The organism is Proteus sp. CA142267, from assembly GCF_003336825.1.
Lineage (GTDB): Bacteria > Pseudomonadota > Gammaproteobacteria > Enterobacterales > Enterobacteriaceae > Proteus > Proteus terrae.
Window position 1 is genome coordinate 115,343 of record NZ_QPMG01000009.1, and the last position, 57,671, is coordinate 173,013.

51 protein-coding genes and 1 tRNA gene (2 of these 52 running past the window's edge) are annotated in these 57,671 nt (G+C 37.4%); 30 read left to right on the forward strand and 22 right to left on the reverse strand.

The genetic code is table 11. The features are described 5' to 3' along the window. Positions 1-283, reverse strand: partial view of a guanylate kinase gene (gmk, locus tag C0T34_RS14505; RefSeq protein ID WP_109850373.1) — the 5' portion only. It extends 341 nt beyond the left edge of the window; 283 of the gene's 624 nt are visible here — the first part of the coding sequence; the start codon lies at positions 281-283; the stop codon falls past the left edge of the window. Positions 284-588: 305 nt separating this feature from the next. Then, positions 589-1,206: a trimeric intracellular cation channel family protein gene (locus C0T34_RS14510; protein ID WP_088494339.1), complete on the reverse strand. Its 618-nt coding sequence runs from the start codon at positions 1,204-1,206 to the stop codon at positions 589-591. Positions 1,207-1,342: 136 nt separating this feature from the next. Between C0T34_RS14510 and C0T34_RS14515 the strand changes: the two genes are divergently transcribed. From C0T34_RS14515 to C0T34_RS14525, 3 genes are all read left to right on the forward strand, one after another. Continuing rightward, the gene (locus C0T34_RS14515) at positions 1,343-2,629 is read left to right on the forward strand and encodes a DUF3748 domain-containing protein (protein ID WP_098941684.1); all 1,287 of its coding nucleotides are present in this window, start codon (positions 1,343-1,345) and stop codon (positions 2,627-2,629) included. Positions 2,630-2,846: 217 nt separating this feature from the next. After that, positions 2,847-3,734, forward strand: coding sequence for an endonuclease (locus C0T34_RS14520; protein ID WP_109850374.1), 888 nt, complete (start codon positions 2,847-2,849; stop codon positions 3,732-3,734). Next, entirely contained in the window at positions 3,724-4,164 is a 441-nt protein-coding gene (locus tag C0T34_RS14525; RefSeq protein WP_098941686.1) for a hypothetical protein, read from the forward strand. The genes C0T34_RS14520 and C0T34_RS14525 overlap by 11 nt, the downstream gene beginning before the upstream one ends. 55 nt (positions 4,165-4,219) lie before the next feature. Here the strand turns inward: C0T34_RS14525 and glyS are convergent, their stop codons facing one another. Next, a complete protein-coding gene (gene glyS, locus C0T34_RS14530; protein ID WP_098941687.1) occupies positions 4,220-6,292 on the reverse strand; it encodes a glycine--tRNA ligase subunit beta in 2,073 nt (690 codons plus the stop codon). A gap of 9 nt (positions 6,293-6,301) precedes the next feature. After that, positions 6,302-7,207: a glycine--tRNA ligase subunit alpha gene (glyQ, locus tag C0T34_RS14535; protein WP_004246832.1), complete on the reverse strand. Its 906-nt coding sequence runs from the start codon at positions 7,205-7,207 to the stop codon at positions 6,302-6,304. Positions 7,208-7,445: 238 nt separating this feature from the next. Here glyQ and C0T34_RS14540 point away from each other — a divergent pair, with 238 nt between their 5' ends. After that, the gene (locus tag C0T34_RS14540; protein ID WP_109850375.1) at positions 7,446-8,030 is read left to right on the forward strand and encodes a DNA-3-methyladenine glycosylase I; all 585 of its coding nucleotides are present in this window, start codon (positions 7,446-7,448) and stop codon (positions 8,028-8,030) included. Positions 8,031-8,200: 170 nt separating this feature from the next. Next, on the forward strand, positions 8,201-9,460 hold the full coding sequence (locus C0T34_RS14545; protein WP_109850376.1) for a valine--pyruvate transaminase: 1,260 nt from the start codon (positions 8,201-8,203) through the stop codon (positions 9,458-9,460). Positions 9,461-9,725: 265 nt separating this feature from the next. Here the strand turns inward: C0T34_RS14545 and C0T34_RS14550 are convergent, their stop codons facing one another. Then, positions 9,726-11,384: a putative transporter gene (locus C0T34_RS14550; RefSeq protein ID WP_098941690.1), complete on the reverse strand. Its 1,659-nt coding sequence runs from the start codon at positions 11,382-11,384 to the stop codon at positions 9,726-9,728. Positions 11,385-11,773: 389 nt separating this feature from the next. Between C0T34_RS14550 and C0T34_RS14555 the strand changes: the two genes are divergently transcribed. Then, on the forward strand, positions 11,774-12,109 hold the full coding sequence (locus tag C0T34_RS14555; protein ID WP_098941691.1) for a YceK/YidQ family lipoprotein: 336 nt from the start codon (positions 11,774-11,776) through the stop codon (positions 12,107-12,109). Positions 12,110-12,171: 62 nt separating this feature from the next. Here C0T34_RS14555 and C0T34_RS14560 read toward each other — a convergent pair whose 3' ends face one another. Next, positions 12,172-12,477: a DUF5339 family protein gene (locus C0T34_RS14560; protein WP_098941692.1), complete on the reverse strand. Its 306-nt coding sequence runs from the start codon at positions 12,475-12,477 to the stop codon at positions 12,172-12,174. 298 nt (positions 12,478-12,775) lie between these two features. Here C0T34_RS14560 and C0T34_RS14565 point away from each other — a divergent pair. The 8 genes from C0T34_RS14565 (at position 12,776) to C0T34_RS14600 (ending at position 22,349) form a co-directional block, all read left to right on the forward strand. Beyond that, positions 12,776-12,852: transfer RNA gene (locus C0T34_RS14565), tRNA-Pro, on the forward strand. An 859-nt stretch (positions 12,853-13,711) separates the two neighbouring features. Then, entirely contained in the window at positions 13,712-15,319 is a 1,608-nt protein-coding gene (gene dppA / locus C0T34_RS14570; protein ID WP_098941693.1) for a dipeptide ABC transporter periplasmic-binding protein DppA, read from the forward strand. Positions 15,320-15,484: 165 nt separating this feature from the next. Further along, complete coding sequence (gene dppB / locus C0T34_RS14575) at positions 15,485-16,504, forward strand: dipeptide ABC transporter permease DppB (RefSeq protein WP_098941694.1); 1,020 nt, start codon at positions 15,485-15,487, stop codon at positions 16,502-16,504. Between the two features lie 11 nt (positions 16,505-16,515). After that, positions 16,516-17,418: a dipeptide ABC transporter permease DppC gene (gene dppC / locus C0T34_RS14580; protein ID WP_075671338.1), complete on the forward strand. Its 903-nt coding sequence runs from the start codon at positions 16,516-16,518 to the stop codon at positions 17,416-17,418. A 12-nt stretch (positions 17,419-17,430) separates the two neighbouring features. Then, positions 17,431-18,414: a dipeptide ABC transporter ATP-binding protein gene (gene dppD, locus C0T34_RS14585; RefSeq protein ID WP_098941695.1), complete on the forward strand. Its 984-nt coding sequence runs from the start codon at positions 17,431-17,433 to the stop codon at positions 18,412-18,414. Next, positions 18,407-19,408: a dipeptide ABC transporter ATP-binding subunit DppF gene (gene dppF / locus C0T34_RS14590; protein ID WP_098941696.1), complete on the forward strand. Its 1,002-nt coding sequence runs from the start codon at positions 18,407-18,409 to the stop codon at positions 19,406-19,408. Before dppD ends, dppF begins: the two co-directional genes overlap by 8 nt. A 523-nt stretch (positions 19,409-19,931) precedes the next feature. Continuing rightward, a complete protein-coding gene (locus tag C0T34_RS14595) occupies positions 19,932-20,642 on the forward strand; it encodes a HAMP domain-containing protein (protein WP_098941697.1) in 711 nt (236 codons plus the stop codon). A 174-nt stretch (positions 20,643-20,816) separates the two neighbouring features. After that, positions 20,817-22,349, forward strand: coding sequence for an insulinase family protein (locus tag C0T34_RS14600; RefSeq protein ID WP_239450333.1), 1,533 nt, complete (start codon positions 20,817-20,819; stop codon positions 22,347-22,349). A gap of 116 nt (positions 22,350-22,465) precedes the next feature. On the opposite strand, the gene C0T34_RS14605 is transcribed toward C0T34_RS14600, so the two are convergent. The 4 genes from C0T34_RS14605 to C0T34_RS14620 form a co-directional block, all read right to left on the reverse strand. After that, a complete protein-coding gene (locus C0T34_RS14605) occupies positions 22,466-23,476 on the reverse strand; it encodes a serine hydrolase domain-containing protein (protein ID WP_109850377.1) in 1,011 nt (336 codons plus the stop codon). 80 nt (positions 23,477-23,556) lie between these two features. Then, a complete protein-coding gene (locus tag C0T34_RS14610; protein WP_006534633.1) occupies positions 23,557-23,766 on the reverse strand; it encodes a 4-oxalocrotonate tautomerase family protein in 210 nt (69 codons plus the stop codon). A 69-nt stretch (positions 23,767-23,835) separates the two neighbouring features. Further along, positions 23,836-24,855, reverse strand: a complete 1,020-nt coding sequence (yhjD, locus tag C0T34_RS14615) for an inner membrane protein YhjD (protein WP_088494357.1) — start codon at positions 24,853-24,855, stop codon at positions 23,836-23,838. Between the two features lie 331 nt (positions 24,856-25,186). Further along, entirely contained in the window at positions 25,187-25,576 is a 390-nt protein-coding gene (locus C0T34_RS14620; protein ID WP_109850378.1) for a DUF1090 domain-containing protein, read from the reverse strand. Between the two features lie 180 nt (positions 25,577-25,756). Here C0T34_RS14620 and C0T34_RS14625 point away from each other — a divergent pair, with 180 nt between their 5' ends. The 4 genes from C0T34_RS14625 to C0T34_RS14640 all read left to right on the forward strand — a co-directional run bounded on the left by C0T34_RS14625 (position 25,757) and on the right by C0T34_RS14640 (position 30,681). After that, positions 25,757-26,599 carry a 23S rRNA (adenine(2030)-N(6))-methyltransferase RlmJ gene (locus C0T34_RS14625; RefSeq protein WP_098941700.1) on the forward strand — a complete coding sequence of 281 codons (843 nt, stop codon included), beginning with the start codon at positions 25,757-25,759 and terminating at the stop codon, positions 26,597-26,599. Positions 26,600-26,743: 144 nt separating this feature from the next. After that, positions 26,744-28,099, forward strand: coding sequence for a glutathione-disulfide reductase (gene gorA / locus C0T34_RS14630; RefSeq protein ID WP_109850379.1), 1,356 nt, complete (start codon positions 26,744-26,746; stop codon positions 28,097-28,099). A 620-nt stretch (positions 28,100-28,719) separates the two neighbouring features. Further along, a complete protein-coding gene (locus tag C0T34_RS14635; RefSeq protein WP_075673337.1) occupies positions 28,720-30,141 on the forward strand; it encodes an FAD-dependent oxidoreductase in 1,422 nt (473 codons plus the stop codon). 45 nt (positions 30,142-30,186) lie between these two features. Beyond that, positions 30,187-30,681, forward strand: a complete 495-nt coding sequence (locus tag C0T34_RS14640) for a RidA family protein (RefSeq protein ID WP_069369589.1) — start codon at positions 30,187-30,189, stop codon at positions 30,679-30,681. 231 nt (positions 30,682-30,912) lie between these two features. On the opposite strand, the gene C0T34_RS14645 is transcribed toward C0T34_RS14640, so the two are convergent. Further along, positions 30,913-31,893, reverse strand: a complete 981-nt coding sequence (locus tag C0T34_RS14645; RefSeq protein WP_109850380.1) for a LacI family DNA-binding transcriptional regulator — start codon at positions 31,891-31,893, stop codon at positions 30,913-30,915. Positions 31,894-32,109: 216 nt separating this feature from the next. On the opposite strand from C0T34_RS14645, the gene C0T34_RS14650 reads away from it, so the two are divergent. Next, positions 32,110-33,768: an alpha-glucosidase gene (locus C0T34_RS14650; protein WP_109850381.1), complete on the forward strand. Its 1,659-nt coding sequence runs from the start codon at positions 32,110-32,112 to the stop codon at positions 33,766-33,768. A gap of 59 nt (positions 33,769-33,827) precedes the next feature. Here C0T34_RS14650 and mobB read toward each other — a convergent pair whose 3' ends face one another. Both mobB and mobA read right to left on the reverse strand, forming a co-directional pair. Then, the gene (gene mobB, locus C0T34_RS14655; RefSeq protein ID WP_098944036.1) at positions 33,828-34,346 is read right to left on the reverse strand and encodes a molybdopterin-guanine dinucleotide biosynthesis protein MobB; all 519 of its coding nucleotides are present in this window, start codon (positions 34,344-34,346) and stop codon (positions 33,828-33,830) included. 11 nt (positions 34,347-34,357) lie between these two features. Further along, on the reverse strand, positions 34,358-34,942 hold the full coding sequence (mobA, locus tag C0T34_RS14660) for a molybdenum cofactor guanylyltransferase MobA (protein ID WP_075673333.1): 585 nt from the start codon (positions 34,940-34,942) through the stop codon (positions 34,358-34,360). 220 nt (positions 34,943-35,162) lie between these two features. On the opposite strand from mobA, the gene C0T34_RS14665 reads away from it, so the two are divergent. The 4 genes from C0T34_RS14665 to polA all read left to right on the forward strand — a co-directional run bounded on the left by C0T34_RS14665 (position 35,163) and on the right by polA (position 40,523). After that, positions 35,163-35,432, forward strand: a complete 270-nt coding sequence (locus tag C0T34_RS14665; protein WP_075673332.1) for a YihD family protein — start codon at positions 35,163-35,165, stop codon at positions 35,430-35,432. A 14-nt stretch (positions 35,433-35,446) separates the two neighbouring features. Then, the gene (locus tag C0T34_RS14670) at positions 35,447-36,442 is read left to right on the forward strand and encodes a serine/threonine protein kinase (protein WP_098941705.1); all 996 of its coding nucleotides are present in this window, start codon (positions 35,447-35,449) and stop codon (positions 36,440-36,442) included. A gap of 20 nt (positions 36,443-36,462) precedes the next feature. Beyond that, complete coding sequence (gene dsbA / locus C0T34_RS14675; protein WP_098941706.1) at positions 36,463-37,086, forward strand: thiol:disulfide interchange protein DsbA; 624 nt, start codon at positions 36,463-36,465, stop codon at positions 37,084-37,086. A 638-nt stretch (positions 37,087-37,724) separates the two neighbouring features. Then, positions 37,725-40,523, forward strand: coding sequence for a DNA polymerase I (gene polA, locus C0T34_RS14680; protein WP_109850390.1), 2,799 nt, complete (start codon positions 37,725-37,727; stop codon positions 40,521-40,523). Between the two features lie 54 nt (positions 40,524-40,577). Here the strand turns inward: polA and C0T34_RS14685 are convergent, their stop codons facing one another. The 3 genes from C0T34_RS14685 to yihA form a co-directional block, all read right to left on the reverse strand. Then, on the reverse strand, positions 40,578-41,036 hold the full coding sequence (locus C0T34_RS14685; RefSeq protein WP_109850382.1) for a hypothetical protein: 459 nt from the start codon (positions 41,034-41,036) through the stop codon (positions 40,578-40,580). A gap of 170 nt (positions 41,037-41,206) precedes the next feature. Further along, positions 41,207-41,725 carry a peptide deformylase gene (gene def / locus C0T34_RS14690; protein ID WP_075673328.1) on the reverse strand — a complete coding sequence of 173 codons (519 nt, stop codon included), beginning with the start codon at positions 41,723-41,725 and terminating at the stop codon, positions 41,207-41,209. A 487-nt stretch (positions 41,726-42,212) separates the two neighbouring features. Further along, the gene (gene yihA, locus C0T34_RS14695; protein ID WP_075673327.1) at positions 42,213-42,845 is read right to left on the reverse strand and encodes a ribosome biogenesis GTP-binding protein YihA/YsxC; all 633 of its coding nucleotides are present in this window, start codon (positions 42,843-42,845) and stop codon (positions 42,213-42,215) included. 270 nt (positions 42,846-43,115) lie between these two features. Between yihA and ppiA the strand changes: the two genes are divergently transcribed. From ppiA to C0T34_RS14710, 3 genes are all read left to right on the forward strand, one after another. Beyond that, on the forward strand, positions 43,116-43,685 hold the full coding sequence (gene ppiA / locus C0T34_RS14700; RefSeq protein WP_109850383.1) for a peptidylprolyl isomerase A: 570 nt from the start codon (positions 43,116-43,118) through the stop codon (positions 43,683-43,685). 374 nt (positions 43,686-44,059) lie between these two features. Further along, positions 44,060-44,635, forward strand: a complete 576-nt coding sequence (locus tag C0T34_RS14705) for an aminodeoxychorismate synthase component II (RefSeq protein WP_109850384.1) — start codon at positions 44,060-44,062, stop codon at positions 44,633-44,635. 117 nt (positions 44,636-44,752) lie between these two features. Continuing rightward, on the forward strand, positions 44,753-45,967 hold the full coding sequence (locus C0T34_RS14710; protein ID WP_098941709.1) for an aspartate aminotransferase family protein: 1,215 nt from the start codon (positions 44,753-44,755) through the stop codon (positions 45,965-45,967). A 94-nt stretch (positions 45,968-46,061) separates the two neighbouring features. On the opposite strand, the gene crp is transcribed toward C0T34_RS14710, so the two are convergent. Continuing rightward, a complete protein-coding gene (gene crp, locus C0T34_RS14715; RefSeq protein WP_004246872.1) occupies positions 46,062-46,694 on the reverse strand; it encodes a cAMP-activated global transcriptional regulator CRP in 633 nt (210 codons plus the stop codon). 313 nt (positions 46,695-47,007) lie between these two features. Here crp and C0T34_RS14720 point away from each other — a divergent pair, with 313 nt between their 5' ends. Next, positions 47,008-47,415 (forward strand): OsmC family protein, encoded by a 408-nt coding sequence (locus C0T34_RS14720; RefSeq protein WP_098941710.1) that lies wholly within the window; start codon positions 47,008-47,010, stop codon positions 47,413-47,415. 89 nt (positions 47,416-47,504) lie between these two features. Here the strand turns inward: C0T34_RS14720 and C0T34_RS14725 are convergent, their stop codons facing one another. The 3 genes from C0T34_RS14725 to C0T34_RS14735 form a co-directional block, all read right to left on the reverse strand. Continuing rightward, positions 47,505-48,374 carry a phosphoribulokinase gene (locus C0T34_RS14725; protein WP_098941711.1) on the reverse strand — a complete coding sequence of 290 codons (870 nt, stop codon included), beginning with the start codon at positions 48,372-48,374 and terminating at the stop codon, positions 47,505-47,507. 65 nt (positions 48,375-48,439) lie between these two features. Then, positions 48,440-48,661, reverse strand: a complete 222-nt coding sequence (locus tag C0T34_RS14730) for a YheU family protein (RefSeq protein WP_075673323.1) — start codon at positions 48,659-48,661, stop codon at positions 48,440-48,442. After that, on the reverse strand, positions 48,658-49,638 hold the full coding sequence (locus C0T34_RS14735; RefSeq protein ID WP_098941712.1) for a hydrolase: 981 nt from the start codon (positions 49,636-49,638) through the stop codon (positions 48,658-48,660). Before C0T34_RS14735 ends, C0T34_RS14730 begins: the two co-directional genes overlap by 4 nt. A gap of 99 nt (positions 49,639-49,737) precedes the next feature. Between C0T34_RS14735 and C0T34_RS14740 the strand changes: the two genes are divergently transcribed. The 3 genes from C0T34_RS14740 to C0T34_RS14750 all read left to right on the forward strand — a co-directional run bounded on the left by C0T34_RS14740 (position 49,738) and on the right by C0T34_RS14750 (position 53,613). After that, entirely contained in the window at positions 49,738-50,343 is a 606-nt protein-coding gene (locus tag C0T34_RS14740) for a LysE family translocator (protein WP_098941713.1), read from the forward strand. Positions 50,344-51,058: 715 nt separating this feature from the next. After that, positions 51,059-51,919 (forward strand): SIS domain-containing protein, encoded by an 861-nt coding sequence (locus C0T34_RS14745; RefSeq protein WP_098941714.1) that lies wholly within the window; start codon positions 51,059-51,061, stop codon positions 51,917-51,919. Between the two features lie 149 nt (positions 51,920-52,068). Then, entirely contained in the window at positions 52,069-53,613 is a 1,545-nt protein-coding gene (locus tag C0T34_RS14750; protein ID WP_109850385.1) for a PAS domain-containing methyl-accepting chemotaxis protein, read from the forward strand. Positions 53,614-53,712: 99 nt separating this feature from the next. On the opposite strand, the gene C0T34_RS14755 is transcribed toward C0T34_RS14750, so the two are convergent. Further along, entirely contained in the window at positions 53,713-55,458 is a 1,746-nt protein-coding gene (locus tag C0T34_RS14755; protein WP_109850386.1) for a methyl-accepting chemotaxis protein, read from the reverse strand. A 540-nt stretch (positions 55,459-55,998) separates the two neighbouring features. Then, positions 55,999-57,671, reverse strand: partial view of a methyl-accepting chemotaxis protein gene (locus C0T34_RS14760; protein WP_098941717.1) — the 3' portion only. 16 nt of this gene lie beyond the right edge of the window; only the last 1,673 of its 1,689 coding nucleotides appear in the window; its start codon lies off the right edge, out of view; it ends in the stop codon at positions 55,999-56,001.

Sequence of the window (57,671 nt, forward strand, 5' to 3'; positions counted from 1 at the left end):
TGGCTAAGATTTCTTTGATAACTTTGCCGGATGTTCCGTAATAGTTACCAAAAACACAAGCATGTTCGAGGAAATCCCCGCTGTCTATCATGCTTTTAAATTCTTCTTCAGTAACAAAGAAGTAATGTTCACCATGGTTCTCTCCCGGTCGCATTGGGCGGGTTGTATGAGAGACAGAAACCTGAGTGTCATATAAAGGCTGTGTCTTTAACAGCGCTTGAATAAGACTTGATTTACCCGCACCGCTTGGAGCGGAAACAATATAAAGTGTTCCTTGGATCATGATGACTTTCTGAATTTGACTGGAGAATTAAGTATAAATACATGTTTAGGGAGCAAATCCCCCATATAGTATACACATACAATGAATGACATACAGTGCCCATGTTTAATACAGGGCCATTTTTTTCTTATTACATTCTATTTTCTGAATATAGAAACAAGAGAAAAATTAAACTATGTCAATATTAACATATAATTAATGGCTCAGTGATAGGAATTACCTTTTATCACAATAGCGAAAAGAGATTATATTTTGAGATACCCCACAGAATCAAAAAGAACCGCTGTCGTTAAAACAGCGATTCGTTAATCTTGATTCTCGTAATTAAAGACAGGTAAGCCCAATTTATAACGAATAGCGAGTAGTCGAGCGGTTAACCCTGCAATTAGGGTAATGATGATAATGACGTCTCTTGGTAACGGTGTATAAAATAGTAATCCCATATAAAGCCACGCAGCACCAAAAGCGATACCGGCATAAATTTCTTTTTGGAAAACCAAAGGAATGGTATTACAAAGCATATCTCTTAATACACCACCAAAAGCACCCGTAATCACCGCAGCAATAGCAGCAATAATTGGGCCATAGTCCATATCGAGTGCGATTTGCGCACCGATAATAGAGAAAACCATTAGACCAATGGCATCTAAGATAAGAAAGAGTCGCTGAAGGTGTTTCATCATGGGAGCAACCCACATAGTGATAACAGCAGCACATGCAACAGTGACGATATATTCCGGGTGTTTTACCCAACCTAATGGGTAATGGCCGAGTAGAATGTCTCTGACAGAGCCACCACCAATGGCAGTGGCAGAGGCGATAATAATAACGCCAAAAACATCCATTTTACGACGACCAGCAGCAAGCGCACCAGTCATGGCTTCTGCAGTAATACCAATAATATAGAGAACACTAAGTAACATGATTTTCTAATTTTCTGACTATTTAGTGAGGGTAGAATAATTACCTTGCGAAAAAGTCTCGACTGAATTTTTTTAGTGCCAGGTAAAATTAATTAGTTTTTATAATGTGGAAATTTATTTCCCGATAAGGATAAATATGTCTTTTCAGGAACACCAGATTACGTTTGATAGCCGTCATCATCAGCTAACTAATATAAATGTTTGGACGCCAGATAGCCAGTGGTTAGTCTATGATGTACGTCCCAATGGGGGATCTTTTACAGGTCTAACCATAGAAAAAATTCATGCGAAAACAAAACAGCAACAGATCATTTACACAGCAACACAAGGGGCACATGCAGGGGTTGCGACAGTAAGCCCAACAGAGCCCGTGCGTTACGCCTTTATTCATGGGCCAGAAAACCCAGATAATGAATGGCATTATGACTTTCATCATCGTCGAGGGGTGATTGTTGATGAGTCAGATAATAACCGTGCGTTTAATATTGACGCTTGTTCGTTGACATCACCTTATCAAGCCGGTGCATTACGTGGCGGTACACATGTTCACGTTTTTAGTCCTGACGGTACGCGTTTAAGCTTTACCTACAATGATCATATTATGCATGAACTTGGTGGCGAATATGATCAACGTAATGTGGCTGTTGCGGTGCCACTAAAAGCGGTTAATGTCGCTAAAAAACACCCTCGTGAATATGACGGTGAATATTTTTGCACTGTAGTAAGCCAAACTGTTGCTCATCCACAAAAGGGAAGCGACGAAATTAATAAAGCTTATGAAGAGTGTTGGGTTGGTACTCAAGGTTATATAAAGACTGACGGTTCACAGCAACGTTGGGCTATTGCATTTATCGGCGATACCGTGAGTGAAAATGGCGATAAAGTTGCTGATATTTTCCTAGTGGATTTACCTGATGATAATCAGGATTTCAGTGTTGAAGGTGATAAACCTTTGGCAGGAACTGATACAACAATGCCAGCAGTGGCTAAAGGCATTCATCAAGTTCGCCTAACAAATACAGCAAATAGAAAATATGCTGGTGTTTTAAATCAGCCTCGTCACTGGTTAAGAAGTTCCCCGCAAGGAGATGCGATCGCTTTCTTAATGAAAGATGATAATGGTATTGTGCAGTTATATACCGTATCGCCAAGTACGAAAGAGATAAAACAAATCACTGCGCAGGATTGGAATATTCAGTCAGCCTTTACGTGGAATAGTAATGGACAATATCTCACCTTTATTTGTGATAACAGCGTGATGCTATGTAATGTGAAAACGAGTGAGTTAACTCGATTAACAGAAAAAACAGCACAGGCACCAAGTAGTGATGCAGTCGTATTCTCTCCAAATGACCAATATATTGCATTTATGCGTGATGTTGATGGTTATCGCCAAATATTTACCGTAGAGACTGGATTGTAAATTTTTATCGTATATAAATAAGGTATCTTAAATAATAAGATGCCTTTTTATTTAATAAAAAATTAATAGTTTAAATATGAATTAAAATATTTTTTTATTTTGATTTGTTTTATTGCTTTTTCTATTTTTATTTATTGTGCTAAATTACTAAACTTTAGTGAGATAATAACTAGTAATATTAAAAAATAATTTATTATTAATGGAATGATATATAAAAATGGAATTAAATTTATGCTGGTGGAATATGGGATTATCTCCACCAATAAGGTCAAGTAAGAAAATAGATATAGAAGATATTGGATTAGCAAAAAAATATCTTAGAGAAATGATAAAAAAAAGAACGCTTGATATAGTTGCACTTTGTGAGGTTTCTAAAAAGGAAAACCTAGATTTCAAACAATTAGCTTGCGAATTAAATATGGAGTATATCGATTTATCAGGAAAGATAGGCCGTATACTTATTGATATTTCTATAATGTATAATATAAATAAATTAGCATTTATCTCAAGTAAGTTTTTAACTAAACTTCAACCAGATAATAGAACAATAAGAGTGGGTGTCAGTGTTTCATTTAAAGATCTTGAAAATCAAAAAATGATCACATTCTTTTTATCACACTGGCCATCTGTACTAAGTGCTGATGAAAAAACTAGGCGTATAGCGGCCCAAGAGTTGAGGAATAGTATTGATAAACTATTTGAAAATAAAGGAAAAGATACCCAAGTTATTTGTATGGGTGATTATAACACTGAGCCTTATTCTGATGTGATGATTAATACATTATATGCAACAAGAGACTATCACATCATAAAAAAGAAAAGAGAACTATTATTTAATCCATTTTGGTATCTTTTGTCGGATAAGAAAACGAATAACTTAGGCACGTATTATTATAATTCGGCATCAATAAATCGATGGTATGTTTTTGACCAAACGATTTTTTCTTCATCATTTTTATATGGAAAAGAAGATTGTTTTAAGTTAGACCTCGAACAGCTTGATTTCTATCGGATACTAAATGATTCAAATCACTGCCTTGATGATATTTTCTTTAAAAAATTTGATCATTATCCAATATTTTGTAGGGTTTCGCATGAACGATGAAAATAAATTTTTTGAAAAGATAAAGGCTTCATTGGATAGAGCATCCTCTATTATTGATATAAAAAATAAAATAGAGAATAAAATAAGTATAGTTATCGAAAAACTAGAAGTGATCACTAATAATAAAATTAAAGTATTATTTAAAGATAATCATCATTACTGCCCTAAGTTTATTAATAGCGAAAGGCTTATTTATGTTGATAAAGTAAATGTAAGTGATAAGTCTGGGTTTATATTATTTGGTTATAGTTTTAGTAAAATAAATGGTTTTCCTATTGAAATAGAAACGGAGATTGAATCTTTTTATGCAGAGGATATTGATGATTTACTGCATATTATTGTGAATATTATTGATAGAGAATCGATAAGAATTATGGAACTTGTTCATCATCCTCTAAAAGATAATTTAAGTAAAAATAATGATATTTGATAAAAAGCCGGCATTGCTTTCACAATGCCGGTTTCTGTTTTCTGTAGTTTACAACTTATTGTAAAACAGAAATATCCGCGACTTTTAAGAACAGTTCACGCAATTGACTTAGCATGGTTAAACGGTTGATACGAACAGCTTCGTCTTCATCCATTACCATGACTTTATCAAAGAAGTTATTGACCACATCACGTAATGAGGCAAGTTCAACTAATGCTTCTTGGTATTTGCGCTCTGCAAATAATGGTGCCAATTTATCTTGTAATACAGAAAGATTAGCCGCTAGTTGAACTTCTTCTGGGGCTTTTAAGACGGAAGCTAAAACGGCGTCATTCAGTTTTACATCAGCGGATTTTGCTAAGATGTTAGAAACACGTTTATTGGCTTCTGCTAATGCAGAGGCTTCGTCTAATGTGCGGAAGTAAGTTACTGCTTTAACGCGAGCATTGAAGTCAGCAGGCTGTGTTGGGCGACGTGCTAATACAGCTTGAATAGTATCAATGTTGTAACCCAGTTCTTGATACCAAGAACGGAAACGACCTAACATAAACTCAACCACATCACTGACCACATTTTTATTAGTCAGTTTGTCACCGTAGAGGCGAACCGCTTCTTGTGTCAGCTCTTCAATATCTAACGGTAAATCTTGCTCAACGATAATACGTAAAACACCCAGTGATGCACGACGTAGAGCAAATGGGTCTTTATCCCCTTTAGGATGTTGACCAATACCGAAAATACCCGCAAGTGTATCCATCTTCTCTGCAATAGCGAGGGCGCTAGCAACAGGATTAGAAGGTAATTCATCACCCGCGAAACGAGGCTGATATTGTTCTTTCAATGCAACCGCGACTTCTTCGGCTTCACCATCATGACGCGCATAATGCATACCCATAACACCTTGGGTATCTGTGAATTCGAACACCATATTGGTCATTAAGTCACATTTTGACAGTAAACCTGCACGGGTTGCTTTATTAACATCAGCACCCATTTTGCCAGCAATAAAGCCTGCTAATGCTTGAATACGGTCTGTTTTATCACGCAGTGTACCTAAATCTTTCTGGAATAATACGGTTTCAAGGCGTGGTAAGTTATCTTCTAAACGTTGTTTACGGTCAGTTTTGAAGAAGAACTCAGCATCCGCTAAACGAGGACGTACTACTTTTTCGTTACCGCTAATGATCTGTTGTGGATCAGAAGATTCAATATTAGTGACGAAAATAAAGTTAGGTAATAATTTGCCTTGCTTGTCATAAACAGGGAAATATTTTTGGTCACCTTTCATTGTATAAACTAGCGCTTCAGCAGGAACTTCAAGGAATGTTTCCTCAAATTTTGCTGTTAACACAACTGGCCATTCAACCAATGAAGTGACTTCTTCGACTAAGCTATCGCTTAAATCTGCGATACCGCCAAGTTTTTCAGCAGCAAGACGAGCATCATGAAGAATAATTGATTTACGCGTTTCGTAATCAGCAATAACTTTTCCGCGCTCATAAAGAATTTCAGGATACTGATCTGCATTATCAATAGAGAATTCAGCTTCACCCATAAAGCGGTGACCACGAATAACGCGATCGCTTTGGATACCTAAAATTTCACCATCAATAACGGTATCGCCTAATAATAAGGTGACGGTATGAACAGGGCGTACAAAGTGTGTTTCTTTATCACCCCAGCGCATTAATTTTGGAATTGGTAATTTTGATAATGCATTGCTTACCATGCCAATCAGTAATTGGCTAACAGCTTCACCTTTTACTTCTGCACGATAAAATAACCATTCGCCTTTATCTGTTGATAAGCGTTCTGCTTGGTCAACCGTAATACCATTACCTCTTGCCCAACCTTCAGCCGCTTTTGTCGGTTTACCGTCAGCGTCAAATGCTTGAGCAATCGCAGGACCACGTTTTTCAATGGTTCTATCTGCTTGTGATTTCGCCATATTAGCTACTTTAATAGCTAAACGGCGAGGAGCTGCAAACCAAGATACATCACCATGAGTGATATTTGCGTTATCCAGTTCAGCAGTAAAATTAGCAGCAAAAGATTCGGCTAAAGAACGAAGCGCTTTCGGCGGTAATTCTTCTGTGCCGATTTCCACGAGGAAAGTCTCAGTTGTCATGATAGCCTCTTACTTTTTACACATAGGGAAACCAAGCGCTTCTCGAGAAGCATAATATGCTTCAGCAACCGCTTTGGTTAAAGTACGGATACGTAAAATATAACGCTGGCGCTCTGTCACAGAAATAGCTTTACGTGCATCCAATAAGTTAAAGGTGTGTCCTGCTTTTAAAATACGTTCATAGGCAGGTAAAGGCAGAGGTTTTTCTAACTCTAACAACTCACGAGCTTCTTTTTCATATTGCTCAAAGCAAGAGAATAGGAAGTCTACGTCGGCGTATTCAAAGTTATAGGTTGATTGCTCAACTTCGTTTTGATGATAGATATCGCCATAGGTGGTTTTACCTAATGGGCCATCACACCAAACTAAGTCATAAACGCTATCAACACCTTGAATATACATGGCAAGACGTTCTAAGCCGTAAGTGATTTCACCTGTAACAGGTTTGCACTCTAATCCACCTACTTGTTGGAAATAGGTAAACTGCGTCACTTCCATGCCGTTGAGCCAAACTTCCCAGCCTAAGCCCCAAGCACCTAAAGTTGGGTTTTCCCAGTTATCTTCCACAAAACGAATATCATGAATTGTTGGGTCTAAACCTAATTCTCTTAATGAGCCAAGATAAAGTTCCTGAATATTATCAGGTGATGGCTTAATGATAACTTGGAATTGGTAATAGTGCTGTAAACGGTTAGGGTTTTCACCGTAACGTCCGTCTGTTGGACGACGAGAAGGCTGTACATAAGCCGCAGCGATAGGCTCTGGGCCTAATGCACGTAAACAAGTCATTGGGTGTGATGTACCTGCACCCACTTCCATATCTAATGGTTGGACAATGGTACAGCCCTGGCGAGCCCAGTAATCCTGTAGTGTCAGGATAAGACCTTGAAAGGTTTTGGTATCAAACTTTTGCATGTTATATCCGCATGGCGATACATAGAATAAAAAGAAAGGTTTCAGTATACCTTCTAGACGAAAGATATACAGCAAGGAATGCGGGCAATTTTCCCTCGATCAAAAAAATAATCCCTTAATTGACTTTATGACTATGCTCAAAGAATTAGATTGAATTTTTTTTCACCTATTTACATGTATATTCATACAGTATATAAAATGGTGCTATTACAAGTTATTGGTAACAAGGAATGAGAAAATGAATAAACAGCGTTGCGATTGGGTAACTAATGATCCTGAATATTTGGCATATCATGATGATGAATGGGGTAAGCCTGAACGAGATAAATACAAGCTTTTTGAAATGATTTGTCTTGAAGGTCAACAAGCTGGGTTATCTTGGTATACCGTACTTAAGAAAAGAGAAGGTTATCGTCGCTGTTTTTTTAATTTTTCACCCGAAAAAATTGCCAAAATGACAGATAAAGATGTTGAAGCTTTATTGCAAGATCCCGCAATTATTCGTCATCAAGGAAAAATTAACGCTATTATTAATAATGCCCGTATTTTTATGGCAATGGAAGAAAAAGGCGAAGATTTTAGTCAGTTTATTTGGCAATTTGTTGATAATAAACCCATTATTAATCAATGGAACAATATTTCCCAAGTGCCCGCGTCTACTGAAATCTCAGATAAAATGGCAAAAACGTTGAAGAAAAAAGGTTTTAAATTTGTTGGTACAACAACTTGCTACGCTTTTATGCAAGCTGTTGGTATGGTTGATGACCATATTCTCTCTTGTTTTTGCCGCCAAGAAGAGCGTGAAAACGCCAATAAAAAGTAAAATATGAGTTGAGTTATCTTTAATCTAGATAATTGTTGGTTTTATATTTCAATATTTAAAATCATATTAATATTACTATTCTACCATTTCGATTATAACTATTGATGCAGGTTAAAGCTCGCGGTATGGTATTTCTTAACGAGAAAGCAACATAGAAGATACCTGCAAAGATGACTCAACTATCACAATTTGGGCAAAAGTTTGCTCAGCACTCAGGCATTGCTCGCTTGATGCAAGACTTAAATGAAGGAATACGTACACCCGGTGCTGTGATGCTAGGGGGCGGGAATCCTGCTCATATTCCTGAAATGGATAACTATTTTCGCCAATTACTTAAAGAAATGACCGAAAATGGCTCATTAAGTGATGCGGTTTGTAACTATGATGGCCCGCAAGGCAAAGATGCCATGTTACAAGCGTTGGCTGCATGTTTAAAGCAGAAGCTAGGCTGGAATATTTCGGCAAAAAATATTGCACTAACTAATGGTAGCCAAAGTGCTTTTTTCTATCTATTTAATTTATTAGGTGGCACAACCAAAGATGGGAAGAAACGTAAAATTCTTTTCCCAATTGCCCCTGAATATATTGGTTATACTGATTCTGGATTAGAAGAAGATCTGTTTGTTGCGAATAAACCAACAATAGAAATGTTGCCGAATGGGCAATTTAAATATCATGTCGATTTTGCTCATCTTGAAATTGGTGATGACATTGCCGCAATTTGTGTTTCTAGACCCACCAATCCAACGGGTAATGTAATTACTGATGATGAAGTTGAAAAGCTAGAAGCTTTAGCTAAACGGCACAATATCCCTCTGATTATAGATAACGCTTATGGCGTGCCTTTTCCGGGTATTATTTTCACTCAAGCAACACCTTGTTGGAATGACCACACTATCCTTTGTATGAGCCTGTCCAAGTTAGGCTTACCGGGTGCACGTTGTGGCATTATTATCGCCAATGAAGAGCTGATTTCAGCCATTACAAATGTTAACGGCATTATTAGTCTTGCACCAGGTGGAATTGGACCCGCAATGGCATTAGAAATGCTAAAACGCGATGATTTAATGCGGTTATCTCAAGATGTGATAGGGCCTTTCTATCATCAACGAGTACTTGAAACTATTAATATTATCCGCCGCTACTTACCTGAGGAACGTTGTCTTATTCATAAGCCGGAAGGTGCGATCTTTTTATGGCTTTGGTTTAAAGATTTACCTGTTTCTTGTGAAGAGCTTTATCGTCGTTTGAAAAAACGGGGTGTATTAATGGTGCCGGGACATTACTTCTTTCCGGGATTAGAAGATTCATGGGATCACGCTCATCAATGTATGCGGATGAATTACGTACCTGAGCCTGAATTGATTGAGAAAGGAATAAAAATTCTGGCTGAAGAAATCGAGAACATCTATCAGCCAGTGAATATCTAATAAAAATGCCCCTTCAGCGAGAAGAAGGGGCAAAGACAATAACGAGGACTTTTGAGCATAAGTTTGACGGAAAGAAATTGATTACTAAAAATTTAGCAATCCGTCTCAATCTAAATTTCTTAGCACGAGAACTATTAAAACAGACATTTATAAAATCTATGGCTTAAATAGGAGCCATTCATTGCCTTAATTGTCCCTCTGCTAAGCCAAATGTGGATTTTGATAACAAATTTGGTTCAACTATTTAATATATTTATTATTTTTACTACAAAGTCCATATAATAAGTGCCATTAATTGTGGTGTTATGATGCGTAAAAACATTGCTAAAGGGTAAACAGTGGCATAGGAAAGCGCAGCAGCCCCACTTGAGCTATGAATTGAGTTTGCGAAGGCTAATGCAGGGGGATCGGTCATTGAACCTGCCAACATTCCGCAGAGGCTTAAATAATTAAGCTTAAAGAAGACTCTGGCAATCACACCGACAATCAATAACGGTAATAATGTAATCAAAATACCATAACCAATCCAACTCAAGCCTTGACCATAAATTAAGGTTTCGACAAATTCACCGCCAGAGTTTAACCCTACCACAGCAAGAAACATGACAATGCCCAACTCTCGCAATGCCAAGTTTGCACTTGGAGGCATAAACCAATAGAGCTTACCAAATGTACCAATACGTCCTAAAATTAAGGCAACAACAAGAGGACCACCAGCTAAACCTAATTTAAGTGCCACAGGAATACCGGGAATAAAAATAGGAATAGAGCCAAGTAAAACCCCTAAGCCGATACCAATAAAAACAGGAAGCATTTGGACTTGTTCTAATTTCTGACGAGCGTTACCTAACAGGACTGTAATGGCTTCAATAGACTCAGGGCGTCCAACAACATTAAGAATATCCCCGAATTGCAACATACTATTATTGCTCGGAATAAGTTCGATACCCGCGCGGTTCAATCGAGTCACTACAACATCGTATTTTCTTTTAAGATCCAGATCTTTTAAACGTTTACTGAGCACAGAATCATTCGTTACGACGACTCGTACTGATTGAAGTAAATTTGTTGATGTTGAAAGTGAAGCATCGACCTCTTCACCAAGTACTAGACGTACTTTATTGAGATCTTCTTTTGAACCTACAATATGCAGTAAATCTCCCAACTGAATAATCGTTGAAGGCATAGGTACCATAATGTTATCTCCACGCTTTAAGCGGGAGCAGACGATGGCATCTTCATTGAGCAGAGGGATATCTTGCATTAATAAGCCATCTAAATTGGGGTTTTTAATCGCAATATTAATGGTATGTAGTGCATCTTTAGTACTATGTTGTTGGTTACTAAAAGCTTTTGCTTCTTCATCAATGTTGATTTTAAAGAACACACGAATAAGCCACATTACTAGCAGAATGCCACAGATACCCATAGGATAAGCCATGGCATAGCCCATTCCCATTTGCCCCACAGAAGTCGGATCAACATGCAGATCAGTCAGAATTTGTTGCCCAGCACCTAAAGAAGGGGTGTTGGTAACAGCACCAGAAAAAATACCCAAAATGATAGGTAAAGGAACGTCAAATAGACGATAAATAGAAGCAGTTATGACTGAGCCCAGAAGAATAATTAAGATGGCGAAGGCGTTTAGTTTTAAGCCTGAAACACGCAATGAGGAGAAAAAACCGGGGCCGACTTGGATACCAATGGTATAAACGAAAAGAATAAGTCCAAATTCTTGAATAAAATGAAGAGTTTGTGCATTAAGTGAAAAATTATAGTGTTGAGCAAAATGACCAATAATAATTCCACCAAAAAGAACGCCACCTATTCCTAGGCTGACTCGATAGATTTTGATATTGCCAATCCAAAGACCTAGAGCGCCTGCTAATGACAACATCACCATTGTTAATGCAATATCACTCATAAAAAAGATCCTGTACCCAAAAATAAAAATGAGAAAATTTGAGCTAAAACGATAAACCTATTTTGGCAAAGAATCATGAAAGTCGCTGTGTCTTATCGCACAGATTCAACATATATAGAGATCAAAAAAACAAGAAAGATAAATATAGAGTTAAAGTGTTTATTTAAAATAATGAAGGTTGAATTTTAATATCATCGAAACATAATAATTAATAATATTATTATTCTTTTTTTAATTAGATAAAGTGAAATATTCTCACGTTAGATTTATTTATTTAATGACAAAAAATTAAGCTTTTTTATATCATCTTTCTCTTGTTCTATAAGAGAAAACAGGTTTAACTATATGATAAAAAGCGTTGACTACGGATCTCGTTTTATAGGTGCCCTATGATATTCAGAACGATAAGTAAAAATTTAACATTAGTTACATTTTTGACGACATTACTGACAGGTTGCTCAAGTGTTATGACCCATGCAGGCCCGAATAAAGAACTTTATTCAGGAACAAAGAATAACATGACAATGCTAAAAGATGATGAAACCGGATGGGCAATGAAACCATTGGTTATTCTCGATCTCCCTTTTAGTGCCGTATTAGATACTTTATTATTACCTTACGATTATTATACTCAGGGTAATGATAAAAGTGATAATTCCCCTAAAGAACGCATAAAAAGATTGGAAAGTACAACTGCGAATAATAATCATGAAAATAAGAATTAATATCAAATTAATGACTAAATAATGAATAAGTAATTATATTTAGTCATTATCTGTTTATTTGATTATTTATTTAGTACCGTTTCTTCTTTAGGTCCAAACATTTTATTCAAACTATTAAGTTCTTGCATTTCCTTATCACATATTGCTTTTTGTTCTGCCAGAGGTGCTGTCATTATCTGCTTTTTGCTTTGCTCGAAGTTAGCCTTAATCTCCGGCATATTATGTTTTAGATCTTCTCTTTGAGAAATGTACTGAATAAATCTATCCGCTTCTTTAAAGTACACTCGGCAAGCATGAGCTGTAGATGCTTGAGCTGGAAGTGTGGTTGATAATAAAAGTAATGCGACACCCCACCAACATTGTTTCATTCTCTAAACTACCCACCTTATTTGACATAAGGGAATTATATAAAAAGCACACTAATTAGACGATAATAATTGAGAATAAATTTGTTATTTTTTTTCATGTTTTATGGGTAACGTAAAGAAAGCCATAGTAAAACGAAGATAGGCAGGTAAGCGTGTTACAATAACGCTAAAATTCGCCTCTTTTTATGATAAAAAAGTTAAAAATCAACCGTTTTGGTTGAAAACCATACGAACAGTCAGGCGATACTAAAAAAGTATTGACGGAGTGAGTTTCTGGCAGTAAGATGCACCTCGTTTTCGGCGAGTAGCGCAGCCTGGTAGCGCAACTGGTTTGGGACCAGTGGGTCGGAGGTTCGAATCCTCTCTCGCCGACCATATTAAGAACCCCGCTTTTAAAGCGGGGTTCTGTCGTTTTAGCCTTACCCAAATACCTCATTCTTATTTTTGATTTCACCATAAAAGGTGTTTTCTCTCGATCATCTTACTTTTATCTCATCTCTCCCACACATTCCAAACTCCCATGCAACTCAGAAACAGAGAACCGTGGAAATATTTTCCAAGTCAAGATAAATATTGGCTGAAAATGCAGTGGATTTAGCTGGCCCATAAAGTCGTTTAGGCATTAAATTATTTTAGAAATTTTTTAATAAACAACCTAAAGAAGTCTGTAAATTTTCTTCCAACGCCACTTTTATGGACGATAGAACTTCTGATAATGCTTAAATAATATAAATTTTTCACTATGAAAGAATTAAAATCATTAATAACAGACTGAATTTCATGGTCTTATCTAGTTAAGTGATTTGCTAAGAGCTAAAAATTGATATTTTTCACTCTATTGCCTGATTAAAACTAAAATCAGAGATCCTCTAGCAAGGTGACTATTTTTCTTCCATAACAGAATAAAGCACCAAGTTCTTTGTTTCATTTCAAAATATTCGTTCAATATTTAAGCGGTTAATCACAAATTATAGCTTTTTTTAAAATAGTCATTTCACTTAAGGATTTCTTAATGTGTGGTTTTATTGACTAGATATTAGTCACAGACTTATTTTTTTATTCTGAATTTGTTCGATATTCGTTTCATTTGTGTTTATAACTTGTTCTTTTTACCTTCTAACACCTTATTGACGTAAGGGAATACAGTTGGTTAATTGAACAATGACAAAATAAAAAGGTATTCCGTTTTTAAACAGGAAACCAAAACACAACAGAACAATTTCGGAGAGTAATGATGAAAAGCTCCAAAAAACAGACAGGAATTTTGACCGCAACAATTGGATTGCTCGCATTAGCTGTTTCTGCTGGTGTGCAGGCAAAAACATTGGTGTATTGCTCTGAAGGCTCACCTGAAGGATTTAACCCTCAGTTATTTACCTCTGGAACAACCTATGACGCAAGTTCAGTACCTATCTATGACCGTTTAGTTGAATTTAAACTGGGTACAACAGAAATCATTCCAGGCTTAGCTGAAAGCTGGGATGTGAGCGATGATGGCAAAGTGTATACCTTCCATTTACGTAAAGGCGTGAATTGGCATAGTAGTAAAACCTTTAAGCCAACACGTGAATTTAATGCGGATGACGTGATGTATACGTTTATGCGTCAAATGGATCCAAAACATCCTTACCATAAAGTGTCTGGTGGAAGTTATGAATACTTCTCAGGAATGGATATGAACAACATGATCGAGAAAATCGAGAAAGTTGATGATCATACCGTTCGTTTTGTTTTAACGCGTTCAGAAGCCCCTTTTATTGCTGATATGGCAATGGACTTTGCTTCTATATTATCTGCTGAATATGCGGATAATATGATGAAAGCAGGTACACCTGAAAAAGTGGACTTAGATCCTATTGGTACAGGGCCTTTCCAATTACAGCAATATCAAAAAGACTCTCGTATTCTTTATAAAGCTAATGACCAATATTGGGGTAAAAAACCAAATATTGACCGTTTAGTCTTCTCTATTACACCTGATGCCTCTGTACGATATGCAAAACTGCAAAAAGGTGAGTGTCAGGCAATGCCTTTCCCAAATCCTGCTGATATTGCGAAGATGAAACAAAATAGCGATATCAACCTATTAGAACAACCAGGATTAAACGTAGGTTATATCTCTTTTAATGTTGAGAAAAAACCACTGGATAACCAAAAGGTTCGCCAGGCATTAAGTATGGCGGTGAATAAAGACGCCATTATTGAAGCTGTTTATCAAGGCGCAGGTCAGAAAGCGAAAAACCTCATCCCTCCTACAATGTGGGGTTATAACGATGATATCGTTGATTACGAATATAACCCGGAAAAAGCCAAAGCACTGCTAAAAGAAGCGGGTCTTGCAGATGGCTTTACTATCGATTTATGGGCAATGCCAGTACAGCGCCCTTACAATCCAAATGCCCGCCGTATGGCTGAAATGGTACAAGCGGATTGGGAAAAAATTGGTGTTAAAACCAAGATTGTAAGTTATGAGTGGGGCGAATATCTCAAACGTGCTAAATCCGGTGAACACCAAGCAGTGATGATGGGTTGGACGGGGGATAATGGGGATCCAGATAACTTCTTCGCTACGCTATTTAGTTGTGCGGCAAAAGAGCAAGGATCGAACTATTCAAAATGGTGCTATAAGCCATTTGAAGATCTGATCCAACCAGCTCGAGTCGCAGCCGATCACGACAAGCGTGTTGAACTTTACAAACAAGCTCAAGTTGTTATGCATGATCAAGCACCTGCACTGATTATTGCTCACTCAACCGTTTATGAGCCAGTGAGTAAAAAAGTAGAAAACTACGTAGTCGATCCATTAGGTAAACATCACTTCGAGAATGTCTCTCTTAAATAATAGCAATACCTAATCGTTGGATTGCCTTAAATACGGTGTCTTTCTTTATGAAAGGCACCGCTATTCAATAATAACGAATACATTCAGTACACTGTGGGCGCAGGGGACTTTCCCCTGATTTATCAGCGCTATCTTTTAGCTGATGTTTGAAAAGAGAATTAGGATATGCTGCAATTTATCCTTCAACGTTTGGGACTTGTGATCCCTACGTTTATCGGAATTACATTACTGACGTTTATTTTCGTCCATCTTATTCCCGGTGATCCGGTAATGATTATGGCGGGTGAACGTGGCCTTTCTCCAGAGCGCCATGCTTATTTAATGGCAGAATTGGGGCTGGATAAGCCTTTATGGCAACAATATATCAATTACCTAAATGGCATTCTCCATGGTGATTTGGGTATCTCATTAAAAAGTCGCATTCCTGTATGGGATGAATTTTTACCTCGCTTTAAAGCCACTTTAGAACTTGGCGTGTGCGCCATGATTTTTGCGGTCTCAGTTGGGATCCCCGTTGGTGTTTTAGCTGCGGTAAAACGTGGATCTATCTTTGATCATACTGCGATTAGTGTGTCATTAGCAGGTTACTCCATGCCAATCTTCTGGTGGGGGATCATGTTAATCATGTTAGTGTCTGTGAAATTAGACCTAACACCTGTCTCTGGGCGCCTTGCTGATAGCGTCTTTTTAGATGACAGTAATCCACTCACGGGATTTATGCTGATTGATACCTTTATTTGGGGTGAGGAAGGTGATTTCTTAGATGCTGTCCATCACATCATTTTACCTGCCATTGTATTAGGAACCATTCCTTTAGCAGTTATCGTGCGTATGACACGCTCTTCGATGCTTGAAGTATTAGGCGAAGATTATATTCGTACTGCAAGAGCAAAAGGCTTAAGCCGTGCTCGCGTCGTTCTTATCCACGCATTACGTAATGCGATGTTGCCTGTTGTCACCGTGATTGGATTACAAGTCGGGACAATGCTGGCAGGTGCAATCTTAACAGAAACCATTTTCTCATGGCCGGGATTAGGACGCTGGTTGATTGATGCTTTACAGCGACGTGACTACCCCGTTGTTCAAGGTGGTGTGCTTTTAATTGCAACGATGATTATCTTCGTCAATCTGTTGGTTGATGTTCTTTATGGCATTGTGAATCCTCGTATTCGCCATAAAAAATAAGGAATGCATAAATGACTGAAAATAAAGTAACACCGGTCATCAGTGCACCGGCTCCCATGACGCCCTTTCAAGAATTTTGGCATTACTTTAAACAAAATAAAGGTGCCGTTGTTGGGTTAATCTATATTGTAATTATGTTGCTTATTGCATCACTTGCAGGTTTTCTTGCACCTCATGCCCCCAATGAGCAATTTCGAGATTTCTTATTGGCACCTCCTGTTTGGCAAGAAGGCGGAAGCTGGCAATTTATTCTAGGTACAGATGATGTTGGCCGCGATATTCTTTCGCGATTAATGTTTGGTGCTCGCCTTTCGTTATTGGTGGGCTGTATCGTTGTTGTGTTATCACTTATTTTAGGGATCATTCTAGGGCTGGCTGCCGGTTACTTCGGTGGTCTTGTGGATATCGGCATTATGCGTGTTGTTGATATCATGCTGGCATTACCTAGTTTATTATTGGCACTAGTATTGGTCGCTATTTTTGGTCCCTCTATTGTTAATGCTTCTATCGCATTAACTTTTGTTGCCTTGCCGCATTATGTTCGACTGACTCGAGCTGCTGTTTTAATTGAAGTTAACCGTGACTATGTGATTGCCTCTCGTGTTGCAGGCGCAGGTTCAATGCGTCAGATGTTTATCAATATCTTACCTAACTGCCTTGCGCCTTTAATTGTTCAAGCCTCTTTAGGTTTTTCTAATGCAATCTTAGATATGGCGGCATTGGGCTTTTTAGGTATGGGCGCGCAACCACCAACTCCTGAATGGGGAACCATGTTATCTGATGTGTTGCAGTTTACACAAAGTGCATGGTGGGTTGTGACGTTTCCTGGTCTGGCGATTTTGTTTACCGTATTAGCCTTTAACTTAATGGGTGATGGTTTACGAGATGCGCTTGATCCGAAATTAAAGCAGTAACGGAGTAAGAACATGGCATTACTAAATATTAATCAACTATCTGTTCACTTTGGTGATGAAGATACTCCGTTTAAAGCGGTAGACCGAATTAGCTATCAAGTTGAAGAAGGGCAAGTGGTCGGCATTGTAGGGGAATCTGGTTCGGGTAAATCTGTTAGCTCATTGGCGATTATGGGGCTTATTGATTTTCCGGGACGAGTGAGCGCACAAGAGCTCTATTTTGATGGTAGAGATCTTATGAAAATCTCTGAATCAGAGCGACGCAATATAGTCGGTGCTGATGTTGCGATGATTTTCCAAGATCCAATGACAAGCTTGAATCCTTGCTTTACGGTTGGCTATCAAATTATGGAGGCGTTAAAAGTCCATCAGGGTGGAAGTCGTAAAACACGCAAACAACGTGCTATCGACCTTTTAACACTGGTGGGAATTCCTGATCCGACTTCTCGCTTAGATGTTTATCCACACCAGCTTTCAGGGGGAATGAGTCAGCGTGTTATGATAGCAATGGCGATCGCTTGTCGCCCTAAATTATTGATTGCTGATGAACCAACCACAGCGCTGGATGTCACTATTCAGGCACAAATCATAGAGCTTTTGCTCGACTTACAAAAACAAGAAAATATGGCATTAGTGTTGATCACTCATGATCTCGCATTAGTAGCAGAAGCTGCAGATACTATTATTGTGATGTACGCGGGGCAGGTAGTGGAGTCTGGAAAAGCATCAGAAATTTTTAAAGCGCCTCGCCATCCTTACACTCAAGCATTATTAAGAGCACTTCCTGAGTTTGCGAGTAATAAAGCGCGATTAGCATCACTATCGGGCGTTGTACCAGGTCGTTATGATAGACCAACAGGTTGCTTACTCAATCCGCGTTGCCCATATGCTCATGATGAATGTTATAAGATTGAGCCAGAGTTAAAAGAATTAGGAACGCATCGTGTGAAATGTCATACACCGTTAGATAATGCAGGGAGACCTACCCATGGCTGAAGTTAATCCAAATGTATCAACTCCCTTGTTAAAAGCGGTTAATTTAGCGAAATATTACAGCGTAAAAGGTGGGCTTTTTTCAAAAGAGAGAACAGTTAAAGCCCTTGATGGTGTCTCTTTTGAATTAGAGCGCGGTAAAACCTTAGCCGTTGTTGGTGAATCGGGATGCGGCAAATCCACATTAGGCCGATTATTAACAATGATTGAGATCCCAACTTCCGGTGAACTTTCTTATCGTGGGCAAAATCTGTTAATTAAAGATAAGTCGGCTGAAAAATTACGTCGCCAGAAGATCCAAATTGTGTTTCAAAATCCTTATGGATCATTGAATCCGCGTAAAAAAGTGGGGCAAATTTTAGAAGAGCCTTTATTAATTAATACAACACTGAATGCCTCTGAGCGTAAAGAAAAAGTATTATCAATGATGGCTAAAGTTGGATTAAAAACAGAACACTATAGCCGATACCCACATATGTTTTCTGGTGGTCAACGTCAGCGTATTGCTATTGCGCGTGGTTTGATGCTTGATCCAGATATTGTGGTAGCGGATGAACCTGTTTCTGCACTGGATGTATCAGTTCGTGCCCAAGTACTGAATTTAATGATGGATCTGCAACAAGATATGGGGCTCTCTTATGTGTTTATTTCCCATGATCTTTCGGTTGTTGAGCATATTGCAGATGAAGTTATTGTAATGTACTTAGGGCGTTGTGTAGAAAAAGGAACAAAAGCGCAAATTTTTGAAAATCCACAACATCCTTATACGCAGGCATTATTATCAGCAACACCAAGATTGACACCTGAATTAAGACGAGAGCGTATTAAATTAACGGGAGAATTACCAAGCCCATTAAATCCGCCACCGGGTTGTGCTTTCGCTGCTCGTTGTCGTCGTGCATTCGGACCATGTAGTCAATTACAGCCAACATTAAAAGAGTATAACGGTCAGCTTATTGCTTGTTTTGCAGTGGAGCAAGATAACGCAATAGTTTAAATAAACACATTTCATTAAATAAGGACAATATATTGATTTATATTGTTCTTATTTTTTCATTAATAATATTTAATTAATCTTAACTAAATAATCTAATAATGATTTTATAGATATCAAAAATTATATTTATGTGAATTTTTAAAAATATAAACTTCAATAACATTAATGGAAAATAGTATTTTCCATTAAGAAATATACTGCGCTTAGTATTGTGTTTTAACTTAGAGTTAAGGGTTTAATAGCGTTTAATTTTATATGCTCTAGTGTTTTTTAGTGAATTGTATCTTTTTATTAATATAAAGTAGATTTGTTGTAAATAACAAAGAGAGAGTAAGATTTTATTTTTATTTTACTATTTTTATCTTATAACTATACTCAAATAATAATTATTATATATTTATCTACTTTCATTTTAATGGATAGGTGCTTTTTATAACGTTATTTTCTTTATTGAGAGTGATACATAACCACAAAAATACAGTATAATCACTCTGATCAGACATGTATATTGGAAATAGCAACGATGAAACCTCATCTTAAACATTCATTAACAATAAAACAGATGGCCGCTGTTGCGGGCGTTACGTTGGTGACTATTGCTATTTTTATTAGTATTCAACTTGTTTATTTGATAGATCAACGTCGTGAAGATTATCAAAATCAGCTTTTTAATGCCGGTGTAAGTATCCAGCAACCACTCGCTGATGCATTGTTACGGTCAGATTTGAACAATGCTAAACAACAGATAGTTGCACTAAAAGCAACGGGGATTTTGGGTAAAGCGATTGTCATGCAACCCGAGAATGTGCAAGTAATGAATTTAGATTTTGCACCCAAAAAAGAAGTTTCTGAATTTTCAAGTTGGCTTTTTGGTATTCCCGTTGAAGCTGTTATTCCTTTACAGCCATTAGGTATTACTTCAACAGATGATAAGTCCTATAGTGGTCATCTCATTTTGCAGGCTGACACAAACCGTTTTTATCGTTTTGCCAGTAATACTGTCGCATTGATGCTAACAACATATCTGTTGATGGGGCTTATTCTGACGGTTGCTATTAGTTGGTGTATTAATCGTATTGTTGTAAAACCTTTACGCCAAATCGCCGTCACCCTCAATAAAGATAGCCAAGTTTCAGCGTTATCTTGTCCAAAATCACATTGTGATGATGAGATTGGTTTGCTGGTTAAAGGATATAATCATCAAAAATCTGATCAAAAATTGCCGAAGGTCTGAACCTTCTTACGCCATAATGAGTCTAATCACTATAGTGATTTCATTTCATGTTTCTGTGGTGATAAAGAATGATAATACAAAAAATAGACATCCAACATCTAACATGTCTTTTGGCACTTATTGTTAAACCTCATAAGTGGTTTAATACCAAGGATTAATACAATAGAGGTTCACATGCAGGGTGTAATGACACGAATTTTATTGGGAAGCGTTATGTTCGGCGCTGTTGTTTGCCAAGTTCAAGCAGAGGCTTTACAGCCAGATCCGGCTTGGCAAGAAGGGCGACTAGCAAATGGCTTTCAGTGGCAAATATTACAAACACCGCAACGCCCAAATGATAGAATACAGATCCGTTTATTAGTTAACACGGGATCTTTATCAGAAAAAAGCAGTGAAACGGGTTTTTCATCCTTAGTGTCCAAACTTAATGTTTTGGAAAATACAGGTTTAACGCCAGAGAAACGCGATAATCTATGGAAAAATGCGCTAGATCCTGATTATCCGTTACCTCCAATGATCGTTTCATATGATTTTACTGTTTATAATCTAAGTTTACCAAACAACCAGCCTGAGTTGTTAAAGGATGCTTTTGCATTATTAGCAGGTATTGCTAAACCTGCACAATACACAGAAAATGCGGTTCGTAACGCAGTTCAATCACCACTTCCGATTGCAACATTTCCTGTTAATATTGAAGATCCTATCTGGCGCTCACGTCTTGAAGGCTCTAATTTAAAAGGCCACAATCCGGGCAAACCCGTTAATCAATCAGTAAATACGAAAGAGTTGTCGGATTACCAACAGCGTTGGTACACCCCAGATATGATGACGCTTTATGTTGCAGGTAATGTTGATAATCGAGTATTGACTGAAAGTATTAATCAGGCTTTTTCATCTCTATCTGGAAAGCGTGTAACGCCAGTTCCAGTCCCTATTCTTGCTGATATGAAACCTGAAACGTTATATGTGCAAGAGCCTATGCGTGCAAAAGATCAAATTGCTTTAATTTGGGATTTAGATTGGTCGCCAGTAAAAGACTCTGATACGTTAAATAAATATTGGTTAAGTGATTTAGCTCGTGAAGTGATTTTTGTACATTTAGGTCGTAGCCTTGAACAACGCAAAGAAAATGACAGCACTCAAATTAACATTGATTGCCGAGTACAATATCAGCGTGCAAGTTGTTCTTTAAATCTTGATACTGCTACAGCACACATTCCTGCATTAGCATCATGGGTAGGAGAAGAATTAGGTCGCTTGCGTAACCAAGGTATCAGCGATGAGTTGTACCAAGAGTTGCAACAAGAGAAACAACTTCAATTAACTCAATTATTTGCACGTTATGCAAAAACCAGTACGGCTATTTTAATTAATCAGCGCCTGTTATCGCAACAAAGCAATATTATTGATATTCCACCTGAACAATATCAGCGTTTACGCCAAGCATTTTTAGCGGGCTTAACAAAAGAGACATTAAATCAGGAACTTTCAAGAGTTTTATCTGAAGATATTGCTTTTGTACTAACACAAAGTGGTGAAACGCCAACCGTAAATCTAGGTGAATTGCGTATTCAATTTGAAAAGCAAGTTCATCCAGAAACGGCAAATACACCTGCTCCTGTCGCAACGACTACACCCAATAAAGCAGTTGAAACCCCTGCGGTAACAACTCCAGCGGTGGAAACAAGACCAACGAAGAAATCGTAATAGAACGAAGATAGGCTGATATTGAAAATATATCAGCCATAAAGCAAACAAAAAGCCAAAAGTGTTATTTCTATATTTGAAGTGACCCCAATTTTTGGCTTTTTATTTGTTTGATCTTAAAGGCGTTTAAAGGCTTCTTTAATAATCGCGATCAAATCTTCACGGCTATTTCGCTGGGTTGTAAAACCTGCAATAGCAATCTGTTTTTCAGGTAAATAATAAGCGACCGAGCCCCAGTAACCAAGGTGATAGTAAAGTGTGCCTAGACTAGTTTCTTCAGCCATTAAACCTAAACGATAATTTGCAGCACCAGTGTGTGAGCCTTGCCATTTCATCTCTTTTAAGGTTGATGGATGCAAGTAAACTCTATCTTCGAAAAGATCAGCTGTAAATTTAGCTAACTCAAGGGTTGTCATCACAAGTCCGCCGCCACCAAAAGCATCCATTGAAGCATCAATATGAGTTCCTTCATGTTCGCCTGTAAATTGTCTGGCACGCACTTTGGGATGCTTAGGTTGTAGTTCTAAACCTTCCCACCATGTTTGAGGTAAATCCAAGTCTTGAAAATGCAATAATTCACGAACGGCGGTGGCCATATTTTTTCTCATAAACTGAGAAAGAATATCACCTAATAAAATGTAACCTGTATCTGAATAAATAAAGCGTTTTCCTGCAGGGATAATGGGAAAACCTTGTTGAGCATAGCGTGCAATTTGCTCTTCTCGTGTCCATTTATGAGAGGGATCTTTAATTACATCTTCAAGATAAGCTTCATTTGCATGATCGAATAAACCACTGCTGTGGCTTAATAAATGGCGCAGTGTAATGGTCTTAAGATCATAGCCTAGCTCTAATAATGTCTGTTGATAATTAGCACTTAAATACTTAGTTATGTCATCATCAAGAGACAGAGCATTTTGTTCCCATAAACGTAAAAAAGCGGCAGCGAGAAAGGTTTTTGTATTACTCGCGATTCGAAAAGGCGTATCTACAGTTAATTTTTTCTGGGTACTTTCGTCGGCAAATCCGTGCGCCATACCAAAAGGGTATTGGATGCCTGCACCTGTAATATAGATAGCACTTGCTGAAGGTAAGGCATGAAAAGCATCAGTCATTGATTGAACCATAGTTACTTCCTTATCTGTCAGGAAAATAAATCAGCAAAAAGGGTGTACTTGGCACCCTTTATTTATATTGCAGAAATTCATTATTTACTTTTTGTTGCTGCTCGTAATTCTGTTACTGTTTTACCGCCTATTCCCCAGTTGTCTGTTTCAACTTCATCAATCACTACAACGGTAGTTGCTGGGTTTTTACCTAATACATCAACCAAAAGTTGTGTCGCTCCCGCAATAAGTTGCTCTTTTTGCTCTGCGGTTGCACCTTCGCGTGTAATTTTAATATTAACGTATGGCATTGTTTTTCCTTATTACGTTATTTATAGGTGGTTAATGCAGGGAATTAACCATATAGTTTTATCATAAAGTTAAGATGTTGATTGCGTTTCAGCCAGCTGTTCTTTACGCATATTTGGGCCATCAGTCGCGATCCACGCAGCACAAAAAAGCGTTAATCGGGCAAAAAAGTAGAAGAAAGCCATTAAACCTATCACTGAACCAAATGCGGCACCTGACGGTGAGCTTGCGATTTTGGGTAGCATCCATGTCATGACCGATTTCAATATTTCAAAACCAATGGCGGCGATAAGTGTACCTTTAATAAGCGAAATTCGTTTTGGTTGATGGCGAGGTAGGATCCATAATATCCATAAAAAGAGTAAATAGTTTGCGGTAATGGAAATAGTTAAGCCGATTGTTGTCCATGCTGGCGTTAGCCATTCAATACCATCTAATCCTAGTGTATGAACAATCATTCTTTGGGCTGAACCTGCCACAGAAGTTAGCGTAATAGTGACAATTAATGCGAACAGTAAGCCAATTAGCGCTAAAAAGTCACGAAAATAGCGGAAATAGATTTTTTCTTGCTCTTCTTTATTTCTTTCCCAAACGGGGCGTGATTGCGCCAAAATGGCTTGGCGTAAATTACCCACCCAATTGACACCAGAATAAAGTGCAATCGCTAAACCAGTTAAACCAACAGTTGTACGCTGGCGAACTGCGGTATCAATACTCTGTTGAACAGTGGATGCAAGCGTTGGATCATCAATGCTATTTGCAACACCTGTAATTAATTTAGCGAGTAAATCTGGGTTTGAGGCTAAAACGAAACCCGCACAAGCAAAGGAAAGCATTAATACAGGGATTAATGATAAAAATGAAAAATAGGTAATGGCGGCACCAAACTGATTTCCCATTCTGTCAGTAAAACGTTCGGCGGTGCGAATTAGATGTGCAATAAAAGGAATGTTAGTAATAAAATTACTGATTTTAATCCCAACACCAATGGCTTTTTTTCCTCCATGGAGCCCTTTTTCCAGCCCTTTTTTGAGTGGCTGAGTCAGTTGAGTTTTTTCATTTTCTGTTTTGGGTTGCTGCTCTTCTGACATATATCCTCTTTAATTAGATCTGTCCATTTTTAATAACTGAGTGTCACTACTATAGTTTTCACTCAAAAATATCATAGCTTAATTTCTATTACACACCTTATGCTTATTGTAATTAGCCACTGATTTAGGAGATGTATTTGTTTGTTCTGGCTTAAGTGTAGATGATGCTCTATCAAAAGGCGTAGATAATCTTGTACTTAATAAAGGATAAAAAAACCAATACAGCAATTCTGAAATTAAGTTTAGTTTAATAAGAGAATGGCTACTCACTTATTGTTTTATTCTGTATTTCACAGTCAAATAAGGAGTAGGCATTAATTACTTATAATAACTACTTTGTCAGTAGATTTAATTCTTCTTCTATTGCCTTCAAATCTGCCTTTTCTTCAGCTAGTTTTCTTTCTTGTTTAGCAATTTTATCTGCATCACCTTTAAGTTGTGCTTCTTTTAATTCGAGCTCGCGCTCTTTAACATCAAGTTGTTTTTCACGTAATTCAAGGCGTGTGTTTTCAACCACTTTTTCAGGTGTGCAATAGCGTTCAACATTTTGCAATGCTCGCTCTAAACCTTGGATTCGATATTGATTACCATGTGCTTTTGCATATTCCATTTGTTTTTGGATATTCTGTTTTTTTATCTCACAGCCATTGGCTGGTCTATCGGCATAAGCATTGTTTGCGAGTAAACTTAAAGCGATGGCTGTAAAAAGTAATTTTTTCATCTTTCTATCCTATTTAAACTTAAGTGAAATATCGACTTATCATAACGGCTGAACACTAAGACACAACGTTTCTTTCGCTTTCAATGAAGAAGTTCGGCTTTTTCTGATACACTGAGTTTAATCACGATTTCAGAGTAAATTAATTACTAAGCTATACTTATTTCTAACGGAAGATAAAGAATGCTGAGCTATCGCCATAGTTTTCATGCTGGCAACCACGCCGATGTTTTAAAACATATTGTTCAAACACTCATCATTGAGTCTTTAAAAGAGAAAGAGAAACCTTTTCTTTATCTTGATACTCATGCTGGCGCTGGACGTTATCAATTAACCAATGCTCATGCGACTCGCACTGGCGAATATTTAGAAGGGATCGCACGCTTATGGCAGCAAGAAGAAGTGCCTGAGCTTATTTTACCTTACCTTGAAGCGGTCGGAGAATTAAACGCCAGTGGAGAACTGCGTTATTATCCAGGCTCTCCTCTATTAGCGGGTAAATTATTAAGAGAACATGATTCTTTAGTACTAACAGAATTACATCCAACGGATTTTCCTTTATTACGTACCGAGTTCTCTCGTGATGAGCGAGCTAGAGTTTCTCGTGAAGATGGTTTTGGGCAATTAAAATCTAAGTTACCTCCTCCAAGTCGTCGTGGATTCGCATTAATTGATCCACCTTATGAACTTAAACAAGACTATTCTGCCGTTGTTAAAGGTGTTGTTGAAGGCCATAAGCGCTTCGCGACGGGAACTTATGCGATTTGGTATCCTGTTGTTCATCGTCAGCAAATCAAACGCATGTTAAAAGAGCTTGAAGCAACAGGGATCCGTAAGATTTTACAAATCGAATTAGCAGTAAAACCTGATAGTGATCAATTGGGAATGACGGCGTCAGGGATGATTGTGATTAATCCACCTTGGAAATTAGAATCACAAATGAAATCAATACTCCCTTGGTTACATAAAACCTTAGTTCCTGAGGGTATTGGACATACATTAGTTGAGTGGGTTGTACCAGAATAAGCATCTTTATTATTGTTTTTGCCTATTACTGTAAAAGCTAAAATCTGACGTGCTATGTTTTAAATTTTGTCATAATAGACATCATGATATTAAAGACTTAGCCTGTGAGTTACCTATTTTTCTACAGATAAATGGATCAGAGAAATGACGAGCAAACATTACGATTATATCGCCATCGGTGGCGGTAGTGGCGGTATCGCATCAATTAATAGAGCGGCAATGTATGGACAAAAATGTGCATTAATTGAAGCGAAAGCATTAGGTGGCACTTGTGTAAACGTGGGTTGTGTACCTAAAAAAGTGATGTGGCATGCAGCACAAATTGCCGAAGCTATTCATCAATACGGTCCTGATTATGGTTTTGATACCACAGTGAACCGTTTTGATTGGGATACACTCATCAGTAGCCGTTCTGCTTATATTGACCGTATTCATCAATCTTATGACCGTGTCTTAGGTAATAACAAAGTTGATGTTATTCAAGGGTTTGCTCGTTTTGTTGATGCCAATACTATTGAAGTCAATGGTGAGAAGATCACAGCTGATAATATTCTGATTGCAACAGGAGGTCGTCCTGTTCAACCTAATATTCCGGGCGCTGAGTATGGTATTAATTCTGATGGCTTCTTTGAGTTAAAAGCCTTACCAAAACGCGTTGCTGTTGTTGGTGCTGGTTATATCGCTGTTGAACTTGCAGGTGTATTAAATGCTTTAGGTAGCGAAACACATCTATTTGTGCGTAAACATGCACCACTGCGTAATTTCGACCCATTAATCGTTGAAACACTGTTAGAAGTGATGGAAACCGAAGGGCCTAAATTACATACACATGCTATTCCTAAAGCTGTGATTAAAAATGCAGATGGAAGTTTAACTCTACAACTAGAAAACGCTACAGAGCAGACAGTTGATACCTTAATCTGGGCAATTGGTCGTGAGCCTGCAACTGATAACCTGAATCTGGCAGTAACGGGCGTTGAGTTAAATGAAAAAGGCTATATCAAAGTCGATAAATTCCAAAATACCAATGTAAAAGGCATTTATGCGGTTGGCGATAACACTGGGGCAGTTGAATTAACCCCCGTTGCTGTTGCCGCCGGACGTCGTTTGTCAGAGCGTTTATTTAATAACAAGCCTAACGAACACTTAGACTATTCCAATATTCCGACCGTTGTATTTAGCCATCCCGCTATTGGTACTGTTGGCTTAACAGAGCCTCAAGCGGTTGCGCAATACGGTGCTGATCAGGTCAAAGTATACAAATCGTCTTTCACTGCAATGTATAGTGCTGTAACTCGTCATCGTCAACCATGTCGTATGAAGTTGGTTTGTGTTGGTGCAGACGAGAAAATTGTTGGTATTCATGGTATTGGTTTTGGTATGGATGAAATGCTGCAAGGTTTTGCGGTTGCACTGAAAATGGGTGCAACGAAAAAAGACTTTGATGATACTGTGGCAATCCACCCAACTGCGGCAGAAGAATTTGTTACGATGAGATAAGCTATTTTTATTTATATAGCTTAAGCTTATTTTCATTATTACATGAAAAGCTAGAGTTAACCCTCTGGCTTTTTTATTGAAAAATTGTACTTATCCCCGTTTTGCTTCGAACTCAAACATCCTCTTTTCTACCTATTTTCCCAAAAGCATATTCGTCTACTAACTGACCAATAAACCAGTTATTAAGTAAAATTACCTATTTTGTAAAAAAAAGGTTATTACCTAATCGATATCCCCTTTTTATTTTATGCATTTGTGCGATGGATTTGCTTATTTTGTAAACAAATGTTGACAGGTTTACAGACTAACTTGTATCTGAATGTTAATTAAATAAATAATTATATTTTTTATTAACAATTTTAAGTCTTGTGGCTATCTCTTTGTTTATCATTAAATAATAAATAGTTTCTCAAAGAAGGAATGACTCTAAATGCTATTTTTTTATGAGAAAAATCGATTAAATTGACCATATTATATCTATGGATATTGTTGTTTAGAGAAATGGTTAACAAATAATTATAATTATTAACAATGTAATAAACTATGATAATATCCACTTTTAAAGATACAAATTAATAACATTATAAATATAAATGGTAAATCCATTACTGAGGTAGAAGATGAAAATTTCAAGGAGAAAGCTGCTTTTAGGTGTTGGTGCTGCGGGCGTTTTAGCTGGTGGTGCTGCGTTAGTTCCAATGGTTCGCCGTGATGGTAAATTCGTTGAAACTAAATCTAGAGTATCATTTGTCGAAGGTACAGAGGGTGCTCTGCCTAAAGAGTCTGATGCAGTGATTATCGGTGCTGGTATCCAAGGTATCATGACCGCTATCAACCTTGCAGAACGTGGCATGAGTGTCACTATTTTAGAAAAAGGCGAGATTGGCGGTGAACAATCGGGCCGAGCATACAGCCAAATTATTAGTTATCAGACATCACCAGAAATTTTCCCATTACACCATTACGGGAAAATCTTATGGCGTGGAATGAACGAGAAAATTGGTGCCGATACCAGTTATCGCACACAAGGTCGTGTAGAAGCCCTTGCTGATGAAAAAGCGTTTGATAAAGCTCAAGCATGGATCAAAACAGCTAAAGAAACGGCTGGATTTGATACACCATTAAATACTCGCATTATTAAAGGTGAAGAGTTATCAAACCGTCTTGTTGGTGCCCAAACACCGTGGACCGTTGCCGCTTTTGAAGAAGACTCAGGTTCTGTTGATCCAGAAACAGGAACACCTGCATTAGCTCGTTACGCTAAACAAATTGGCGTAAAAATCTACACCAACTGCGCGGTAAGAGGCATCGAAACTGCGGGTGGTAAAATTTCTGATGTTGTAACAGAAAAAGGCGCAATTAGAACATCTCACGTTGTTCTTGCGGGTGGTATTTGGTCACGTTTATTTATGGGTAACATGGGCATTGATATTCCAACGCTGAATGTTTACTTATCACAACAACGTGTATCAGGCGTTCCGGGCGCACCTCGTGGGAACGTGCATTTACCAAATGGTATTCACTTCCGTGAACAAGCCGATGGTACTTATGCTGTCGCACCACGTATTTTCACAAGTTCTATCGTGAAAGATAGCTTCTTGTTAGGGCCTAAGTTCATGCATCTGTTAGGTGGTGGTGAGCTGCCATTAGAATTCTCTATCGGTGAAGACTTATTTAATTCATTCAAGATGGCAACATCTTGGAAATTAGATGAAAAAACACCATTTGAACAATATCGTACTGCAACAGCAACACAAAATACTGAGCATTTAGATGCTGTATTCCAAAGAATGAAAGCGGAATTCCCAGTATTTGAAAAATCACAAGTTGTTGAACGTTGGGGTGCTGTTGTTAGCCCAACATTTGATGAATTACCAATTATTTCTGAGGTCAAAGAATACCCAGGTCTGGTTATCAATACCGCGACAGTATGGGGTATGACCGAGGGCCCAGCAGCAGGTGAAGTGACTGCTGATATCGTAACGGGCAAAAAACCAGTTATTGATCCAACGCCATTTAGTATGGATCGTTTTAAGAAATAAGTAACCCCTTGTTTTACTGTAAATTAAACATGTTAAGGAGTTTTCATGCGCTATAAAAGTTTACTTGTTGCCCTACCTTTTATTTTTGGTGTAGCAAGTGCGAATGCGGAGGGTGTTGTGCACCATAAATTAAACGGTATGCCTATTTCGGAATCTGTTGAAGTTAGTGCAGGTAACAACCTTGTTTTCTTAAGTGGCAAAGTACCCGCTAAGAAATCAGCAGATGCGCCAGAAGGTGTATTAGCTTCTTATGGTAACACTGAAGAACAAACTATCAGTGTTTTAGAGCAAATCAAAACTCACCTGAATGAACTTGGCTTAGACATGAAAGACGTTGTTAAAATGCAAGTCTTCTTAGTCGGTGGTGAAGAAACTAAAGGTGAGATGGACTTTAAAGGCTTTATGGACGGTTATTCTAAGTACTTTGATGCTTCGAAAACTGAACAACTGCCAGCTCGTTCAACGTTCCAAATCGCTAAACTGGCAAATCCAGCATGGCGTGTAGAAATTGAAGTTATTGCTGTTCGTCCTGCAAAATAAGAACGATAGCTTTTACTCAATTTCGAAGTAAAATATAATCAAATAAAACGCCAAAGAGGGGCAACTTTCTTTGGTGTTTTTTTATGGTATCGATATGTTATGGCGATATGTCGATAAAATGTGTTTTTATAAACATATGAGTTGGTCTTCTAGAATACCTTATAACAATCTACCTTCATCACCACCTGATCTATAATTCATTGAAATACGTAAATATTTATAAATTATGTTTTAACTACTTTCACCTTGAATAAACTTCACTGGAATAACAGAGACGTTATCTGTTATTTCTTTATTCTCAATTAATGCACTAATCACTTCTACACTTTTTTCAGCCAGTTGTTCAAAGGGCTGTTCAATACAAGTTAATTGGCGCAGTGTCTGATTTAGCCAAGGGCTTCCATCGTAAGCAACGATTTTTAATTGTTCTGGAATGGCAATATTTCGTCTTGTTGCTTCATTAAATAATGCCATTGCTGGAATATCAGCGGCAAAAATGGCATCAATATCTGAATACAAAGAAAGTATTTTTGTGGCAAAAGAGTGAAAATAATCTTTCTCTTCTTCCTTCCAATTTACTTTGCATGGAATAGGTTTAATACCTGCCTGAATAAGCGTTTCTTTAAAAGCTAAACAGCTTTGATATGAAGGTGTTGATGATAAATAACTTGAGTTATCTTCAATGTAGAGGATTTTTTTGCAACTCTTTTGAATAAGGTGTTCCGCTGCTAATCGCCCGCCAGTATGGTGATCAGAGCAAACTAATGGAATATCACGAAGATGGCGATCTAGTGTTACCACTGGCCTTTGAATATGTTGATATTCACAATCATTCAATAATAAATATTCTGCAATAATACCGTCGATCTGACCACGTTTGAGCATATCAAAAAATATACGTTCGCGTACTTTGCTATTTTGTGTTGCGCATAACATCATGCTATAGCCATTTTCAGCGAGCTTATTTTCAATAAAACGAGTCACTGTCGCAAAATAAGGGTATTCAAGGCTATTAATAATGACACCAACAACGGCACTTTTTTGTTGATATAAATTTCTTAGCCAAGTATCAGGAATATAATCTAATTCCTCTACCGCTTTCTTTATTTTTTCTCGTGCAGCTTGAGATACATAACCGCTGTTATTTAATGCTCTAGAAACGGTGCTTGCTGCGACATTGGCTTTTTTTGCGACATCACGGATCCCGGCCATTGAATATGCTGTTGCTCCTTTCAATTAGTTGATGACCTAATATATCTTAATATGATTATGACAAACCCATCTTTATTGAGGTAATTGTGTTTTTTTAGTATGAGCTATTTCACATTTTAGTATGTTAATTACCTTGCTCTCTCTTTTAGTGCTTATAGTATCTTATATTAATTATGGAACAGTTCCATATATACTAATTACCTTAGTGAGGCGAATATGTCTAATACTTGGTGGAAAGAAGCGGTGGTCTATCAAATTTATCCCAAGAGTTATTTTGATAGTAACGGGGATGGTGTTGGGGATTTAGCAGGGATCACAGAGAAATTAGATTATATTCAGTCACTCGGTACAAATGTTATTTGGTTATGCCCCATTTTTAAATCGCCAATGAAAGACAATGGTTATGATATTGCTGATTATTCTGTTGTCGATCCTATCTTTGGGGATAATAACGCGTTAGATAAGCTAATTAGCGAAGCTAAAAAACGTGATATTAAAATTCTATTAGATTTAGTATTAAATCACTCTTCTGATGAGCATCCATGGTTTAAAGCCGCAATTGAAGATCCTAATAGCCCATATGCTGATTATTATATATTTAAACAATGGGATAAGCCGACTCCTCCTAATAATTTACGCACTTATTTTGACTGCTCTGTTTGGAGTCGTGTTGGAAAAACAAATCGTTGGTATTTCAATTCATTTGGCCCTGAACAGCCGGACTTAAATTGGGAAAATCCACAATTACGTAAAGACATTATCAATATGATTAATGTCTGGATAAAAAAAGGTGTTGCTGGATTTCGTATTGATGCAATTGGTAATTTAAAAAAATCCCCTGAAGCCTTATCTGAATATCAATTTGAACCTGATAAAGATGATGGCTCTGCATCTTTAGTACCTTGGGTTTTAAATCAACCAGGCATTGATAAGTTCTTAACTGAATTAGTTGAGAACACTTTTAAGCCAGCAAATAGTATGACAGTTGCTGAAATTGACGTACCTGAAAAAGATTTACGTGCTTATGTTGGTGAGAATGGTTATTTCTCGATGGTATTTGATTTTAGTATTGCTGATTTAGATATCCGCAATGAAAAGCCATTTACCATTAACCCTATTACAGGTGAAAGATTAAAACCGGTATTTATTAAAAGCCAATTAGATACTCAACGAGTAGGTTGGGGAGCGCCTTATTTAGAAAATCACGATCAACCTCGTTCATTAAATAAATTTCTCCCTAAAGGAGGAATTAACCCTATTAGTGCCAAAATGCTAGCGACATTTTTATTAGCTCAACGAGGAACGCCTTTTATTTATCAAGGGCAAGAAATCGGCATGACAAATTGTCCGATGACATTAGAGGAACATGATGATTTACATGTTTTTAAATTGTATGAATGGGGCAAGAAATTAGGTTACAGTGACAAGCAAATTATTGAGTACTTTAATGGCCGTAGTCGTGATAATTCAAGAACACCTTTCCAATGGAATAATGAAATAAATAGTGGTTTTAGTACAGGTAAACCTTGGTTAAAAGTTAACCCTAATTATGTCGATATTAATGCGCAACAAGAAACGCAAGATAAGTACTCTCTTTTCGCTTATTACCAACAATTAATTGCATTAAGACGACATTCAGAGATTAGTAATATTCTGATTTACGGTGAGTTTTTGCCATTAGATTCACCAGAAAATGTGATTGCTTTTAAGCGTACTTATGAAGGCAACTCAGTCAATATCTACTGTAATTTTAGTGGTGAAGAAAAAATACTAACCATTAACGCTAAAAATATTTATTTGCATAACAGTCCAATAGTGGAAGATGGACAAGGCAATTTTATTCTTCAGCCTTATCAAGCAATTATATTTGCTTAATTTCCTCTATTTAATTGAAAATAAAGCGCCTTTATAGGACGCTTTATTATTTGAGATTTTTATTTCATCCGCTTCAGCCAATCTGCAATAAATTCTGCAATAGCCTCAGGTGCGTTGATATCGAGTAATGGAAAATCGACGCTTAAATCGCAATCACTGGCGACGGCAATAACGTGCTCATCAAGTAAATCATTAAAATCACGGTTGTTGATATGGCGATAAAGGGCAATTTTAGGAATAGTTTCGCCTTTAAATCCTTCCACTAAGATTAAATCCAGCTTACTCGCATCAAAGCGAGAAGCGAGGTAATACAAATCTAATTCTGGGAGTTCTGGAGTTTCTGTCATTAATGCCCAACGTTGTTGGCTTGCGACTAATGTTTGGTCTGCTCCTGCTTTTCTAAGTTCGTAGCTGTCTTTTCCGGGTTTATCCACATCCATATCATGATGAGTGTGTTTGATCATACCTACACGAATTTCTCTTTTGCGTAATTGTGGAATAAGTTGTTTTAGGAGTGTCGTTTTACCTGTTCCACTCCACGCCGTGATCCCTAAAAGGGGTAAATCTACTTGTGCCATATTTTTCATTCCTATTTTTCTAGTTTGTTGGCTTTTTCAATATCGTCAGGGGTATTTAAATTAATAAAAGCATTTGCTTGATCTGCAAATAAAACCGGGTGCGCATTTATCTGCTTCATAAACAACATTAATTTTCGATCACCTTGTGCTAAATAAGCTTCTAGCATAGGAATAATACGACGATTTAACAGTGCTAAGGTAGGATGCTCTCTTTCACCATCATCAACATAAACGGCTAATGCTTCTCCTCTTTGTTTATAGAGTTTTTCAACTAAATTAAGAGGAAAGTAGGGGACATCACAGGGTACAAAGGCAACCCAAGGTGTTGAGGCTTGCTTTAATAACGTAAGCATGCCAGCTAAAGGCCCTGAAAATCCCTCTATTTCATCGGTAATAACGGGATATTGGCTTTGGCGATATTGTTCTAAATTTCGGTTAGCACTAATCAGTATGCTATCAACTTGAGGTGCTAGTTTTTGGGCTATATGGTGGTATAAAGGCTGTCCATGTAGAATTTGAAGCCCTTTATCAGCACCTCCCATTCGTGTTGCTTGGCCACCCGCAAGTATACCACCTGTAATATTCTTCATTTTCATATTCAATATTTGTGAATAAATTGGCTAAAATTTCCGAACGATTTTTATCAAGTAAAGACGATATACTAATAAAAAATATCGACTTAATGAGATTTCATGTAAAGCGACAGCAATTTTTATCAAAAAAGCGTAATCTTTACGCATATTGACAGAGGTTTCCTTTTTCTATCGGATAATAATTGGTACTTTGTTGTTGTAATTAATAATAAGGATTTTTTGTATGAAATGTCACCGTCTTAATGAAGTTATGGAATTACTGCACCCAGTTTGGGAAGAAAATTCTGATTTAAACTTAGTTCAATTATTGCAGAAACTGGCTGATGAAGCGGGTTTTAAAGGTCAATTATCTGATCTGACTGATGATATTTTGATTTACCATCTGAAAATGCGCGGTTCAGCGCCGACAGATGTGATACCAGGACTGAAAAAAGATTACGAAGAAGATTTTAAAACCGCCATTTTACGTGCTCGTGGCGTGATTAAAGATTAAATTCAGGATAGAAAATGGAAATGTCTGCCTCATTTAATTTTCAGGGACTTTCACCTGATAGCATTTGGGATGCGTTAGTTAAAATCGGTTTTTATCCTGAATCAGGGTTAACGGAATTAAATAGCTATGAAAATCGTGTTTTTCAATTTATGGATGAACATCGACAACGTTATGTGGTGAAATTTTATCGTCCACAACGTTGGTCGTATGAACAAATAAAAGAAGAACATGAATTTGTTTTAGCATTAAAGGGGGCTGAGGTATCCGTAGCTGCCCCTTTAATGATTAATAATGAGACAGTTCATTTTTCTGATGATGGCTTTTATTTTGCAATATTCCCCAGCATAGGGGGAAGAGCATATGAAACTGATAATTTATTTCAGCTAGAAGAAGTAGGACGCACATTAGGGCGCATTCATCAAATAGGCAGAAAAAAGAGTTATGAGTATCGACCAACAGTTTCTATTGCAGAATATCTGATAGCACCAAAATTGGAATTTGAAAGTAGTGAGTTAATTCCTAATAACCTCAAACCTCAATTTATAGAGGTTATAGATAAACTTATTTATGATGTGCGTCCTAGAATTGAGGACTCTGCATGGCAAATATTACGGCTACATGGTGATTGCCATCCCGGTAATATATTGTGGCGTGATGAAGTTGTAATGGTTGATTTTGATGATTCCCGAATGGGACCTGCGGTACAAGACTTTTGGATGCTATTAAACGGCTCTCGGCAAGAGCAGGTTATACAATTAGATACGATCCTTGAGTCTTATTATGAATACCAAGATTTTGATTTACGTGAATTATCATTAATTGAACCACTAAGAGCAATGAGAATGGTGCATTACCTCGCATGGGTATTAAAACGCTGGAATGATCCTGCTTTCCCACGTGCTTTTGTTTGGTTTAAAGAGCAAGATTTTTGGTTTAAACAATTAGCCTTATTCAAGGGACAAGTGGAGCAATTAAATGAGCCTCCTTTACAGCTTAGTCCAATGTATTAATTCTTAGGAGACGATGAGAAATGAAAAAGATTTGGCTGGCGTTAGCAAGTATGGTATTGGCATTCAGTGTTTCTGCTGCTGATATTTCTGAAGGAAAACAGTACACTAACCTTTCTAAACCTGTTGCTTCGGCGCCTGATGTTGTTGAGTTTTTCTCTTTTTATTGCCCACACTGCTATCAATTCTCTGAAGTGTATAAAGTTAATAGCGCTGTTGAAAAGAATGCGCCAGAAAATACCAACATTGTCCGCTATCACGTTGATTTCTTAGGACCTTTAGGTAAAGATTTAACACGTTCTTGGGCTGTTGCAATGGCATTAGGTGTTGAAGATCAAGTTTCTCCAGTTTTATTTAAAGGAATTCAAGAAACTCAATCTATCCGTTCTGTTGACGATATCCGTAATGCCTTTATTAACGCTGGCGTTAAAGGCGAAGATTATGATGCTGCAATGAATAGCTTTGTGGTGAATTCTTTAGTTAGCCAACAACAAAATGCTGTCGCTGATTTTCAAATCAATGGTGTTCCTGCCATGATAATTGGCGGTAAATATAAAATGAAAAATGATGGTATCAGCGCAAAATCGCCAGAAGAGTATGCAAAAACATATTCTGATATTGTGAATCAGTTATTGCTGAAAAAATAATATAGACTTAATCTTTTCCTATATGGACTAAGTAAAAGTATATAGGTTTTTATATGAAAAATAGCACTCAAGAAATAGGAGTGCTATTTTTTTTACTTTCATATTTTTGTCATAATATAACTATCCACATTAATAAAAAATACTACGATTAATTTATAATATCTTAATGAATTCTCTAAGTGATTGATTTTTTAATTGTGTTAATGAATTGAAAAGAAGCCTAACTTATTAATATAGAGAGGGTTACAAAACTACTCACAGAGTTATCCACAGGTTATTTTGATGCTGATTAAAAAATAAAGTCTTAGTAGAACAAGATGACACTAATATGACTGTTAATATTAATGATGAGTCAATGGCTCTATCTTAAATGCTTTCTAAATAAAGGAGTCAGTTTGCTTTTTAGTCTTTATTTCTAATTAGAATCAGATTAATGGGAGTAGTTTCTGATAAAAAAGTACTTTAATTAATATTAATTTATCATTCATACTTATTTTTTCTGTTAAGTTCGGCTAATAATAAATAATTGAGTATTTAAGCCGAATTTCTGCATTTAAGAACAGGTAATATTCGTCTATTGGGCTGTGATGTGGCATTCTAGTCATATCAACGAACCTCAGAACAATGATGAACAGATTATGGTCCAGATAGCAGAAAACCCCTTTATCCTTGTAGATGGCTCCTCATATCTTTACCGCGCCTATCATGCATTTCCACCGCTAACCAATAGCCAAGGTGAGCCAACTGGTGCGATGTATGGTGTGTTGAACATGTTACGTAGCCTGATAATACAGTATAAACCAAGCCATGTTGCGGTTGTGTTTGACGCTAAAGGTAAAACATTCCGTGATGAATTGTATGAGGAGTATAAATCTAATCGTCCTCCAATGCCGGATGATTTACGTGAGCAGATAGAGCCTTTACATGAGATGGTGCAAGCAATGGGTTTACCCTTGTTATCTATTTCAGGCGTAGAAGCGGATGACGTTATTGGAACATTGGCACTAAAAGCGGCGGCTGATGGACGTGATGTCCTAATCAGCACTGGTGATAAAGATATGGCGCAATTAGTGACGCCAAAAATCACGCTTATTAACACAATGACCAACGTTATTTTAGGCCCCGATGAAGTTAAAGAAAAATATGGCGTTCCTCCTGAACTGATTATTGATTTCCTCGCATTAATGGGTGATTCATCAGATAACATTCCTGGTGTTCCGGGTGTGGGTGAGAAAACCGCATTAGGCCTTTTACAAGGGCTTGGTAGTTTAGATGATATCTATCAACAGCTTGATAATATCGCAACCTTGAGTTTCCGTGGTGCTAAAACACTTGGCGCAAAAATGGCGGAACATGAGAAAGTGGCAAAACTTTCTTATAAGCTGGCAACGATTAAAACGGATGTTGAACTCGATAAAACGTTTGATGATTTAGTGGTTAATGAGCCAAATTTAGATCAATTATTAGATATGTTCACACGTTATGAATTTAAACGTTGGATAAGTGATCTTCAGAATGGTGGCTGGTTAGCACAACGTAGTACACACAAAATCGCAGTGCCTTACACCTCCGAAGCTGTAAAATCCAAGGAAATACCTGCGTCAGCTAATTTCCCTGTTATTACACAGGAAAATTATGAAGCTGTTTTAACGCACGAAAGCTTAGCGCGATGGGTTGAACTCCTCAAAAAGGCATCAGCATTTGCATTCGATACAGAAACTGACAGCTTAAATAATATTGATGCTCGCTTAGTAGGATTGTCATTTGCTATTGAGCCGGGTAAAGCCGCTTATATTCCACTGCGTCATGAGTATTTAGATGCACCAGACCAGCTTCCGGTTAATGATGTGCTCGCGGCATTAAAACCTATTTTAGAAGATAAAAATATTCTAAAAATTGGGCAAAACTTGAAGTTTGACCGCGGTATTATGGAAAATGAAGGTATCGCATTAAACGGTATTCATTTTGATACGATGTTGGAATCTTACGTATTAAATAGCGTAGGTAATCGACATGATATGGATACGTTGGCTGAAAAACATTTAAACCATAAAACCACAACATTTGAAGAGATAGCGGGTAAAGGTAAAGGCCAACTGACTTTTAACCAAATTGAGGTTGAGCAAGCGACGTTATATGCTGCCGAAGATGCGGATATCACTTTATTACTTCATCAAGCGTTGTATCCTCAAATAGAAGCCATTGAACCTCTTAAACATGTTTACCGCGATATCGAAATGCCACTAGTTCCTGTGCTTTCTAGAATGGAACGCAAAGGGGTGTTAATTGATGCTCAAGTGTTAGCGGTTCAATCTCAAGAGATTACACAACGTTTATCTGAAATCGAAAAAGAGACATTTGCGTTAGCGGGGCAAGAGTTTAATCTCTCTTCACCTAAACAGTTACAAGAAATCTTATTTGATAAGCTGCAATTACCCGTTATCAAGAAAACCCCGAAAGGGGCACCGTCCACCAATGAAGAAGTCTTGGAAGAATTAGCTCACAGCCATGAATTACCTCGCTTAATTTTAGAGCATCGTGGCCTTGCGAAACTAAAATCAACCTATACTGATAAATTGCCATTGATGGTAAATAGTAAGACGAAGCGTGTACATACTTCATATCATCAAGCGGTAACGGCAACGGGTCGTTTATCTTCTCGCGATCCGAATCTTCAAAATATCCCAGTGAGAAATGAAGAAGGACGTAGAATTCGCCAAGCATTTATTGCGCGTGAAGGTTTTAAAATTGTAGCTGCCGACTATTCACAAATTGAATTACGGATCATGGCGCATTTATCGCAAGATAAAGGTTTGTTAGATGCCTTTGCTCAAGGTAAAGATATTCACCGTGCCACTGCATCTGAAGTATTCAGCATACCTTTAGAGGAAGTGACCTCTGAACAACGTCGTAGTGCGAAAGCGATCAACTTTGGTCTTATTTATGGTATGAGTGCATTTGGCTTATCTCAACAAATTGGTGTTGAGAGAAGAGAAGCTCAGCGTTATATGGATCTCTATTTTGAACGTTATCCGGGTGTCTTGGACTATATGGAACGCACACGTAAGCAAGCTTCTGAACAAGGCTATGTTGAAACGTTAGATGGTCGTCGTCTCTATTTACCAGAAATTAATTCAAAGAATGCTATTCGTCGTAAAGCTTCAGAGCGTGAGGCAATCAATGCCCCAATGCAAGGTACTGCTGCTGATATCATCAAAAAAGCGATGATTGCTGTGGATAACTGGATTTGCAGTGAATGCCCTGATGATGTGCATATGATTATGCAAGTGCACGATGAATTGGTATTTGAAGTGCGAGAGTCTTATTTAGAGAACGCAAATATCATGATCCACAAATTAATGGAAAGCAGTATGGAATTAGCTATTCCGTTAAAAGTTGAAGTGGGTGTCGGTAATAATTGGGATGAAGCACACTAGTTTTTAAACACTATTTTTAACTAGAAAAGGGCACAGGATTGTGCCCTTTTTTGTTTATGCTTTGCTGTTTGGAGCAAGTTCTGACTCTTCAAATTCAAGAAAGTCTTCATGCAAACCCTGGATTAATCTATCTGTTGTGGTGCCTTTGTTATCGAGTTCCATCAAAGACCAACCCACGTTACCATTCACGTCATAAAGATAGCCTTGATCAAGCATATCAATTACTTTTCCAATTATTGATTTACCATAGAAATACAGTAACTTCTTCAGTTCTTGCTCATCAAATTGGGAAGCTAGCTTTTGATATACTTCGGGTGCTTCATCAGAGTAAATATCCATTTCACTGAGATTTCCTTCAACATCACGATAGATATCGGTGAGCCCTTTTAACACAAGGAAGCGTGCAAATTGTGGAATGTTTTCTTGTAATTCACTATTTGCCCATGATTTGGGAGTTGTTGCACCGGCGGCTTTGAGTTGTTCACATAAATCCTTAAATCGACTATTTTCCATTTTTTCCTCAAGTGATTTACTGGTGAGATTTTAAATCTATTGTATAAGGGATGGAGAGAAAAACAGTGAGAATTTATCTGTATTAGGATAGAAAAAAGAAAAGCTCGGTTAATTACCGAGCTTTTTTATGTCAAAACTTATCAAAATGTGAAAAAGAGATAAGTGAATAATTAAGCAACTTGTGAGTCGATCAGTTTGCTCAATTTCTTCTGTTTTTTCTCAATACGTTGACGTTTTAACGGAGATAAATGGTCAATAAAGAGTTTGCCATCAAGATGGTCTAACTCATGCTGAATGCAGCCTGCAAACAAATCAGAGGCTTCAAGTTCAATTTCATCACCATTTCTATCCAATGCCTTAACCTTTAAGAAGCGGTAACGCTCTGTTGGGGCAAAAGAATCTGGAATAGATAGACACCCATCCATCATATCCATCACTTCATCTTCAGTACTGATAATTTCAGGATTGATAAGTGCAATCGGTTGATCTCTGTTTTCAGAAACATCAATTACAACAATGCGTTTAGATACATTAACCTGAGGTGCCGCTAAGCCAATACCTCGTTCTGCATACATGGTTTCAATCATGTCATCGATTAATGTGCGTATTTCGTCATCTACTTTTTCCACTGGTACTGCGACTCTGCGCAGACGCTCATCTGGAAAACGCAGGAGCGTTAATACAGCCATGGATACCTCATTTTATCGCTAATTACATATTTACTACGGTCTCGCGATAAGCGTATCACAAAATCATTAAGGATAAACCGCACCTTTTGTGTGATTTGTTCTATTTTTAATCATATTCACGTAAGTGATTAAAGTCTCATAATTATGTAATTAAACTACATTTATTTATGGTTTGAATACATAAACACATAGCTGAATCGTGTCTGCATGTGAAAAAAAATTACAAAAGGGCTTTTATTAACCAATAAAATAGAGTACATTATCTCTCGTAGGGTACAGAGGTAAGATGTTCTATCTTTCAGACCTTTTACTTCACGTAATCGGATTTAGCTGAATATTAGCTGCCCCAGTCGACTTTATTTCGACTGGGGCATTTTTTTGCCTAAAATTCGCTGGAGTGGGGGTTATGCGAGAAGTGAAAGGGAAAAGTGATTTCCCTTTTATCAATAGAAGAACAGAACGCTATCGTTGAGAAAAAAGAAGATAATTAAGCGTTGTCATCATTTGTAGGTTGTTCTTCTGAACCTGAAAACCATTCATTAAGTGTGTTACGTAGCTTATCAATGCCAATTTTTTTCAATGATGAAAAATATTCTACACGGATATCGCCTACTTTATTTGCCAGCTCTTCACGTACGCTCATTAACTGCTTTTTACGCGCACCTGATGCGAGTTTATCTGCTTTAGTCAGTAAAACGAGAGTAGGAAGCTCTGAGCCTACAGCCCAGTCAATCATTTGCATATCGAGATCTTTTAATGGATGACGAATATCCATTAAAATAACGACACCTTTTAGGCATTCTCTTTTTTGTAGGTATTCACCTAAAGAGCGTTGCCATTTACGTTTCATTTCTTCAGGAACTTGAGCATAGCCGTAGCCGGGTAAATCGACTAAGCGTAAACCTTCTTCAATTTGGAAAAGGTTGATTAATTGAGTACGGCCTGGCGTTTTACTGGTTCTGGCTAATCCATTTTGTTGGGTTAACGCATTTAAAGCACTGGATTTACCGGCATTAGAGCGACCCGCAAAGGCAATTTCAATTCCTGTATCTAGTGGTAAATGGCGGATATCAGGCGCACTGATAATGAAATGTGCTTTTTGGTAGTTAAATTGGGCCATTATGGTATAAACCTCTCTGAAATAATGCGGCTTTTCATGCATACTCATTTCAATTTTGCATGAAAATGAATATCTAAAATATTTATTTGCTCTATTTTGGCGCAATTTAATGACTTATAACAGTGCTTAAAAATTAAAATTTACCCTGTTATAACGTAATTAGACTTATTGAGCGTAAATAAAGGTAAATGATTGGCACTATTTACCTCAGCGAATTAGAATCGCTGCATATTAAGTAAGTTGTAGACTATTAAAGTAAAGGATCCCTGCATGTTAAAACGTTTTCTTGTCACCTTCGTTACCGCTTGCACTTTAACAACAGCGACTTTTGCAATGGCAACGGGAGAAACCTTCGTTAAATTAGTCACCTCTGAAGGCAATATTGAAATATCACTGGATAATAAAAAAGCCCCAATTACAACGAAAAATTTTATTCAGTATGTCGAAGATGGGTACTATAACGGCACCACTTTTCATCGTGTTATTCCTGGTTTTATGGTTCAAGGCGGTGGTTTTACTGCTGATTTACAGCAAAAACAAACCAGAGCGCCAATTAAAAATGAAGCCGACAATGGATTACGCAATATAAAAGGTTCTATTGCCATGGCGCGCACGTCAGATAAAAACAGTGCAACCAGCCAGTTCTTTATTAATGTGGCTGACAATGCATTTTTAGATCACGGCCAACGTGATTTTGGTTATGCCGTATTTGGTAAAGTTGTGAAAGGAATGGATGTAGTCGATAAAATTTCACAAACTCCAACTCGTAATATTGGGCCTTACCAAAATGTGCCAGTAAAAACGGTCACAATTTTATCTGCGGAAGTCGTAAAACAATAAACGCATTATTAGAATAGGATATCTACTTATTCTAATAAGATAAAATGCATATAAACCGGAATGAATGTTTTCATTCCGGGTTTTTTAGTGCGAAAAAAATATTTTTTATCCTTCTTTTTTTCGTGTGATCTCCTGCAATAAGTATTCACTACGCTATTAATCACTCTATTCATCATCAATTACCGTCATTCTTGTTATTGCGCAATAAATCAGCAGGTTTTCTTGCTTACTATTCATATTTTATACCTGTGCTATGATAATCGGCTTTGTTGTACCCAAGTCGGTTAAACAACGAACTATTTTGGCAAATCTACACTCGCTTTAAAATAGTAATAAAATAGATAATGATAAGAAAATCAGTCGGATAGGCTAATATGCTGTTACTTATTGATAATTACGACTCGTTTACTTACAACCTCTATCAGTATTTCTGTGAATTGGGTGCTGAGGTTGTTGTTAAGCGTAACGATGAGATCGGACTTAAAGAGATAGAAAAGATGATGCCAGCACATCTTGTTATCTCGCCAGGACCTTGTACTCCTGATGAAGCAGGTATCTCTCTTGAGGTTATACAGCGGTTTGCCGGTGAAATTCCTATTCTTGGGGTTTGTCTTGGACATCAAGCGATAGGGCAAGCTTTTGGTGCATCGGTTATCAGAGCACGAGAAGTGATGCATGGTAAAAATTCATTAATACATCATAATCAACAAGGTGTTTTTAAGGGACTTAATCGACCTTTAAGTGTGACGCGTTACCACTCTTTGGTGATTGATGCGACAACATTACCAGTACCTTTTGAAGTGACGGCATGGAGCCAACATGATGGAAATGTTGATGAAATTATGGGAATTCGCCATCGTACACTGCCAATTGAAGGGGTTCAATTTCACCCGGAAAGTATTTTAAGTGAACAAGGACATGAGCTATTAAATAATTTCCTTAAATATTAAATGGATAGCATTTAAATAGCGAAATAACGTCTTTTTATACAAAACCACATTTGATTTTTTATTCATATTTAGTGATTATATTTTCATATTGAATATGGGTAACGATCAGGTGGGGTAATGACAAATCAAAGCATCAATAGGGCAACATACGATCAAGTAATGTTGCCAATTTATTCACCCGCAGAATTTATTCCTGTCAAAGGGATGGGTAGCCGTGTTTGGGATCAGCAAGGAAAATCGTATATCGATTTTGCTGGTGGTATTGCGGTTTTAGCACTAGGGCATGCTCATCCAGCTCTAAATCAAGCCTTGAAAGAACAAAGTGAGCAACTTTGGCACGTCAGTAATATTTTTACGAATGAACCTGCATTACGTTTAGCACAAAAATTAATAGATAACACATTTGCAGAACGTGTCTTTTTTGCCAATTCGGGTGCAGAAGCAAATGAAGCCGCATTTAAATTGGCTCGCCATTATGCCATTACTCGCCATAGCCCTTATAAAACTAAAATTATTGCCTTTCACAATGCATTTCATGGCAGAACGCTGTTTACAGTATCGGTTGGTGGACAACCTAAATATGCGGATGGTTTTGGTCCTAAGCCTGCCGATATCGTGCATGTACCGTTTAATGATTTAGATGCTGTTAAAGCGGTTATGGATGACCACACTTGTGCCGTTGTTTTAGAGCCAGTTCAAGGTGAAGGTGGCGTAACAGCGGCAACACCTGAGTTTATGAGAGGGCTACGTCGGTTGTGTGATAAGCATCAAGCTCTGCTTGTTCTTGATGAAGTACAAACAGGTATGGGGCGTACAGGTAAACTGTTTGCCTATATGAACTATGATGTGACACCAGACATTATTACAACCGCCAAAGCGCTGGGAAGCGGTTTTCCACTCAGTGCGATGTTAACAACATATGAGATAGCTTCCGCAATGGGTGTTGGAACGCATGGTACAACCTATGGTGGCAATCCATTAGCTTGTGCAGTGGGTAATGTCGCATTTGATTTAATTAATACACCAGAGGTACTTGAGGGTGTAGAAAAGCGCTATCAATGGATTGTGGATGAACTGGCGGCAATCAATCAAACGTACCAGGTCTTTTCGCAAATCCGTGGACAAGGTTTGTTGATAGGAGCGCAATTAGCGCCACAATATGAAGGTAAAGCCAAAGAGTTACTCGGTCTTGCTGCTAAACATGGCTTAATGATGTTAAACGCAGGGGCTGATGTGATGCGTTTTACACCGTCGTTAATTATTACTCAAGAAGAACTGCAAGAAGGAATGGTGGCATTGAAAGCGGCTATTGCAGAATTTGTAAAAGGATAGTATCAACTGAAAACCCCATCAACGAGGATGGGGTTTAACAAAAAGTATATCAATAGCCCTGTTATGGGCTATTGTTTGTTTCGAGCGGGAAAACTTAGCGAGTCCCGTAAACGACGATAGTTTTACCGTGTGCGGAGATCAAGTTTTGATCTTCCAGCATTTTCAGAATACGGCCTACAGTTTCGCGTGAACAACCAACGATTTGACCAATTTCCTGACGTGTAATTTTAATTTGCATGCCATCAGGATGCGTCATTGCATCGGGTTGTTTTGCTAAGTTTAATAAGGTTTGTGCAATACGGCCTGTTACATCAAGGAAAGCAAGGTTACCTACTTTTTCTGATGTTGTTTGTAATCTGTTCGCCATTTGAGCAGAAAGGCGCATCAGAATATCAGGGTTAACCTGAATTAATTGGCGGAATTTTTTATAGGAAATTTCTGCTACTTCACAGGCTGTTTTTGCTCGAACCCATGCACTACGTTCTTGATCTTCTTCAAATAATCCAAGTTCACCGATGAAATCCCCCTGATTTAGGTAGGAGAGGATCATTTCTTTTCCTTCTTCATCTTTAATAAGAACAGCCACGGAACCTTTAACAATATAATAAAGTGTTTCCGCTTTCTCACCTTGGTGGATCAGCGTGCTCTTGGATGGATATTTGTGAATATGGCAGTGTGACAAAAACCATTCAAGAGTCGGGTCTGTTTGCGGCTTGCCGAGAACCATTCGCGTTATCCTCTGTACGTTAAATGCAGCCTTTCAAAACGGATAGGTTCCCTTTTGAGACAGCGTGCTTAAAAATCCTATCTTTACCTATTAACTTCCTGAGAACACGGTAAGTTAATATGGAGTAGATTATAATAAATGAGAAAATAATGCATTGATCTTAACCACTATCATCAAGCAGATATTGTTTTTAACACAATTAGTGCATTAAGTCTCGTTTTACGCAGTCAGCATAATAAACCTATTTGCTAATTGCTAGTTGAATTATGAGAATGTACTCTTTTAGTTTCTGTCATCTTTAGGGGGAAAATAAATGGAAGCACGAGTTAAGTGGGTTGAAGATTTATCTTTTGTCGGTGAATCTTCATCAGGCCATCAAATTATGATGGATGGGAATTCGGGTGATAAAGCCCCAAGCCCAATGGAAATGGTATTAATTGCTGCGGGTGGATGTAGCGCTATTGATGTCGTAAGCATTTTACGTAAAGGTCGTCACCAAGTGACTGATTGTGAAGTGAAATTAACATCAGAGCGACGCGAAGAAGCCCCTCGTTTATTTACTGATATCAATTTACATTTTATTGTTTCAGGTAAAGAATTAACGGATAAAATTGTAGAACGAGCAGTTCAATTATCCGCAGAAAAATATTGTTCTGTTTCTTTAATGTTAGGAAAAGCAGCCAATATTACGCATTCATTTGAAATAAAAGATATTGACTAATTTTGATATTTTAAAATAAAGTTTAATTTGAAAAATAATATCCCATTAATTAAGGGATATTATTTTTATAGAGACAAATTTTATTTTGGTTAACTTATCTTTTCGCCATTTAATAATTTTTTGACTAATGGTGCCATAATTAATTCCATCGCTAATCCCAATTTCCCGCCCGGTACAACAATAGTGTTTATTGTTGACATAAACGAGCCATGTAACATCGCAAGTAAATAGGGAAAATCAATATCAGTTAAGCCACGAAAACGAATAACAATAAAGCTTTCATCAAGAGTGGGAATTGCTTTGGCAGAAAAAGGGTTCGAAGTATCAACGGTCGGAACGCGTTGGAAGTTAATGTGAGTGCGTGAAAATTGAGGAATAATGTAGCTAATATAATCATCCATTGAGCGTACAACTGAATCTCTTACCGCCTCTTGTGAGTGCCCCCTTTCTGTCGTGTCTCGGATAAGCTTTTGTATCCACTCTAGGTTGACGATAGGAACAACACCGACCAATAAATCAACATGTTGAGCGACATCATGTTCGTTGGTAACAACGCCGCCGTGCAATCCTTCATAAAAGAGAACATCAGTATTACTAGCTAATGGCTCCCAAGGAGTAAATGTTCCTGGTAATTGGTTGTAAGGGGTTGCTTCATCATAAGAGTGTAGATATTTGCGAGATTGCCCTTGTCCTGTATCGCTATATTGACTTAAGGTCTTACTCAGTAAGCTAAAATCATTTGCTTCAGGGCCAAAATAACTGATATGTCTACCTTGTTCTCTGGCTTTTCTTATCGCCATATCCATTTCAGGACGGGTATAGCGATGAAAACTATCTCCATCAATTAATGCAGCATTTGCATTGAGTTGTTGGAATATTTTACGAAAAGCTTGGCTTGTTGTGGTAGTTCCTGCACCACTTGAACCAGTCACTGCAATGATAGGATGCTTAATTGACATAGGTTATCCTTTTGCTAAATAAGGTTGGCCCTTATTGATGGCGATACATCGCTGACTTTGAATAACTAATCAGAGCGAAATTGCGATGCAGGCATAATATTGACGCTCTCATGAAGTTCAGACCAAACCAACACGGCCTCGCCGGATTTAAGTTGTTTTTTTACGTCGGCGACTTTTTGTTCAAGCGTTTTCTCTTGGATACCATAATCAGTACCTTCTCGTAAAACGAAACTTTCAATGAGATTGTCTAGTGTTTCAGTTGAAAGCTCGCTCCAAGGTATTATCATTTTGCTTTCTCCAAATAGGTCGCCAACCAATCAGGAATGCGGTTTTCTAGCCACATCACCGGTTTAGAGAGCTTTCCACCAACAAATCCCACATGCCCACCAAATTCTGTAAGTTGATACTCAATGTTATTGGGTAGCGTTTTGACATCAGGAATAACATCCGCAGACATAAATGGATCGTCTTTAGCATGAATGATAAGTGTCGTTTTCTTTATTTTATTTAATAAAGGCAACGCACTGCATTGGCGATAATAATCTAATGCATCTTTAAATCCGTGAATTTTAGACGTAATAAGATCGTCAAATTGACGTAGTTTTTTGATGGATTTTATCGTCAATAAGCTAATCGGTAAGGATTCTGGATAGCGAATAAGTTTTCGTGTTGCGTTACTTTTGAGCTCTTTTAACAGATACCATTGGTAAAAACGGGAAAAGCCATGTTCAATTTTTGTTGAGCATGGTTCTAGCATTAATGGCGCAGAGACAATAACAGCTGCATCTACAACCGCATTTTCACCACTTTCAGCGAGATAATAGGCAAGCATATTTCCACCAAGGGAATAGCCAACGGCGGCTGTTGGTTGCTCGCCAAATTCCTTTTTCAACCAATTTAAGAAGTAGCGAGCATCTTCTGTTTCACCTGAGTGATAAATGCGATTTTGTCTATTGGGTTCACCACTGCATCCTCTAAAATGCATCACAACGCTTAGCCAGCCTCTCTCTTTTGCGGCGGCTAACATGCCATGAGCATAAGGGCTACTAAACCCACCTTCTAAGCCATGAAAGATGACTAAGCGCGGTTTATCGAGTGCCGTTGCCGGATCTTCACTCCATGCTAAATCAACAAAATCATTGTCTGGAAGATTGAGCCGTTGCCAATGTGGCGTAAGTTGTGGCGTCCTACGTACAATTCTTGGTAAGAGCGTTTGTAAATGTGGATTTTTAGCCCAACGCATTGGATTAAAGTATTGAGACATATTTTCCGTCTATCAAAATGAATTAACACTTGTTTGCTAAATAACATACTGCTATTTTCGGTGAAAATAAAACGCCTGTCACATCTTTGAGCACACTTCATGACAATTAGCCTTATTTTTTCTTTAACTATTTTCCTGTTTATTGCAGCGATAACACCAGGACCAAACAATTTACTGCTTACTTCATCAGGGGCAAATGTGGGCTTTAAAGGCTCGTTAAAGCTAATGGCCGGCATTATGCTGGGTATGCAATGCGTTTTATTGAGCTCTGCATTTGGTGTTGCCGCATTATTGATAATTTATCCTGCACTGCATATCGGATTGAAGATAGTCGGGAGTGCGTATTTACTTTGGCTTGCTTGGAAAACAGCGACATCATCTTATCAGCGTTTAGATATTCCAGCAAAAACACCACAAGCAGTAAGTTGGTTTCAAGGCGGATTATTGCAATTTCTAAATCCAAAAGCGTGGATGATGGGATTAGGTGCAGTAGGGAGCTTTAGTCTATCGGGTGATGCTTATTTTAGCTCTGTCATTGCTATTGGTCTTGTTATGGTTATTGTTAATTTCGTTGCTGGTATTGTTTGGATATTAGGTGGAACATTAATTAGTCTATTTTTACAAAGCAGACGCTCTTGGTTTGTTTTCAATATTTCAATGGGATTATTAACGGCGCTCTGCGTCCCTTTGATTTGGATAGAGTAATTTCAGAAAATACTTATAAATCAAGGGATAATCAAATTTTTTTGATTTAAATGATGTTTTTTTAAGATTGGTTGAAATGATCTCTCTTGATGTGTATCAAAAAAAGAGTATTCCTCTATAAAAAGAGAGATCTACGATCGCCCACTGACACAATCATTCATGTTAAAGTACTCTCTTGTATAAAGTAATGACTGATTTTTTAGTCGTTATATAGTTCTCATTATTCAACTATTTGATTTTTTTATTTCTCATTATTAACACCATTAAAATGGAAAAATAACTATTTTATATAGGAATTATTTATTCTTTTTACTATTTCTATTAAAGTGATTTTTATTACGTTTATGTTTTTGAATTGTTATTAAATGAATGGAAGTGTTTGAAAATAACAATTTATTAAGAGTAAATAGATTAAGTTTATATCGTTCTATTGACCTAAAAGAATAAATTATTATTTAAAATAGAGAGGGGGAATAAATTAAGTATTATAAATGTAGGGACTGATGAGTATCGTTCTGATTGAAAAGATAATTATAAAACTATTATAAAAACAAGTATTCTAATAATAAGATGATTTTTTCTATACTTTATTGTTGTTCATTATCTCTTTTGAATTGATTTTTTTTCTAAAAAATTAATTGTTTTAGGTATTAAATACTGTACCAAGAATTACTTAATATATAACTATATAGTACTCGAAGTGGATATTGTCATTATGCCGACATTAACGAAAATTGCCTGGATAAAGCCGGGTATGGCTACGAATCAGCGAAAAATAGCAGACTACATTTTAGATAATCCAGAGAAAACAATCACTTTATCGTCACAGCAACTTGCTGAAACAATGGGTGTGAGTCAATCTGCTATTGTTAAATTTAGTCAAAAAATAGGATTCAAAGGTTTTCCTTCTTTGAAACTCGCCATTAGTGAAGAGTTAGGTCGAAAAAACGCGAATTCAGAGGCAAACCCTAGCCTATTACATAATCAAATAGGCTCGGAAGATAGTTTAGAGGTTATCGCACAAAAACTCGCTCAAGAGAAAAATAATTCAATTTGCGATACAACGCGCCAAATTAATTACCTTCATTTTGAAAAGGTGATCCAGCTTATTGATGAAGCTCAGCGAGTTCAGATTATTGGTATTGGTGGCTCAGGATTAGTCGCAAGAGATTTAAGCTATAAATTACAAAAAATAGGAATAACCACGCTGATTGAAACAGATCATCATGTTCAGATATCTGTTGCCCAAATGTTAAGCCCAAAGGATTTACAGATAGTTATTTCTTATAGTGGCAAAAGAAAAGATATGTTAGTTGCGGCTTCTGTAGCTAAAAAACAGGGAGCAAAAATCATTGCTATTACAGGAGAAAAACACTCTCCATTAGGAAGAATTTCTGATTATATATTAGAAACAATTGCGGATGAAGGTGAGTGGCGAAGTGCTTCAATCTCTTCACGTACAGCACAAAACACGATCACTGACCTCATTTTTATGGCGTTATTAAAGAAACGTGATGAGTGTGCGAAGACATTAGTGCTAAGTTCACAGGCATTAATTAATAGCCTAGATAATTAAAAAATTTGAACTGATTCAAAAAATTAATATTTAAACATAGGTGTTTACACTTATTACTAAAGTTATTCTCCTAACGGCCGAAACGATAGTTATTTAGGCAGTCTTTTTTTGTTGAGATGTTTTAATTTCAATGTCGAGGAGAGTAACTAATGCGTAACAATCAACCGGTGACACAGCGAGAATACCCGGTATCTGAAAACGCAACACTGATGTCGACGACAGATCTTGATGGCAATATTATTTATGCCAACGAGGACTTTGTCGAAGCCAGTGGGTTTTCAGTGGAAGAACTAGTGGGACAACCCCACAATATTGTCCGACATCCAGATATCCCTTCAGCAGTTTTTAAGGATATGTGGAAAACGTTAAAACAAGGAGAGGTTTGGACTGGGATCGTGAAGAATCGGCGTAAAAATGGGGATTACTATTGGGTAAGGGCGAATATTACCCCTATTATACGTCAGGGTAAAATTCAAAGTTTTATGTCAGTAAGGACTTCTGCAAGAAAAGAGGAAATAGCACAAGCCTCAGCGCTTTACGCCGCGTTTAATCAAGGTAAGTATCCTTCACACATGTTTTTAAAAGGCGCTTTTGTTTATAAAGGATGGCAACGTTGGCGCTCATGGAATCAGACAATTTCATTAAAAAAACGACTTCGTCTTTTTATCCTCTTACCTCTACCTTTTATGTTGTTGAGTGCATGGTTTGCTGGTTTATCGGGTTATGCTCTTTTTATGCATATGGCGATTTTGCTGGTATTACTGATGGCAAATGAACGTATTCTCTATTTTCAGATTGTTAAGCCAATTAGACTCCTGAATGAGCAAGCGAATCGAGTTGCAACTGGCGATGAACATAACGTTACATATATAAATCGCATCGATGAAGTGGGTATGACACAGCGTTCAGTTAATCAATTAGGGCGTATGTTCCGTTGGTTAGTCAGTGATGTGAGTCATCAAATACATCAAGTAGACATCTCTTGTGATCAATTAGCCGCAGGTAATCGCGATCTGTATGTAAGAACAGAGCAAACTGCCAGCAATGTTGAAGCAACTGCCTCAACGATGAATGAATTAACGACAGCGGTAAGCAGCAATAGTGAAACGGCAGGGCAAGCAAACAACCTCTCTAATGTCACTTGTGAGGCAGCGATAAAAGGAGGTAGTGCAATGGATAATATCGTTAATACAATGAATGATATTGCGAAGAGTTCTGATCGTATTAGTAATATCATTGGTGTTATTGATAGCATTGCCTTTCAAACTAATATCCTTGCACTTAATGCATCCGTAGAAGCGGCCAGAGCAGGCGAACAAGGTCGAGGTTTCTCAGTGGTTGCAACAGAAGTAAGGGAGCTAGCGCAGCGCAGCGCAGAGGCAGCGAAAGAGATCAAAACATTGATCAGTGCTTCAAGTAGCAATATCAAAGTCGGCTCAAAGCAAGTCAATGAAACAGTCGGAACTATGGAAGATATTGTAGTGCATGTTAAAAATGTGACTGATTTAATTGGTGAAATTAGTCTTGCATCATCAGAACAGAGTGCAGGTTTAAAAGAGCTTGGTCGCGCTGTTGAAAAATTGGAATCGATTACGCATGAAAATGCGAATTATGTTTCTAAAGCCTCAATGATTTCAGGTGAAATGAAAGTACAAACTAATTACTTAGTTAGTGCAATCAATGTATTTCATTAATTTGTCATTATTTAAGAAGTAAAAGAAAAAGACACCTACTAAAAATAGGTGTCTTTGTGTTTATCTAAATCACGCTTTTATCATGATCAACTCAATGAGTTAAAAGCTTGTCCAATCATCATCTTCACCGTCATTTACAGTCGCTGTTCCTTTTGCTGATTTTCTCTCTTTCACGTCATCTTTGACTGTGTTTTTGATCTTCTCATCTTTTGTATGCTGTGATTTTTCAGATGAGAACTGTTTTTCTATTACTTTATGTTGTGCCTTTTTATTGAACTGTTCACTTTCAGCCGTTTTAAATTGCTCAACAATTTGTTCAAGATTACCTGCTTCTTCAGTTAATAAGCTGGCAACAGCAGAAGATTGTTCAACCATCGTTGCATTTTGCTGTGTTGCTTTATCCATTTCTGTGACGGCAAGAGAGACTTGAGTGATACCTCGAGTTTGCTCTTCTGACGCAGATAAAATTTCCGTCATTGAATCTTCAACATGTTTTACGGATGTCAGTATTTCGCCCATAGAAATGCTAACTTGCTCAACTAGATCATTGCCATGACGAACACGGCTAATAGAGGCATCAATTAACTCTTTAATTTCCTTTGCAGCTTCGGCACTGCGTTGTGCCAATTCTCTTACTTCGGTAGCAACGACTGAGAAACCTCGACCTTGTTCGCCCGCTCTTGCGGCTTCAACCGCAGCATTTAACGAGAGAATATTGGTTTGGAAAGCGATGCTATTGATAACCGCGGTGATTTCACCAATTTTTTGTGAACTATCGGCAATATCAGTCATCGTTTTCACCATTCTATTGGTGACATCGCCTCCTTTGCTGGCAATATTGGAGGTCTGACTAATCAGGTGTGAAACTTCACGGGCACTTTCTGTATTGTTTCTCACTGTTGCTGTGAGTTGTTCCATACTTGATGCGGTTTCTTCTAATGCACTTGCTTGTTCTTCGGTACGACAAGAAAGATCGGTATTCCCTGCGGATAACTCTTGAACACCGGTATAAATATGATGACTTGTCCCTCGGATCGCATTCACAATTAATGACAGTTCAGTACGCATATATTGAATACCTGTAATTAATTGGTCTATTTCATTATTTCCTTTTACTGTGACATCTTTATTTTCTAATAAGTTTCCTTGTGAAATTTCCGACATATAATCGACAATTTGATTGATACGTAAAACAATATTTCGACGTATCCAAAGTACAACAAGGACAGTAAAAAGAATAAAAACAAACATAAAGACAAAAGCTAAAACTAATGCTCGTTCATAATTACCTTGAGCTGCTTTTATTGCATGAGTAACAATGTTATCACTGAGATAATCCGTTGCTTCATAAAGAGATTGAGTAAAGCGTTCATTGGTATTATGTGCATAAAGAGATTGAAAGCCGTAGTAATCACGAATTTCTAAACATGATACAAGTTGGTCAAGATCATAAAGTACACGATTAAAGAGCTTTTTCATGCTCTCTATTTTTTCGGGATCAAAATCTGCTTCTTCGGTAGTAGTGAAATATGCAGTAATAATACGTGTAATTTCTTGTTTTCTTTTTGGATAAGAAGAAATGAAATCAGAAATTTTACTTTCTGCAATATCGGGTGTGAGATGGGTTTCAAACATAACATTTAGCATATCTTCACGTAATTTATTTAACTCAGCATAACCATAATCCATCGTTTTTATCTGTTCAAAGCCATTCGCTAATTGTGAGATCCGCTTATTTGTTAAACTCGCATCACGGATACTCATTGCACCAGAAAAAAGTTGAATGGCGCAAAACAGTATTAAGATAAACATTAAGCCATTAGATATTTTTATTCGTTTCAGCATAGCCTTACCTATTTAATTGGTTTGTAGGACACACAGCAAGGAGCGATAACTATTTATCAATTAAACTTATTCGGCTCAATATTTAAAAACTTTACCTTTTCTACTCTATTTGATAGTAAAGACGACTTATATTTCTTTTTTTAGCTTTGATTGTCAGCTAATGGCTAAAATTTTCTAATGATTAATAGAAAAAACCATAAGTATATTATCTTACTTATTTTTTGTGTTAATTATTAAAATATAAATATTAATAATGATTTGTTGGATATTAAAACAATAATAAGCAGTATTTTATTTTTATTTATCTTTTTATCTTATGATAAGTAAAATAAAATTGTCGCTTTCATAAACGCTCTTAATTTTTCTCAAAAAATGCTTTTGTTTCGTATGAAAAACAATCTGTTTTTTTGTGTTTATGTACGGTGGGATCAGAAATACTCCCAGAAAAATCACTGGGAGTATGGTAGGTAGAGGTTTTGTTATATGTTCTGGGCTATTTTCTGCACAACTTTCTCACACGATATTGTATGAGAGGTATCATTAAAAGCTTTCCCAATTATCGTCTGTTTCGTGATTATTGGTTTTTATTGTTGGTGTTTTAAGTGTTTCAGTGTCTTGTGATTTAGCTGAGAATGTAGGCAACTTAGTTTTAGTTGGTGCAACTTTTTCGTGCTCAACTTTGAATGTATTCACAATCGTATCCAGCATACTTGCTTGTTCACTTAATGTGGCAGAGGCAGCTGTTGATTGTTCAACCATCGCCGCATTTTGCTGTGTTGCTTTATCCATTTCATTAACAGCAAGGCTAATCTGTGCAATACCACGAGTTTGTTCTTCTGATGCAGATAAAATTTCTTTCATCGAACCCGAAACATGATTAACAGAAGTGACAATCTCACCCATTGATAAACTCACTTGTTCGACAAGATCATTACCTTGTCTAACACGTAATATTGTCGATTCAATCAGCTCTTTGATTTCTTTCGCCGCTTCCGCACTACGTTGTGCTAAATTACGAACTTCACTTGCAACCACAGAGAAACCACGGCCTTGTTCACCCGCTCTAGCCGCTTCAACGGCAGCGTTAAGGGCTAATATATTGGTTTGGAAAGCAATATCATCAATGACCGCAGTGATTTCACCAATTTTTTGTGAGCGATCGGCAATGTCTGTCATTGTCATTACCATCTTATTACTATGCTCACCACCTTGAACGGCAATATCGGCAGTACTCATAACGAGCTCTGTGACTTCACGAGCGCTTTCTGTGTTATTACGAATAGTTGCGGTCATCTGCTCCATGCTGGATGCCGTTTCTTCTAATGCACTGGCTTGCTCTTCAGTTCTACTCGATAAATCATTATTACCTGCAGCAATCTCTTGTACGCCAGTGTAAATAGTTGCACTAGTATTTCGAATCGAGCTTACCATCTCTTTTAATTGAGCACGCATTTGCTGTAAGCCGAGCATGAGTTGATCGATTTCAGTCTTACCTGAAATATCGCTATCAATACGACTGACTAGATCACCTTTAGCAATTGCCTCTTGATAGATGATCATTTGGTTAATGCGCACAATGATGTATTTGCGGATCCAAATAAGCACTAAAGTGGTAAAGATGAGGAAGATACCCATAAAGAGTGATGCTATCCACAACATGCTGTGGTAGTTACCTTCTGCTTCAATCACTGAAGGATTCACAACTTCATCGGTAATAAAGTCGGTGGCTTCATATAATGAATTGGTGAAGTTAGTGTTTGCTGGGCTTTTTAAAATTAAACGAACTGCGTTAGTGTTACGTTCACTTAAATACTGCGCTAGTAAATCAAGATCAGCTCGGCTCTTTTGGTAGAGTTGTTTGATCTGTGCCATACGTTGCTGATCGAAACCTGTTTGCGCAGATAGCTCAACATACTCATTCATCAATGCATCAACTTGTGCTTTACGCGCAGGCATGGTTTGCATAAATGTGGTGATGTTCGCATCCTCGGCTTGAGGATTTGAAATATAACTAAATGCTTGTGCAATAATATCAGTGCGTAATGTATTCAACTCCGCATAGGTATTATCCATTGTGCGTAGTTGATCAAAACTGTATGAAATTTTTTTAAGCGTGTTTTGAGTCTGGTAGGCATCGTGAATGCTTTGTACTCCAGAAATGATCTGAATAATACAAAACAGAGTCAGGACACACATTAAACCTTGAGAGATTT

Excerpts from the sequence above, each read along its gene's own strand:
- dppB (WP_098941694.1), top strand. The coding sequence starts at position 15,485 with ATGCTGCAATTTATCCTTCAACGTTTGGGACTTGTGATCCCTACGTTT.
- C0T34_RS14605 (WP_109850377.1), bottom strand. The coding sequence starts at position 23,476 with ATGGTTCAATCAATGACTGATGCTTTTCATGCCTTACCTTCAGCAAGT.
- C0T34_RS14515 (WP_098941684.1), top strand. The coding sequence starts at position 1,343 with ATGTCTTTTCAGGAACACCAGATTACGTTTGATAGCCGTCATCATCAG.
- C0T34_RS14520 (WP_109850374.1), top strand. The coding sequence starts at position 2,847 with ATGGAATTAAATTTATGCTGGTGGAATATGGGATTATCTCCACCAATA.
- gorA (WP_109850379.1), top strand. The coding sequence starts at position 26,744 with ATGACGAGCAAACATTACGATTATATCGCCATCGGTGGCGGTAGTGGC.
- C0T34_RS14640 (WP_069369589.1), top strand. The coding sequence starts at position 30,187 with ATGCGCTATAAAAGTTTACTTGTTGCCCTACCTTTTATTTTTGGTGTA.
- mobA (WP_075673333.1), bottom strand. The coding sequence starts at position 34,942 with ATGAAAATGAAGAATATTACAGGTGGTATACTTGCGGGTGGCCAAGCA.
- C0T34_RS14705 (WP_109850384.1), top strand. The coding sequence starts at position 44,060 with ATGCTGTTACTTATTGATAATTACGACTCGTTTACTTACAACCTCTAT.
- dsbA (WP_098941706.1), top strand. The coding sequence starts at position 36,463 with ATGAAAAAGATTTGGCTGGCGTTAGCAAGTATGGTATTGGCATTCAGT.
- C0T34_RS14510 (WP_088494339.1), bottom strand. The coding sequence starts at position 1,206 with ATGTTACTTAGTGTTCTCTATATTATTGGTATTACTGCAGAAGCCATG.
- dppD (WP_098941695.1), top strand. The coding sequence starts at position 17,431 with ATGGCATTACTAAATATTAATCAACTATCTGTTCACTTTGGTGATGAA.
- yhjD (WP_088494357.1), bottom strand. The coding sequence starts at position 24,855 with ATGTCAGAAGAGCAGCAACCCAAAACAGAAAATGAAAAAACTCAACTG.
- C0T34_RS14550 (WP_098941690.1), bottom strand. The coding sequence starts at position 11,384 with ATGAGTGATATTGCATTAACAATGGTGATGTTGTCATTAGCAGGCGCT.
- yihA (WP_075673327.1), bottom strand. The coding sequence starts at position 42,845 with ATGGCCCAATTTAACTACCAAAAAGCACATTTCATTATCAGTGCGCCT.
- C0T34_RS14650 (WP_109850381.1), top strand. The coding sequence starts at position 32,110 with ATGTCTAATACTTGGTGGAAAGAAGCGGTGGTCTATCAAATTTATCCC.
- dppF (WP_098941696.1), top strand. The coding sequence starts at position 18,407 with ATGGCTGAAGTTAATCCAAATGTATCAACTCCCTTGTTAAAAGCGGTT.
- mobB (WP_098944036.1), bottom strand. The coding sequence starts at position 34,346 with ATGGCACAAGTAGATTTACCCCTTTTAGGGATCACGGCGTGGAGTGGA.
- C0T34_RS14525 (WP_098941686.1), top strand. The coding sequence starts at position 3,724 with ATGAACGATGAAAATAAATTTTTTGAAAAGATAAAGGCTTCATTGGAT.
- C0T34_RS14540 (WP_109850375.1), top strand. The coding sequence starts at position 7,446 with ATGAATAAACAGCGTTGCGATTGGGTAACTAATGATCCTGAATATTTG.
- C0T34_RS14710 (WP_098941709.1), top strand. The coding sequence starts at position 44,753 with ATGACAAATCAAAGCATCAATAGGGCAACATACGATCAAGTAATGTTG.
- C0T34_RS14735 (WP_098941712.1), bottom strand. The coding sequence starts at position 49,638 with ATGTCTCAATACTTTAATCCAATGCGTTGGGCTAAAAATCCACATTTA.
- glyS (WP_098941687.1), bottom strand. The coding sequence starts at position 6,292 with ATGACAACTGAGACTTTCCTCGTGGAAATCGGCACAGAAGAATTACCG.
- C0T34_RS14610 (WP_006534633.1), bottom strand. The coding sequence starts at position 23,766 with ATGCCATACGTTAATATTAAAATTACACGCGAAGGTGCAACCGCAGAG.
- C0T34_RS14635 (WP_075673337.1), top strand. The coding sequence starts at position 28,720 with ATGAAAATTTCAAGGAGAAAGCTGCTTTTAGGTGTTGGTGCTGCGGGC.
- C0T34_RS14685 (WP_109850382.1), bottom strand. The coding sequence starts at position 41,036 with ATGGAAAATAGTCGATTTAAGGATTTATGTGAACAACTCAAAGCCGCC.
- C0T34_RS14645 (WP_109850380.1), bottom strand. The coding sequence starts at position 31,893 with ATGGCCGGGATCCGTGATGTCGCAAAAAAAGCCAATGTCGCAGCAAGC.
- dppC (WP_075671338.1), top strand. The coding sequence starts at position 16,516 with ATGACTGAAAATAAAGTAACACCGGTCATCAGTGCACCGGCTCCCATG.
- C0T34_RS14750 (WP_109850385.1), top strand. The coding sequence starts at position 52,069 with ATGCGTAACAATCAACCGGTGACACAGCGAGAATACCCGGTATCTGAA.
- C0T34_RS14755 (WP_109850386.1), bottom strand. The coding sequence starts at position 55,458 with ATGCTGAAACGAATAAAAATATCTAATGGCTTAATGTTTATCTTAATA.
- def (WP_075673328.1), bottom strand. The coding sequence starts at position 41,725 with ATGGCTGTATTAACGCTCCTGCGTTTTCCAGATGAGCGTCTGCGCAGA.
- C0T34_RS14665 (WP_075673332.1), top strand. The coding sequence starts at position 35,163 with ATGAAATGTCACCGTCTTAATGAAGTTATGGAATTACTGCACCCAGTT.
- C0T34_RS14545 (WP_109850376.1), top strand. The coding sequence starts at position 8,201 with ATGACTCAACTATCACAATTTGGGCAAAAGTTTGCTCAGCACTCAGGC.
- C0T34_RS14670 (WP_098941705.1), top strand. The coding sequence starts at position 35,447 with ATGGAAATGTCTGCCTCATTTAATTTTCAGGGACTTTCACCTGATAGC.
- dppA (WP_098941693.1), top strand. The coding sequence starts at position 13,712 with ATGAAAAGCTCCAAAAAACAGACAGGAATTTTGACCGCAACAATTGGA.
- C0T34_RS14730 (WP_075673323.1), bottom strand. The coding sequence starts at position 48,661 with ATGATAATACCTTGGAGCGAGCTTTCAACTGAAACACTAGACAATCTC.
- C0T34_RS14725 (WP_098941711.1), bottom strand. The coding sequence starts at position 48,374 with ATGTCAATTAAGCATCCTATCATTGCAGTGACTGGTTCAAGTGGTGCA.
- ppiA (WP_109850383.1), top strand. The coding sequence starts at position 43,116 with ATGTTAAAACGTTTTCTTGTCACCTTCGTTACCGCTTGCACTTTAACA.
- C0T34_RS14740 (WP_098941713.1), top strand. The coding sequence starts at position 49,738 with ATGACAATTAGCCTTATTTTTTCTTTAACTATTTTCCTGTTTATTGCA.
- C0T34_RS14600 (WP_239450333.1), top strand. The coding sequence starts at position 20,817 with ATGCAGGGTGTAATGACACGAATTTTATTGGGAAGCGTTATGTTCGGC.
- crp (WP_004246872.1), bottom strand. The coding sequence starts at position 46,694 with ATGGTTCTCGGCAAGCCGCAAACAGACCCGACTCTTGAATGGTTTTTG.
- C0T34_RS14560 (WP_098941692.1), bottom strand. The coding sequence starts at position 12,477 with ATGAAACAATGTTGGTGGGGTGTCGCATTACTTTTATTATCAACCACA.
- C0T34_RS14555 (WP_098941691.1), top strand. The coding sequence starts at position 11,774 with ATGATATTCAGAACGATAAGTAAAAATTTAACATTAGTTACATTTTTG.
- polA (WP_109850390.1), top strand. The coding sequence starts at position 37,725 with ATGGTCCAGATAGCAGAAAACCCCTTTATCCTTGTAGATGGCTCCTCA.
- C0T34_RS14595 (WP_098941697.1), top strand. The coding sequence starts at position 19,932 with ATGAAACCTCATCTTAAACATTCATTAACAATAAAACAGATGGCCGCT.
- C0T34_RS14620 (WP_109850378.1), bottom strand. The coding sequence starts at position 25,576 with ATGAAAAAATTACTTTTTACAGCCATCGCTTTAAGTTTACTCGCAAAC.
- glyQ (WP_004246832.1), bottom strand. The coding sequence starts at position 7,207 with ATGCAAAAGTTTGATACCAAAACCTTTCAAGGTCTTATCCTGACACTA.
- C0T34_RS14625 (WP_098941700.1), top strand. The coding sequence starts at position 25,757 with ATGCTGAGCTATCGCCATAGTTTTCATGCTGGCAACCACGCCGATGTT.
- C0T34_RS14745 (WP_098941714.1), top strand. The coding sequence starts at position 51,059 with ATGCCGACATTAACGAAAATTGCCTGGATAAAGCCGGGTATGGCTACG.
- C0T34_RS14720 (WP_098941710.1), top strand. The coding sequence starts at position 47,008 with ATGGAAGCACGAGTTAAGTGGGTTGAAGATTTATCTTTTGTCGGTGAA.